The sequence below is a fragment of the Pseudomonas rhizophila genome (assembly GCF_003033885.1).
GTDB classification, from domain to species: Bacteria; Pseudomonadota; Gammaproteobacteria; order Pseudomonadales; family Pseudomonadaceae; genus Aquipseudomonas; species Aquipseudomonas rhizophila.
Map to the genome: position 1 here is coordinate 1 of NZ_CP024081.1, position 57,671 is coordinate 57,671.

Sequence of the window (57,671 nt, forward strand, 5' to 3'; positions counted from 1 at the left end):
CGACTGGAATGGTGATGCTCTGACCATTCGACAGGGTGATCACCAGCGGAGCGCCGGTCACCGGGGCGTTAACCGAAGCGGTGTAAACCACGGTGCCGCCTTCAGCCACGGAGGAAGTCGCGGTCAGGCTGACAGTCGAAGTATCAATGGTGTCAGTGACATCGGTGACGGCTGGAGTGGTGCTCGGCACCAGGTTCTCAAAGTTGCCGCCCGTGGCGTTGTCGATGCTGACTTCGACCTTGCCGGCGTCTTTGTAGACGTCGTCTTTTGGAGCATCGACGGTGACGGTGCCAGTTGTGGCGCCGGCAGCGATGTTGATTACAGCGCCGTTGCTCAAGGTCACCGTCACTGGCGAGCCAGCGGCATTGGTCAATGTCGCTGTGTAAACAATCGAACCGCCTTCAGCAACAGTGTCAGTGGCCGAGAGCGTCAGGCCAGTCGTGTCCTGAACGTCGGTAACGGTGGTGTCAGCCGGAGTGGCGTCGATGTCCAGTTTTTCGTAGTTGCCGCCTTGAGCATCATCAATCTTGACGCTCAGGTTATCGCCGCCGGCAAGAGCGTCGTTCTGCGTAACGAAGTTCACCGAACCGCTGCTGGAGCCAACCGGGATGGTGATGCTTTGGCCGTTGCTCAACGTCACGACCAACGGAGCGCCGGTGACTGGCGCGTTGACGGAAGCGGTGTAAACCACGGTGCCGCCTTCGGCCACATTTGCGGTCGCGGTGAGCGAAACCGTGCTGGTGTCGATGGTATCGGTCACGTCGGTGACGGCTAGAGTGGTGCTCGGCACCAAATTCTCGAAGTTACCGCCGGTGGCGTTGTCGATGCTGACTTCGACTTTGCCGGCGTCTTTGTAGACGTCGTCTTTTGGCGCATCGACAGTGACAGTGCCGGTGGTGGCGCCGGCAGCGATGTTGATTACGGCGCCATTGCTCAGGGTTACGGTCACTGGCGAGCCAGCGGCGTTGGTCAATGTGGCGGTGTAAACGATCGAACCACCTTCAGCAACGGTATCGGTTGCACTTAAGGTCAGACCGGTCGTGTCCTGCACATCGGTAACGGTGGTGTCCGCTGGAGTGGCATCAATGTCCAGTTTTTCGTAGTTGCCGCCCTGAGCGTCGTCGATCTTGACGCTCAGGTTATCGCCGCCAGCAAGGGCGTCGTTCTGGGTCACGAAGTTCACCGAACCGGAGCTGGAGCCAACCGGGATAGTGATGCTCTGGCCGTTCGACAGGTTGATGACCAACGGAGCGCCGGTGACCGGTGCGTTGACCGAGGCGGTGTAAACCACGGTGCCGCCTTCAGCTACATTCGCGGTCGCAGTGAGCGAAACCGTGCTGGTGTCGATGGTGTCGGTCACGTCGGTGACGGCTGGAGTGGTGCTTGGCACCAGGTTCTCGAAGTTGCCGCCGGTGGCGTTGTCGATGCTGACTTCGACTTTGCCAGCGTCTTTGTAGACATCATCAGTCGGCGCGTCGACGGTCACAGTGCCGGTAGTAGCGCCGGCAGCGATGTTGATCACTGCGCCATTGCTCAAGGTCACGGTGACCGGCGAGCCAGCGGCGTTGGTTAGGGTTGCGGTGTAGGTGATTTGACCACCTTCGGCAACCGAATCGGTAGCACTCAAGGTCAGGCCAGTCGTGTCCTGCACATCTGTAACGGTGGTGTCAGCCGGAGTGGCATCGATGTCCAGTTTTTCGTAGTTGCCGCCCTGAGCATCATCAATCTTGACGCTCAGCGAATCACCACCTGACAAAGCATCGTTCTGGGTAACGAAGTTGACCGAGCCGGAGCTGGAGCCGACTGGAATGGTAATGCTCTGACCGTTCGACAGGGTGATCACCAGCGGAGCGCCGGTGACCGGAGCGTTAACCGAAGCGGTGTAAACGACGGTGCCGCCTTCAGCCACGGAGGAAGTCGCGGTCAGGCTGACAGTCGACGTATCGATGGTGTCAGTGACATCGGTGACGGCTGGAGTGGTGCTCGGTACCAGGTTCTCGAAGTTGCCGCCCGTGGCGTTATCGATGCTGACTTCGACCTTGCCGGCGTCTTTGTAGACGTCGTCTTTTGGAGCATCGACGGTGACGGTGCCAGTTGTGGCGCCGGCAGCGATGTTGATCACTGCGCCATTGCTCAAGGTCACGGTGACCGGCGAGCCAGCGGCGTTGGTCAGGGTTGCGGTGTAGGTGATTTGACCACCTTCAGCAACCGAATCGGTAGCACTCAAGGTCAGGCCAGTCGTGTCCTGCACATCTGTAACGGTGGTGTCAGCCGGAGTGGCATCGATGTCCAGTTTTTCGTAGTTGCCGCCCTGAGCATCATCAATCTTGACGCTCAGCGAATCACCACCTGACAAAGCATCGTTCTGGGTAACGAAGTTGACCGAACCGGAGCTGGAGCCAACCGGGATAGTGATGCTCTGGCCGTTCGACAGGTTGATGACCAACGGAGCGCCGGTGACCGGTGCGTTGACCGAGGCGGTGTAAACCACGGTGCCGCCTTCAGCCACGGAGGAAGTCGCGGTCAGGCTGACAGTCGACGTATCGATGGTGTCGGTCACGTCGGTGACGGCTGGCGTGGTGCTCGGCACCAGGTTCTCAAAGTTGCCGCCCGTGGCGTTGTCGATGCTGACTTCGACTTTACCGGCGTCTTTGTAGACGTCGTCTTTTGGCGCATCGACGGTCACAGTGCCGGTGGTAGCGCCGGCAGCGATGTTGATTACGGCGCCGTTGCTCAGAGTCACGGTCACTGGTGAACCAGCGGGGTTGGTCAGGGTTGCGGTGTAAACAATCGAACCGCCTTCGGCAACGGTGTCAGTGGCCGAGAGTGTCAGGCCAGTCGTGTCCTGCACATCGGTAACGGTGGTATCAGCGGGAGTCGCGTCGATGTCCAGTTTTTCGTAGTTGCCGCCCTGAGCATCATCAATCTTGACGCTCAGGTTGTCGCCGCCGGCAAGGGCATCGTTCTGGGTCACCAAGTTGACCGAACCGCTGCTGGAACCGACTGGAATGGTGATGCTCTGGCCGTTGCTCAACGTTACGACCAACGGAGCGCCGGTGACCGGTGCGTTGACCGAAGCGGTGTAAACGACGGTTCCGCCTTCAGCCACGGAGGAAGTCGCGGTCAGGCTGACAGTCGACGTATCGATGGTATCGGTGACATCAGTCACTGCCGGAGTCGTGCTCGGAACGAGGTTCTCGAAGTTACCGCCCGTTGCGTTATCGATGCTGACTTCGACTTTGCCAGCGTCTTTGTAGACGTCGTCAGTCGGCGCATTGACGGTCACAGTGCCGGTGGTGGCACCGGCGGCGATGTTGATTACAGCGCCGTTGCTCAGGGTCACGGTGACCGGAGTGCCAGCGGGGTTGGTCAGGGTCGCGGTGTAGACAATCGAACCGCCTTCGGCCACTTCAGTGGAAGCTGACAAACTCAGGCCGGTGGCGTCCACCGAGTCGGTAATCGTCGTCACGGCAGGTGTAGTGCTTGGCACCAGGTTTTCAAAGTTGCCGCCKGTSGCACCGSTAATYGTGGTGCTGACGGTGCTGCCYTTGTTGTAGACGTCGTTGGCCGGGGTATCGACGTTGACGGWGCCGGTGGTTTGRCCGGCYGCGATGGTGATGACCGAGCCATTGCTCAAGGTCACGGTRACCGGCGTCTGGGCCGGGTTGGTCAGGGTGGCGGTGTAGGTGATCTGYCCGCCTTCYGTGATGGTYTCGCTGGCGGTCAYYGTCAGGCCGGTGGCGTCCACGGAATCGGTGATCGTCGTCACGGCAGGCGTGGTGCTCGGCACCAGGTTTTCAAAGTTGCCGCCKGTSGCACCGSTAATYGTGGTYCTGACGGTGCTGCCYTTGTTGTAYACGTCGTTGGCCGGGGTATCGACYTTGACGGTGCCGGTGGTTTGRCCGGCYGCGATGGTGATGACCGAGCCATTGCTCAAGGTCACGGTCACCGGCGTCTGGGCCGGGTTGGTCAGGGTGGCGGTGTAGGTGATCTGGCCGCCTTCGGTGACGGTGTTGCTGGCGGTCAAGGTCAGGCCGGTGGCGTCCACCGAATCGGTGATCGTCGTCACGGCAGGCGTGGTGCTCGGCACCAGGTTTTCAAAGTTGCCGCCKGTSGCACCGSTAATAGTGGTGCTGACGGTGCTGCCGTTGTTGTAGACGTCYTTGGCCGGGGTYTCGACGTTGACGGTGCCGGTGGTCTGGCCCGCAGCGATGGTGATGACCGAGCCATTGCTCAAGGTTACGGTCACTGGCGTCTGGGCCGGGTTGGTCAGGGTGGCGGTGTAGGTGATCTGGCCGCCTTCGGTGACGGTGTTGCCGGCCGTCAAAGTGACGGTGGTGGTGTCCACGGTGTCGGTGATCTGGGTCACTGCCGGTGTGGTGGGCAAGGTCACGGCAATGCCGGTGCCGCCAGTAGTGCCGGTGACGGTGACGCTGATCTGGCTAGGGTCGTTATAGACAGTGTCGTTCGGCGCCAGGGGGACGTTGACGCTGCCGGTCAGTTGCCCGGCGGGAATCACGATCACTGCGCCGTTGGACAAGGTCACGATCAGGTTGGTCTGAGGCGCCTGGGTGACGGTCGCGGTGTAGACCAGCACGCCGCCGGCCTCGGTCAGGGTCGGGGTGGCGCTCAGGGTCAACGTCGAATCAAGCACCGCGTTGGCAGTGGTATCGGCGTCGGTGTCGCCGCCGGTGATGTCATCGTCAGCGGCCACGGCTGCGCTCAAACCCTCAGTCGGGAACCCGATGGTCGGGTCGACGCTGCCAGCGGTGGCATCCAGCATCACAACGCTGTGGCCGCCACCGGCGGCCCCACCCGTACCTGCAGCAGTGGCGCCAGCGGCGGTGGCTTCAAGGGCGGTCGTCGGGTCGACGCCGGCGGCAATGGCCTGCTGCAGTTCTTCTACCGACGGCGCAGCCTGGGCAGTGGCCTGGGCGAGATCGGTGGAGGAGTCCGGGGCAGTGGCGCTCCACTGGGTGTCGCGACCCAGGTCCAGCGTGCGCCCATCGGCCAGTTCCAATGTAACGGCGCCAGCAGCGCCGGTGTCCAATTGATCGCCTGTGGACAGGCGGTCACCTTCAATGAGCACACGCCGGATGCCTTCGGGGGATACGACGAAAACCTGACCAACAATGCTTTTGACGACGGCAATAACACTGCTCATTGAAGACTCTCCGGGTGCCACGTTCAGTAGACTTCCATGTACCGAACAGCCTCTGGCTGCGCCGGTCTGGACGCTCTTGCTTCGCTAAATAAGGTTGTTTTGACGCTTCATGACGTCAATATTTTGGCTTGGTTTTTTTGATTTTTTTGTTTATGCCAAACTATTGACCTTCTGCTGGCCATCCTAAACAATCGCTTCAGTAATGTCACATTGATATTTAAGCGGCGACCTGTTCTTTCGGTGCATGATTCACTGCCTGTTTCGAACTTTCCGACATACGGTCATCCCGGTTGCCATCATCCGATGCAGCGCCACCTTTCGCTGTGATTCAAGACAAGAGTTTCGGGAATAATCCAACCATGCGTTTGCACCTGTTCAAGGCTTTACCTTTCGCCCTCGCCGCCAGTTTCGTACAAGCACAAACCTTGCCGCAGGCTATGCAACAGGCGCTGGATGTCCATCCTGAGATTCAGGCCGGTGTGAACAGCCGACTGGCGGCGGACTACCAACTCAAGGCCGCTAAAGGCGGCTACCTGCCTAGAGTGGACCTTGCGGCGGGGTACGGTCGCGAAGGTACTGACAGTGTGACGACCCGCTCGGGCAGCAATAATCATTGGGAAACCTTGAACCGTAGCGAGTCCAGCCTGCGCCTGACGCAAATGGTTTTTGACGGTTTTGCGACGTCCAGCGAAGTGGGGCGTCAACAAGCCACCGTGAATGCCCGTGCCTATTCCTTGCTGGACGCGTCCGAGCGCACCGGATTGACCGTGGCCCAGGTTTATCTGGACGTGCTGACCCGACGCGAGTTCGTACGTCTGGCCGAGGAAAACCTCAAGAGTCACGAGCGCATCTTCGATCAAATCAAGCTGCGCACAGACCGTGGCGTGGGCAGCGGCGCCGATCTGGATCAGGCTGAGGCGCGCATGGCCCAGGCCCGCAACAACCTGATCACCGAGCAGACCAATCTGGCCGACGCCGAGACCAACTACCTCAGCGCCGTGGGCCAGATGCCCGACCAGCTGGAACGTCCCGCCGATTTTCTGGCGCTGTTGCCGGCCAACCTGAACGAAGCCCGTGCCCAGATGCTGGAGAACAGCCCGGTGTTGCGTTCCGCCGAAGCCGACATCGCGGCCGCCGAGCAACAGTACGAAGCCGCCAAGTCGAGCTTCTACCCCCGCTTCGACGCCGAGTTGGGCCGTACCGCCGACAACGATCTGGATGGTCAGAACGGTCACAACAACGAATGGCAAGCCATGCTGCGCATGCGTTTCAACCTGTACGCCGGTGGTAGCAACAAGGCGGATCTGGAGTCCAAGTCGTATCTGTCGAACCAGGCCCTGGACATCCGCAACAACGCCCTGCGTCAACTGACTGAAGAGTTGGGCCTGGCCTGGAACGCCCTCAACAACGCCAACGCCCAGGTACCGATTGCCCAGCAGTACGTCGATCACAGCGCCAACGTACGCACCGCCTACCAGCGGCAGTTCGGTCTCGGCGAGCGGACCCTGCTCGACTTGCTCGACAGCGAAAACGAGCTGTTCAGCGCCTCCCGCCGTCTGGCGGAGATCAAGAACGTGCAGTTGTTCAGCCAATATCGGATCAAGGCAACCATGGGGCAGTTGCTCAAAAGTCAGGGGGTTGTCGCGCCGTTGGCATCCGTTGTGCAGAATGACGTCAAGCCCAGGGTCCAGTTGCCTGGGATGAATTGAGTCATCCATCCCGTTTTGATCAGCAAAGAGTGCCCAGCGTGGAATCAGAAGTCAGTCGAGCCGAACTCATCCATGATCCACGCACGCTGCACGACGACCCATTGCTGGACGGCTTGCTGGCGCTTTGCATGCTCCATCAGAAGCCGGCCAGCGCGGCGATGCTCACCACCGGCCTGCCGTTGCCCAAGCAACGGCTGAGCGTCGAATTATTGTCGCGAGCGGCAGCACGTGCCGGTCTGCAAGGCCGGGTGCTGCAACGCAAGCTCGAGCAGATACCGACCATCGCCATGCCGGCCCTGCTGTTGCTCAAGGAGGGTCGTAGCGCGGTGTTGCTCGGCTGGGTCGGCGATGACCAGGCGCGTCTGCTGCTCAGCGAAAGTGATGGCGGCGAAGTGACGGTCAGCCGTGAACTGCTGGCCGACGACTACAGCGGCAAAGTGTTCTTCGCTCAACCGCAACACAAATTCGACGTGAACCACGGCACGCTCATTCCTCGGGCGCGTTCGTGGTTCCGCGACACGCTCAAGCGCTCGCGCTGGCTGTACGCCGACGCCATCGCTGCCAGCTTGCTGATCAACATTATCGCCATGGCGGCGCCGCTGTTCGTGATGAACGTTTACGATCGCGTGGTGCCGAACCAGGCCGAGTCCACCCTGTGGGTGCTGGCGATCGGTATTACCGGCGCCTATGTGTTCGACCTGATCCTCAAGATGTTGCGCAGCCTGTGCCTGGACCTGGCCGGCAAGAAAACCGACCTGATCATTTCGGCGACGCTGTTCGAGCGCATCGTTGGCATGGCCATGAAGTATCGCCCGGCACGGGTGGGCAGCTTTGCCCAGAACATCCATGAATTCCAAAGCCTGCGGGACTTTCTCGCCTCGCTGACCCTTACCAGCCTGATTGACCTGCCGTTCACCTTGCTGATTTTCATGGTCATCGCGATCCTCGGTGGGCATCTGGTATGGATTCCGGTGCTGGCCTTTCCGATTGCCCTGCTGATCGGCTACGCCTTGCAAAAGCCCCTGGTGGCGACCATGGAGCGAACCATGGCCCTGGGCGCCGAGCGTCAATCCAGCCTGATCGAAACCCTGGCCGGTCTGGATGCGGTGAAGGTCAACAACGCCGAGAGCGAGCGCCAGTATCAGTGGGAACAAACCATCGGCACCCTCAGCCGCCTCGAGCTGCGGGTCAAGATGCTGTCCGGCCTGGCGATGAACATCACCTTGCTGATCCAGCAGTTGGCCGGGGTGATCATGATTGTCTTCGGCGTCTATCAGATCATTGCCGGCAACCTGAGCATGGGTGGGTTGATCGCTTGCTACATGCTCAGTGGCCGCGCCCTCAGCCCATTGGCGTCGCTGTCGGGTCTGTTGACTCGCTATCAGCAGGCGCGGGTGACCATGGTTTCGGTCGATCAGATGATGGAGCTGCCCCAGGAGCGCAACTTCGAAGAGCGCCCGTTGAGCCGTAAGGTCTTGCAGGGTGCCATCGAATGCCGTCAGTTGAATTTCACCTACCCGAACCAGCAGAACGCTGCGCTGAAGAACATCAACCTGGTGATCAAGCCCGGGGAAAAAATCGGCATCATCGGTCGTAGCGGCTCGGGCAAGAGCTCCCTGGCCAAGTTGCTGGTGGGTCTGTATCAACCGGACGACGGAGCGCTGTTGGTGGATGGCGTGGACATTCGCCAGATCGACGTCAGCGAGCTGCGCTACAACATCGGTTATGTGCCGCAGGATATCCAGCTGCTGGCCGGTACCCTGCGGGACAACCTGACCTCCGGCGCCCGTTACGTCGAGGACGAACTGGTGCTCCAGGCCGCCGAACTTGCCGGTGTGCATGAGTTCGCGCGCTTGCACCCGCAAGGCTATGAACTGCAAGTTGGCGAGCGCGGGCAGAACCTGTCCGGCGGCCAGCGACAGAACGTCGCCCTGGCCCGCGCGCTGCTGCTCAACCCGCCCATCCTGCTGTTGGATGAACCCACCAGCGCCATGGACAACACCGGTGAGGAACGCTTGAAACAGCGCCTGGCCGCCGTGGTGGAAAACAAGACCGTGCTGCTGGTGACGCATCGGGCATCCTTGCTGTCGCTGGTGGACCGCCTGTTGGTGATCGACCGTGGGCAGATCCTCGCCGACGGCCCGAAAGCCGCGGTGATGGAAGCGTTGAAGAAGGGGCAGATCAGTGTTGCTTAAGTCGGGTTTGAAAAATGCCGTGGGCCGCTATTTCAAGGGCTCGGACTCGCTGCATGGCCAGCCTCTGCCTGAGGTCAACAAAGCCCTGATCGAAGACGCTCCGCGAGTGGTGCGGCTGACGATCTGGGGGATCATCGGCTTCTTTGTCTTCCTGTTGCTGTGGGCCAACTTCGCGCAGGTCGACGAAGTGACCAAGGGCGACGGCAAGGCGATTCCGTCGTCCAAGATCCAGAAGATCCAGAACCTGGAAGGCGGGATCGTTGCCGAGCTGTTTGTCAGCGAAGGGCAGATCGTCGAGGCCGGCGCGCCGTTGATTCGCCTGGATGACACTCGGTTTGTCTCCAACGTTGGGGAGACCGAGGCTGATCGTTTGTCCATGTTGTTGCGGGTCGAGCGGCTGAGTGCCGAAGTCGATGACCGGCCGCTGAACTTCCCGGAGGACGTGCTCAAGGCGGTTCCGCGCCAGGCCGCCAGCGAAGAGTCGCTGTACATCAGCCGCCGCCAGCAACTGCACGATGAAATCGGCGGGTTGCAGGAGCAGTTGATCCAGCGTCAGCAGGAGTTGCGCGAGTTTGTTTCCAAGCAGTCGCAGTACCGCTCCGCCCTGTCGTTGCAACGCCAGGAGATCAACATGTCCGAACCGCTGGTAGCCCAGGGTGCGGTGTCACCGGTGGAAGTGCTGCGGCTCAAGCGGGCTGAAGTCGAAACCCGTGGGCAACTCGACGCCACGACACTGGCGATTCCCCGCGCTGAATCGGCGATCAAGGAAGTGCAGCGCAAGATCGATGAGACGCGTGGCAAGTTCCGCAGCGAAGCCCTGACCCAACTCAATGAGGCGCGTACCGACCTGAACAAGGCCCAGGCCACCGGCAAGGCTTTGGAGGATAGGGTAAGCCGTACACTGGTCACCTCGCCGGTGCGGGGTATCGTCAACAAGTTGCTGGTGAACACCATCGGCGGGGTCATCCAGCCCGGCAGTGACCTGGTGGAAATCGTGCCCCTGGATGACACGCTTCTGGTGGAAGCGAAAATCCGTCCCCAGGACATCGCCTTCCTGCACCCCGGCCAGGACGCCACGGTGAAATTCACCGCGTACGACTACACCATTTACGGTGGGCTGAAAGCCAAGCTGGAGCAGATCGGCGCCGACACCATCACCGACGAAGACAAGAAAACCACTTACTACATCATCAAGCTGCGCACCGAGCGCAGTCATCTGGGCACCCCTGAAAAACCCCTGTTGATCATCCCGGGCATGGTGGCCTCGGTGGACATCATCACCGGCAAGAAAACCGTACTCAGTTACCTGCTCAAACCCATCATCAAGGCCCGGGCCGAGGCGTTGCACGAGCGGTAGTGTTTGAGCGGGCCTCCTCGTCACAAATGCTGAGTTGTCTGGGCTGACGTCGTCGCGAGCAGGCTCGCTCCCACAGGGTGACTGGCTGTGTCGCGATAGTGCTTTGCCACGGTAGGACTAGAGGTATCGGAGCTGGGCGTCGGTATATCCGGCTGCAGGGGTTTACCAGTAATCCGGTTTGATAGCGGGGGCTTTGTGGGTGGGTACTCGGGTGGGGAACTGGTGGGATTGGAGTTCCTCGCAGGTGACAACGCGGCGTGTCCAGTGGGCGTGCTGCTTTAGCGAACCTGGAGACGGGCGATTCAGCTCGGCTCTGTGGGGAAGAATGACGCCGACGGTTATTTCAGGAAAGTCTTCTCGTACGGCTCTCAAGGCCGGCGTCATGTCGGTATCGCTGGATACAAGCACCAACTGCTCCAACCGTTCATGATGCTTCAGTTTCGTTTGCTTGGCAGCGGTTCGATACATGCTGATTGCCATGTGAACGTCCGTTTCTTTCTCCTCCAGCTTCCAGATGTCGACTTTGTCGTTGCGAGACGCTTTCGTCTTTCTATCAATAAAGCGAGGGACCTTGGCAGGTTCAAGTTGATGGTGACCGTAATGGACACAGATATGGGTGCTCTTCAGGGCGCGAATATAAGTGTCTTGCGCTTCTTTTGATGCTTGACCCCGGGTGGCCAATGACGGTTTGACCGAGGAGGTGAAGTAATCAACCGAGGAAGTGGTGCTCTGCGGATTTTCGATATGCGCGATATGCGACAACAGACTTCGCAGATCCAGCCACTTGTAAGGTGTGTCCGCGAGCAGCCCATAGAACAGGTTGTAGCCATCTACAAAAAATGCGGTTCGCACAAGCTCAATCCCCAGAAACGAAAAAACCGGCCTAAGCCGGTTTTTTCACCCCAACAGCCAGAAAATTGAATCTCTGCGTACGGGGTTGAGTAAAGCCATCCTAAGTTGAGCGTGACATGGCGTCAACTGCTGTTTGGTTTACCTTTTTTCACCGGCAGATCAGTGTTGAGCGTATGCGCGGTGGGAGGTCAAACTCATTCTTTGTTTGATCTGTCAGTGTTTATTACGAAATTGAGGGCTCCTGCGGAGAATACGAGAGATCCATCACCGAAAGCCGTTTTGTATGAGTGGAAGCTCTCAAGATTCTGTGGGATTTGATACCGACTCATCCCAGCAAAAACCGAGCGCTTTTTGATCTCCTCTTTGGTCTTTTTGAAACAAGAGATTGCTTCCTCCTCCCTGCTACTCCCTTGACGCCCCCCACCGCTGTCGTAGACTCCGCCCATCCGTCAGGGAGTAACGGTTATGCGGCGTTCAGGTAGTTGGGTTTGGGGGTTGGTCTTTGTAACGTGCTGGGTGCAGGCGCAGACGCCTGTTTCCGATGATCCGCTGCTCGAGAGCGGCGTCAGGGCCAGTGCACCGAGCGGCAATGAGGCGCGTGGGGTGCTTCGGGCACGGGATCAGGCGGTGCTTGCCAGTGAGTTGGCTGGACGAATTGTCGAGTTGCCGTTCAGTGAGGGGGAGTCGTTCAAGCAGGGCGATACCCTGGCGCGTTTCGATTGTTCAGCGTACCAGGCTCAGCTCAATGCAGCTCGGGCCGCGAGCCGTGGTGCCAGTGAAGAACTGGCTCATAACAAGCAATTGGCGGCGTTGAAATCGGTCGGGCGTTTCGAAGTGGCACGCGCCGAGGCCAGGCTCAGCGAAGCGCAGGCGCAATCCCAGGTTTATCAGGTCCAGGTCAAGCGCTGCAGCGTGATCGCGCCGTTCGATGGACAGGTGGTGGCGCGCGAGGTGCAGCGCTATGAAAGCGTGGCCGCCGGCGCGCCGTTGCTGGACGTGGTGGACAACCGCACCCTGGAAATCCATCTGCTGGTGCCTTCGCGCTGGATGGGCAGGCTCAAGCCGGGCCAGTCCTTCACCTTTGTCCCCGATGAAACCGGCCAGCCGCTGCAAGCGACGGTCAAACGCCTTGGCGCGCGCATCGACGAGGGCAGCCAGACTTTGCTGCTGGTGGCGACGCTGCCTGACGCCAAGGGGCTGTTGTCCGGCATGAGCGGTACGGCGCGTTTCGCGGAGTTCAAGTGAACGCGCCGATCACGGGCAGCGCCGAACAGGTATTTGCCCGATTCCTCGACCTGGAGCGCCAGACGCGGGCTGCGCGTACCCCGGCGCAACTGAGTTACAGCCTGGTCAACGATGGTCAGGCCCTGTTCGGGTTCCGACATGCCGCGTTGTTGATCGCCGGCAAGGTCCAGGCGGTGACCGGCGTCAGTGCCGTGGATCCGAACGCACCGTTCGTGGCGTTTGTCGAGCAGGCGGTGGCGCAGCTGTTCAAAAAAGGCTTGCTGAACCAGGCCCGGGTTATTGCCGCCGATGGGGTGAGCGACTCCATTCAGGCGGACTGGCGAAGCCTGTCGGCGGGGCAGGTGTTCTGGCTGCCGTTGATCGATCATCAGGGGCAGGTGTTCGGCGGTTTGTGGCTGGCCCGTGACCTGCCATGGCCCCCCTCTGAACAAGTGCTGCTGTCGCAACTGGGCGACACCTATAGCCACGCCTGGCTGACGCTGCAACCGCGCAAACCGTGGCGCTTGCGCTGGACCCGCAAGCGTCAGGTCGCCTTGGTGGCGGTGCTGCTGTTGGGCTTGCTGGTTCCTGTCCGTCAGTCGGTATTGGCCCCGGCCGAAGTGGTGCCGCTGGGCGGGCAGGTGGTGGCGGCGCCTTTGGACGGGGTGATCGCCCAATTCCTGGTCAAACCCAACCAGAGCGTCAAGAGCGGCGACTTGCTGTTGCGCTTCGAAAGCACCAGTCTCAAGGCCCAGGCCGATGTGGCCGAGCGCGTGTTGGGCGTGGCCGAGGCGGAACTCAAGGCTAACGCTCAGCGCGCGTTTGCCGATGCCGAGTCGAGTTCGAAGATTGATCTGTTGGCCGCTCGCGTCGAGCAGAAACGCGCCGAACGCGACTATGCAATCGAGTTGCTCAAGCGCAGTGAAGTGCGCGCCGAACGGGACGGTATTGCGGTATTTGCCGATGCAGAACGTTGGCTCGGCAAGCCGGTGCAGACGGGGGAGCGGTTGATGGAAATCGCCGACCCGAACCAGGCCGAATTGCGTATTGAGCTGGCGGTGGGCGACGCGATTGACCTGGCCCCCGGTGCCCAGGTGGCGTTGTTCCTCGACAGCGACCCGTTGCAGCGACACCTGGCCAGGCTCGAACGTTCGGCCTACGAGGCGCAACCCACAGCTGCCGGGCAACTGGCGTATCGCCTGGACGCGCGTTTCGATGACGCGGCGCCGCGCATCGGCCTGCGGGGCACGGCGAAAATTTTCGGCGATCGCGCCCCGCTGGCGCTGTACCTGTTGCGTCGACCACTGGCCGGCTTGCGCCAGAGCGTGGGTCTGTAGCATGGGACTGCCGAGCCTGCGGCCAGACCTGCAATTGTCCCCGGCGGCCCCGGACCCGGACGGCTCCCCTCAATGGACCCTGGCCGATCCGGTACGCGGGCGCTATTTCAAGCTTGGCGCGGCGGCGATGCGCATGCTGCGGCACTGGTCCCTTGGTGAGCCGGAACAGGTGCTGCAAGCCGCGAACCGTGAGCCGGGCCTTCCGCTCAATAATGAGTCGCTGGAGCAATTGCTGGGCTTTTTGCGAGGTCACGATCTGATCAGCGCCATGGACCCGCAACAGCGCGACAGCTATCAGTTCAAGACGGCCGCCCAGCGCCAGAGCCTGTGGCAGATCCTGCTGCACCAGTATCTGTTTTTTCGCATTCCGTTGTGGCGCCCGGATGCTTTTCTCAATCGCGCCTGGCCGTTTCTCGCACGGTACGGGCCCGCCATCCTGCGGTATGGCATGCCGCTGACCCTGGGCGTGGGTATTTTTCTGGTGTCGCGGGACTGGCAGCGCTTCGTGGCGACGTTTCCGCACCTGTTCAGCCTGGGTGGCGCGCTGGCGTTCGCGGTGGCGTTGTTCTTCGCCAAGTTGTGCCACGAGTTCGGTCATGCCTTCATGGCCAAGCGCGCCGGTTGCCGTGTGCAGAGCATGGGCGTGGCATTCATGGTGCTGTTGCCGATGTTCTACACCGACGTCAGCGACGCCTGGCGGGTCAATGATCGTCGTGCCCGGCTGCTGATCGGCGCCGGCGGTGTACTGGCCGAATTGCTGCTGGCGTGCATCGCGTTGCTGGCCTGGTCGCTGTTGCCCGACGGACCGGCCCGCACCGCAGCGTTCATGTTGGCCAGCGCCACCTGGATCACCACGTTGATCATCAACCTTAACCCCTTCATGCGCTTCGACGGTTATTTTCTGCTCAGTGATTTCTGGGCAGTGGATAACCTCCAGGGGCGAGCGTTTGCGTTGTGCCGCTGGCGTTTGCGTGAAGCCTTGTTCGGTTATGGCGCGCCGGCTCCGGAACCCTGGACGCCGACAATGCGTCGTCGCTTACTGGTGTGGGGATACGGCGCCTGGCTATGGCGCGCGGCGTTGTTTTTGGGTATTGCCCTGGCGGTCTATCACCTGTTCTTCAAGGTGCTGGGCATTTTCCTGATGTTGGTGGAATTGGTGTGGTTCATTTTTATGCCCATCGTGAACGAATGGCGGCAGTGGTGGAGCCGGCGCGAGCAGGCCCATGGTCCGCGAGTGCTGCTCAGTGGCCTGGTGTTACTGGCGTTGGCGTTGGTGCTGCTGTTGCCCTGGCGTAGCGCCGTGGAGGTGCCGGTCATGCTCGAGGCCGGTCGCGCCAGTGCCTTGCATGCGCCGGTGGCGGCGCGGATCAAACAAGTGAATGTGCATGACGGCCAGACCGTGGCCCAGGGCGATGTGTTGATCGAGCTGGAGTCGCCGGACATGGCCTCGCGCCTGGCGATTGTGCGTCGGGAAATCGAGATCCAGCAGTTGCAGATGCGTCGCCAGGCCGGACGCAGCGAAACCGCCGCCGATGCCGGTATCGTCGAACAACAACTGGCCGAAGCGGTGGCCGAATACCGGGGCCTGGTCGCCCAGCGTGAGCGCCTGCTGTTACGCGCGCCCCATGCCGGACAGGTGCGTGATCTGTTACCACAGTTGTCGGTGGGGCGCTGGTTGTCGCCCACACAGCCGCTGGCGCGGGTGGTACAGGCCGACTCCCGCTTACGCGGCTACCTGACCGAAGCCGAGCTTTGGCGGGTCGAACCCGGGGCCACGGGGCGTTTCATTGCTGACGATCCGATGCACCCCTCGATTGCCGTGCAATTGAACGAGATCGACACCAATGGCGTGGCCTGGGTCGAGCAACAGGCGTTGACGTCGGATCACCACGGGCCGATCGCGGTACGGCGTGACTCGCAGCAACGGGCGGAGCCGGTGCAGGCGCAATATGGCGTGCGTTTAAGTGCTGTTGATAACACGCCTGCGCCGGCGCAACCGCTGCGTGGCGTAGTGGTGTTGCAGGGGCACGGTGAGTCGGTGTTGGGAGCGACCTGGCGTCGGCTGGCGGCGCTGGGTGTCAGGGAAAGCGGGTTTTAAGGAGCGAGCATGAATTCAGTGGCGGCGGAGGGGTTGGTGGTACGGCCATCGCAGGTCAGCGATGGGCCGTTTCTGCAGAGTCTTTACCAGACGGCGCGAGCGGATCTGCAATGGATCGACGGCGAGCACGAGCAAGTACAGCAGGTGATCGCACAGCAGTTCCAGGTGCAGGAGCAAGGGCTTGGGGATAACTTCCCCAACGCCATGCATTACGTCGTGGAAAAGCTCGGCACCGCCATTGGCGCCTTGAGCACTGATTTTGGCCCCAATGAAATCCGTGTGCTGTACCTGGCGTTCATCCCCCAGGCGCGCGGGCAAGGTTACGGTCGGGCCGTGCTGCAAGGGGTACAGAAAGCCGCACAACAGATCCGCTGCCCGGTGGCGACCGTGGTCTGGAGCAGTAACCCGCACGCACGCCAGCATTACCTGGCATTGGGCTTTGAAGTGCAGGAGCGCAACCCGGCGGCGGAGCGGCTGGTTTGGTATCCGAAGGGGAACTGAGCTGCTTCTGGCTCGTGTGGGAGCGAGCCTGCTCGCGATAGCGGTGGTTCAGTTTGAAGTGATGTTGGCTATGCCACCGTCATCGCGAGCAGGCTCGCTCCCACAAGGGATCATCAGTCTTCAGTTAAACGCAATGTAGAAATACCCCAGCGCCGGATCCCGTCCCATGGGCGGTATCCGCGACACAAACACCCCTTCGAGTCTTCCCAGTTCTGGCACCTCCAGGCCACAGGGCCCGTCCACGAAGTCCGTGTTCTGCAGGCTGTTGAACTCCACGCTGAACGGCATGCGCTCAGCGTTCGGCATCTTCGCCCGAGGTGCTTGCTCGAGGGTTTCGAACCGCACGGGCAGGGTACTTCCATCGGGTAGGGTCAGGTTGCTGACCTGGCCCAGCAGCGGCTGGAAATGACGGCTTTGGACTTGCAGCAGCATCTCGGCGCTCCAAAAGGCCGGAGGACCGCAGCCCTCCGGCGGGTGATCAGTTACGGGAGGGGAAAAAGCCTTGCAGGGCGATGCTGAAGTTGATCGCCAGGAACGGGTTCATGATCGCCATCGGTGTACTGCTTCCCGCTGGGGACACCGTGCCGCTGATGGTGGTGGTCACGCCTTGCAGCGCTACCGGTGAAGCGCCGAGCTGGTCGGAATAGATATTCGCTGCGCCCGGTCCGGTGCCCGAGGTGCCGATGAACGAGTTGGTGGCCGTTGGAGTATTCACCGGATTGCTGGCCGGGTTCGCCAGCTGCAAAGCGGTCGCGGCGGTAGCCCCTGTGAGGGCGTGAGTGTGCGCGGGCAGGTTGGCCTGCGTCGCGGTGACGTTTTCGGTGCCGGAGATTTCGCCGATGACACGCGGCGTCAGGCCCAAACCGTTGCCCATGCCCATGGGCAGGCGACCCTGCAGGTTGGGGAGCATGAAGGTGGTCTGGCCGTTGCCCCCGTACGTCACGCCGATCAGGGCGAATAAGGTTTGGTACTGGGAAAGGGCAAGCGTCTGCCCGTTGCACAGGGCCCAATCTCTGGGCGCGAAGTTAAAGGCGAACGACTGGATAGTGCCGATGAATACTTCCATAGAATCCTCATCCATCAGGTTATTGGTATGGCGACTCGTCACGCACGGCTGAGCGTAGACCGAGATATTTCATTCTGCTGGGCTGGAAGGGAGGAAAAATGTTGTCCAGTGGCTTAATCGATTCAGGTTCGCATGGCGCCTATACCGTCCATCTTTTTTACAGATCTGGCTGGGTTTGATATCAAAGTAGTACTAGTCGCGGATTATTTCCTCAGCTACGCTTTGCGCTACAAATGGAATACAAACAAGGTGAAGGGATTGCCGCAGTTTCACTTTATCTCCGGTTTACCGCGCTCGGGCTCGACCCTGCTTTCTGCCATTTTGCTGCAGAACCCGCGCTTTCATGCCGGCATGACCAGCCCCGTCGGTTCGCTGTTCAGCAGCGTCCTGCAGCAATGCAGCGCCGGCAGTGAGTTTGGCTCGGTGATCGACACCGACCTGCGCCGTCGCCTGTTGCGCGGGCTGTTCGACTCCTACTACGCCGACAAGGCCGACAAACCCGTCATCTTCGATACAAATCGCCAGTGGTGCGCCCGCTTGCCTGCGTTGCAGGACCTGTTCCCCCAGGCCAAGACCATCGCCTGCGTGCGCAACGTCGCCTGGGTGCTGGACAGCCTGGAGCGGCTTTACCGCGCCAATCCGTTCGAGAACACCAAGCTGTTCAATGACGATGACGAGCGCAACACCGTCTACAGCCGCTGCGAAACCCTGGCCCAGCGCAACCGCCTGGTTGGCTTTGCCTGGACAGCGCTCAAAGAGGCGTATTACGGCGAAAACGCCGAGTCCATGTTGATCGTCGACTATGACCTGTTGAGCCAGGCCCCGGAGCGGGTGATGCGCCTGGTGTACGAGTTCATCGGTGAGCCCTGGTTCGAACACGACTTCAATCACTTGACCTATGACGCACCGGCCTTCGACCAGGCCTTGGGCGTTGCCGGCCTGCACAAGGTCAAGCCCAAGGTCGCGCCGCAAGCCCGGCGGACCTTGTTGCCGCCGGATCTGTTTGAAAAGTATGCCGAGTTGTCGTTCTGGCGCGATGGGTCCGCCAGCGCTGCCAATGTCATTCGTATGAAAACCGACGCCGCGGTCAACTGATTCGCGGTTTTTTCATTTGCGTGTTTAAAAAGTTCGAGTCCAGGTGAACGTCATGTGGTGGAGCAAAGGCAAATCGCGGGTAACCGAGGGCGCACAGGCCCTGGCATCGCCAATGATCATGTCCCTGGAGCCGCGAATGCTGTTCGACGGCGCGGTGGCGGCGACCGTGGCCGATGCCGCACAGGCGGACGCCCAACCCACTGCAGACGCGGCCAAGACGCCTGCGGCTGACCAGGCTTCAGACAGCCACGCGCCTCAAGGGCAGACCGATGCCACCCAGGCCGCTGTGCCCGGCAAGGCCGTGGTGTTTGTCGATTCCCGGGTCAAAGACTCGGCCAGCCTGCTCGAAGGCGTCGCGCCCGGTACCCAGGTGGTGCAACTGGATGCCACCAAGGACGGCCTGCAACAGATCGCCGATTACCTGGACACCCACCAAGGCATCAGCTCGGTGCAGATCATCGCCCACGGCAACGCCGGCGATCTCTGGTTGGGCAGCAGCTACCTGTCGGCGGACAACGTTGAGGCCCGCAGCGAGGTGCTGGCGCAGATCGGCCAGGACATGAACGCCGGTGGCGATATTCTGATCTATGGCTGCTACACCGCTGAAGGTGACCGTGGCCTGAGCCTGGTCAATTCACTGGCGCAGTTGACCGGCCGCGACGTGGCGGCGTCCATCGATCGCACGGGCCTTGGCGGCGACTGGGACCTGGAAATCGCCACCGGCAACATCGAAAGTGCCAACGTGCTCTCGGCCACTGCCATGAGCGAGTACCAATGGGGCCTGGCCACCTGGACCGCTACCAACAACCTCAATTCCGGTATTGGTTCTCTGCGCGCCGCTTTGGATTCTGCGCAGAATGGTGACATTGTTACGTTCAATGCCGGCATGACTGTCGCATTGACCCAGGTGCTGGTGGTCGACAGCAACGTCACCATCGATGGCGATCTCAACAATGACAACGTGGCCGACGTCACCCTCGACGGGCAGTACCGCACCCAGATTATCAACGTGACGGCCGGCACCACGGCGACCCTCGATGGCCTGGTGATTACTCGCGGTATGGTGGCGGGTAACGGCGGTAATGGCGGCGACGATGCGCTGGTGTCAAAGGGCGGCGGGATCTATAACGCCGGCACCCTGACCCTGAGGAACGTCACCGTCACCGCGAACGCCGCTTCGGGTGGCGGCGGCGGTGGTGGTGTCACGCCGCAATACGCCGGCGGCGGTGGCGGCGGCGGTGGCGCGATCACTGGCGGTACCGGTGGCAAGGGCGGCGATACCCTCAACGCCACTGGCTCCAACGGCTCGGCCGGCCAGGGCGGCGCCGGGGGTGGCTTCTTCAACATGGGCGGGCGTGGTGGTTCCTCCACCGGCGGGGCTGGCGGTTCCGCGTATCCGGGCTACAGCACCGGCTCCGCAGGCGGTACGGCCGTCAGCGGTGGGCTATCCATCGGTGGCGGTGGCGGTGGCGACGGCTATAACGATATTGGCGGCGCCGGTGGCGGAGCGGTCGGTGGTATCTACAACGACACCGGCGCGACCCTGCGAATCATCGGCAACTCGGTCATTTCCAACAACGTCGGCGCGGGCGGCGGCGGTGGTGGCGGTGGCGCTGGCGGTGGTTACAACCACACGGGCGGTGCCGGCGGCGTCGGTGTCGGGGCCATCTGGAACAAAGGCTCGATCCTGATTACCGCCGCCAACTTCGCCGCCCTGGCCGGCAACGTCGGTGGCAGCGGCGTGGGTGGGACCAGTGCCGGCACCGCGGGTGTTTCGCCGGCGTCGGTGGCCAACGTCTACGGCGATGGCGGCACCATCAACACCAACTATGTGCCGGACGAGACGCCGCCCACCGCGACCGTCGTGGTGGCCAATACCAACCTGAACTCCGGTGGCACGTCGCTGGTGACCATCACCTTCTCCGAAGCTGTCACCGGCCTCACTGCGGCCGACCTGACGGTGCAGAACGGCACCATCGGCACCTTGACCAGCGGCGACGGTGGCATCACCTGGACCGGCACTCTGACCGCGGCCAGCAACATCGCCGACACCACCAACATCATCACCCTGAACAACACCGGGGTTGCCGACCTGGCCGGCAATGCCGGCGTGGGCACCACCGACTCGAACAACTACGTGGTCAACGACACCGTGGCGCCCACGGCGTCCATCGTGGTCAGCGATACTGCCCTTCGGGTCGGTGAAACCTCGTTGGTGACCATCACTTTCTCCGAAGCGGTCAGTGGTTTTACCGCAGCGGACCTGACGGTGGCCAACGGCTCGATCAGCGGCCTGAGCTCCAGCGACGGTGGCATCACCTGGACGGCCACCTTCACACCGGACGCTGCGATCACCGACACTTCCAATCTCATTGTCCTGAATAACACCGGCGTGGCGGACCTCAATGGCAACGCCGGCGTGGGGACGACCAACTCCAACAACTACGCTATCGACACCCTGCGTCCGACAGCGACCATCGTGGTCAGCGACACTGCCCTCAGGGTCGGTGAAACCTCGGTGGTGACCATCACCTTCAACGAGGCGGTGAGCGGTTTTACCACCGCTGACCTGACGGTTGCCAACGGTTCGGTTACCGGGTTGAGCAGCAGCGACGGCGGTATCACCTGGACCGGGACACTGACCCCGAGCGCCAGCATCAGCGACACCACCAACCTGATCACACTGAACAACACCGGCATTGCCGATCTGTCCGGGAACGTTGGCACCGGCACCACCGATTCGAACAACTATGCAATCGACACGCTGCGTCCCACCGCCACCATCGTGGTGGCCGATACTGCGCTAAATATCGGCGAAACATCGCTGGTGACGATCACTTTCAGCGAAGCTGTCACGGGCTTTACCCTGGCAGACCTGACTGTGGCCAATGGCTCCTTGAGCGGGCTGAGCAGCAGCGACGGCGGCATCACCTGGACCGCGACGCTCACCCCGAGCGCCAGCATCAGCGACGCCACCAATCTGATCATCCTGGCCAATACCGGTGTGGCGGACGCGGCCGGTAACACCGGCAGCGGCACCACCAGCTCCAACAACTATGCAGTCGACACCCAGCGACCCACCGCTAGCATCGTTGTGGCCGACACCGCGCTGAGCGTTGGCGAAACATCCCTGGTGACCATCACCTTCAACGAAGCGGTAACAGGCTTTACCGCCGCCGACCTGACGGTCGCCAACGGTACGATCACCGGCCTGAGCAGTGGCGACGGCGGCATCACCTGGACCGGCACGTTGACACCAAGCGCTAGCGTCAGCGACACCAGCAACCTCATCACCCTGGATAACACTGGTGTGGCGGATGCGGCGGGCAACGTCGGTACGGGCACCACTGATTCGAACAACTACGCCATCGACACCGCGCGTCCGACCGCGACCATCGTGGTCGCCGACTCGACCCTTGGCGTCGGCGAAACCTCGCTGGTGACAATTACCTTCAGCGAGGCGGTGACCGGTTTCACCCTGGCCGACCTTACCGTTGCCAACGGCAGCCTGAGCGGGCTGAGCACCAGCGATAACATCACCTACACCGCGACTTTCACGCCGAGCGCGGGCGTCAGCGATAGCACCAACCTGGTCACGCTCAATAACACGGGCGTGGTGGACGGCGCGGGCAACACCGGCAGCGGCACCACCGATTCGAACAACTACGCCGTCGACACCCTGCGTCCGACCGCCACCATCGTGGTCGCCGATACGGCGCTGAGCGTCGGCGAAACCTCGCTGGTGACCATTACCTTCAGCGAGGCGGTCAGCGGGTTCGACAATTCGGACCTGAGCGTCGCCAACGGTACGCTGAGTGCGGTCAGCAGCAGTGATGGCGGCCTTACCTGGACCGCCACCTTCACTCCGGCCCTCGGCGTCACCGACACCTCCAACGTCATCACCCTGAACAACACCGGGGTCAGTGACGCGGCGGGTAACTCCGGCACCGGCACTACCAACTCCAACAATTACCAGGTCGACACCAACGTACCGACGGCGACCATCGTGATTGCCGATACCACCCTGAGCATCGGCGAGACGTCATTGGTCACCGTGACCTTCAACTCGGCGGTCAGCGGGTTCGACAATTCGGACCTGACCGTCAGCAACGGCACGCTCAGCACCATGAGCAGCACCGACGGCGGCGTCACCTGGACGGCCACCTTCACGCCGAGCGCCAGTATTTCCGACACCAGCAACGTGATCACGTTGGACAATACCGGCCTGATCAATGGCGCGGGCAACGCCGGTGTCGGTACTACCGACTCCAACAACTACACCGTCGACACGGTGCGCCCAACGGCGACTATCGTCGTGGCCGACACCGCCATTGCCGCCGGCGAGACCTCGCTGGTAACCATCACCTTCAGCGAGGCGGTGACCGCGTTCACCAGTGCCGACCTGACGGTTGCCAACGGCGTGATTTCCGGCCTGAGCAGCAGCGACGGCGGCATCACCTGGACCGCGACCTTCACGCCGACCGCTGGCGTCACCGACACCAGCAACGTCATTTCGCTCAATAGCGGCGGTATCGTCGACCTGGCGGGCAACGTCAACGTCGGCACGACCGACTCCAATAACTACAGCATCGACAGCCAGCGTCCGACCGCGACCATTGTGCTGAGCGACTCTGCGCTGAGACCGGGCGAAACCGCTCAAGTGACCATTACCTTCAGCGAGGCGGTGACCGGCTTCACCAACGCCGACCTGAGCGTGGCAAATGGCACATTGAGCGCGGTGAGCAGCAGCGACGGCGGCTTGACCTGGACCGCCACTTTCACGCCGGACCTGGGCGTGACCGACGCCACCAACCTGATCGTGCTGGACAATACCGGTGTGAGCGATGCGGCGGGCAATACCGGAACAGGCACCACCAACTCGGCCAATTATGCCGTGGAGACGCGGGTGCCAACGGCCACCGTCGTGGTGGCTGATAACGCCCTCAGCGTGGGGGAAACCTCGTTGGTGACCATCACCTTCTCGGAGGCCGTCAGCGGTTTTGACAATGCCGACCTGAGCGTGAGCAACGGCACACTGAGCAACGTCTCGTCCACCGACGGCGGCGTGACCTGGACAGCCACGTTCACCCCGACGAGCAATATCACCGATACCAGCAACCTGATCAGCCTGGACACCAGCGGTGTGGTCAACGTGTCGGGCAACAACGGTGTCGGCGTGGTGAACTCCAACAACTACGCCATCGACACGGTTCGCCCCGGCGCCACCATCACAGTGGGCGACACCAGCCTGGGCATCGGCCAGAGCACTACTGTGACCATCAGCTTCACCGAGGCAGTGTCCGGTTTTGACTTGTCGGATCTCAGCGTCGCCAATGGTGTGTTGTCCAACCTCACCAGCAGTGACGGCGGCCTGACCTGGACGGCGACCCTGACGCCTACCGCGGGCGTCAACGATGCCACCAACCTGATCCTGCTCGACGCCAGCAATGTGCAGGACCTGGCCGGCAACGCCGGCGTGGGCATCGCGATTTCCAGCAACTACGCACTCGACGCCACCCGGCCGACGGCCACCATCGTGGTCGCCGACCCGAACCTGACGGCGGGCGAGACGACTCTGGTGACGTTCACCTTCAGCGAACCGGTGACTGATTTCGATCTGTCAGACCTCAGCGTCACCAACGGTGAACTGACCAACCTGACCACCAGCGACGGCGGTAGGACCTGGACGGCAACGTTCACGCCCACGGTGAACCTCACGGACCCGAGCAACTTCATCGCTCTGGACACCAGTAACGTCAGCGACCTGACAGGCAACGCCGGAGCAAGCGTGGCGGTGTCCAACAATTACGCCATCGACACCGTGGTGGCCAACGATGTGAAGCCACCGCCGGAGTTCCTGACGTCCGACCCTGTCACGGTCGTGCCGCCCTCCGAGGTGCCGTTGCAGCCGATTGTCTTTACGCCGCCAACCGGTGACCTCGGCTCGCCGCTGGGCTTTCCACCGCTGTTTGAACAACGCGACGTGGGCGGCGGCATTCGGCCGATCGGCGACATTTTCATCAACCGTGGTGCACTGGCGCCGAGCTATATCGCCCAGGTATTCAGCTCCGACGCTGCGGGCGATGGCTCCGGCCAGGGCTTCCTGGGCTTCGGGGGTGGCGATGGCGGGGTGTTCGGCAGCAGCACGATCGCCGGTCTGTTCAGCCAGGATGCCGGTTCCGATGGTGAATCGCTGGACGCCTTCGACAGCCAGTCGATGCAGGGCGGTGATGGGTCTCAAGGGGTATTCGGCGCACCAACCCTGGGCCAGCAACTTCAACAACTCAAAGACACCGAGCAGCGTCAGGTCGACAGCCTGGCAATGGCATTGCAACAGGTCGGCATGAGCCAGGCGCAGGCCTGAACAACTAAAAAAATTGGGGCAGCAAGGGGCAATCCAGGGAATGAATAGAAGTCAGAAGTTATTCGCAATGAGTGTGCTGGCGTTGACGGTCAGCGGATGTGCGGTCACCAGCGAGCCGATCGAGCGTAGCGTCAGCGAACAGCGCGCCCGGACCGACCTGCAGAATATGTACAAGGATCAGGAGCCCCTCAGCGGCCCGCTGACCCTGCACCAGGCCATGGCCCGTGCGGTGAAGTACAACCTTGAAGGCCGTTTGAAGATCATGGAAGAAGCCCTGGCCAAGCGTCAGCTGGACCTGGCCAGTTTCGACATGCTGCCGCGCATGGCCCTGGACGCCGGCTACGTGGGCCGCAACAACGTCAGCGCTTCCAGCAGCCAGAGTGTGGAAACCGGTACCCAGTCTCTGGAACCGTCGACCTCCCAGGACCGCGATCGCGAAGTAGCCGACCTGACCATGGTCTGGAACGTGCTCGATTTCGGCGTGAGTTACATCAGCGCCAAGCAGGCCGGGGACCAGCGGCTGATCGTGCAGGAGCGTCGGCGCAAAGTCATCAACACCATCGTCCAGGATGTGCGTTCGGCTTACTGGCGAGCCATGGCCGCCGAGCGCCTGCTCAAGCAGATCGACAGCCTGATGGTCCGAGTCGATACGGCCCGCGGCAACAGTCAGAGCATGAGCGAGCAACGCATTGGCGACCCAGTGCAGGCACTGGGTTACCAGCGTTCGCTGATCCAGGCCACCCGCCAGCTCGAAGAGCAGCGCCGGGCGTTGTCCCTGGCCAAGACGGAACTGGCGACGCTGATCAACCTGCCCCTGGGCACCGAGCTGACCTTGGCCACCCAGGATGAGTACGTCATCCCGGAACTCAAGGTCGACCTCGCGCGCCTGGAACAGGAAGCCCTGACCAGTCGCCCGGAACTGCGCGAGCAGGACTACCAGACGCGCATTACCGCCGCTGAAACCCGCAAGGCCATGCTGCGCCTGTTACCTGGGCTGGAGTTCTCCGCTGGGGGGCATTACGACAGCAACTCGTTCCTGGTGGAGCAGGGCTGGGCTGACTATGGCGTGAAGGTCACCTGGAATCTGTTCAACGTGATCTCCGCCCCGGCGGCCATCAACGTGGCCAAGGCCGGTGAAGAGGTCGCGGCGGCGCGGCGCCAGGCGATGTCGATCGCCGTGCTGGCGCAGCTGTACGTGGCCAATGCCAATTACCGCGAGGCGCTGCGCCAGTTCAAGACCAGCCAGCAGCTGTCGGAGATCGATGGGCAGATCGTGGGTCAACTGCGCAACCGCCATCAGGCCGCCGGCTTGGGTGAGCTGGACCTGATCCAGGGCGAACTCAATACGCTGCAGGCTGACTTGCGGCGGGATCTGGCCTATGCCGACCTGCGCAACGCCTATGGCCAGATCTTTGCCAGCGCTGGCCTCGACCCGTTGCCCGATGAAGTGCAATCGACCCAAGTGCAGTCCATTGCCACGGCGTTGGCCAACCGCGAAGCGGCGTGGGCCCAGGGCGATATCGCGGTGCCGACCGCGGCGGTGACCCAGTAACAGGCCGTACGCATGGTGCGCCCGGCGTTTTCCCGGCTGCCGGTAACGGTGAACCTGCCTTTGCTGTTGCAGGCACTGGCAGCCGTTGAGGACGATCATTGGCAAGGCCACTTCAACAGCGCGTACTACAGTGGTGACTGGAGTGGCGTGGCGCTGATTTCGGCGGTCGATGCCTTGACCCCGTTGTCTCCCGGGCGCGGTCAGCCCGTGCAGCGCGCGCTCTGGTCAGAGGATGACCGGTGGCACGAGGCGTTGCGCGACTGGCCGTTGGAGATCGTCTCGGCCCGCTTGCTGCGACTCGGTCCCGGCGGGTGTATCCACGAGCATCGCGATTATGACCTGGGTGGCGCGAACGCCGATCTGCGCCTGCATGTGCCGCTGCTCAGCCCGTCTGGCGTGGATTTCTGGCTGGATGGGCAACGCATTCCGATGACGGCGGGCGAATGCTGGTTTCTTGATCTGTCGCTGCCTCATCGCGTCGATAACCACAGCAGTCAGCCGCGGATTCATCTGGTGCTCGATTGCCGCCCCAGCCCATGGCTGCAACGGCAGGTCGCCGCCGGGCTGCTCAGCACACCGGCAATCGTGGCTGAGCGAAGTGATCTGGTGTGCTTTGAGCAGCTCGTTGAAACCGACCCTCACCTTGCCCGGACTTTGCAGAGCCTGCATGACGTAGACGCTTTCATTGAGTGCGCAATCGCGATGGCTGCCGCACGCGATTTACACGTTACCCGGGAGCAATTGCAGGCGACCATGCGCAACGGTCGCCGGCAGTGGAGTGATCAGTGGAAGGCCTGAACCTGGACGGCTGGCTGCCGATCCGCGTGTGGCAAGCGGCGGGGCAGTGGCGGGTTGACTGGTGCTGGTTCGGGGAGGAGCGATTGTCGCAACCGTTCTTCGGCGACGCGGTGGAACACGCCCTGCGGTTGCCCTTCAATCAGGCGTTCCGCCGCCAGACAGCCTTGAGCGCCCTGGACCAGTGGAGACAACAAAGCCCAGGCCTGCCCCCGAGTGCATTTATTTTCCATGCCTCCCGCTGTGGCTCGACATTGATCAGCCAGATGCTGGCGCAACTGGACGACCACATCGTCATTTCAGAACCGCCGCCTCTGGATACTCTGCTGCGCAGCGATATGGTGCACGCTGACCGCTGCGTGGCACTCAGGGGGCTGATGTCGGCCTATGGGCAGCGCCGCCGAGGCGTGGAACAGCGGCTGGTGATCAAGCTTGACGCCTGGAACATCGGTGAACTGGCGCTGCTGCGCGAATGTTTTCCCGACACGCCTTGGTTGTTCGTGTACCGCGACCCTTTGGAAATCGCCGTTTCCCATTGGCGTCGTCCCGGCATGCACATGGTGCCGGGGATGATCGGGACAAGCGTGTTGGACGACGGATTGCCCTTCGGCGGCCAGGAAGATTTCATCGCGCGCCGGCTGGGGCGGTTGTTGCAGGCGGGGTTGGAGCACTGCCATGAGTTTGCCGGGCTGGCGGTTAATTACGCTGAGTTGCCTGATGCGATGGCAGGGCGGCTGGCGGTGTTTTTCGGGCTGAATGACGCCCAGCGCCGGCAAGTGTTTGCCATGACGGGGCAGCATGCCAAGCAGCCGGGGCAGGCGTTTGCCGGTGATAGCGAGGACAAGCGTCGGGAGGCTTCGTCACGGCTGCGCGATCAGGTGATGCATTGGGCGCAGGGGTCCTATGAGGCGCTCGAAACCTGGCGCGTTGGCCGGCATCAATGTTGACTGACCCTGCGCAATCGCGAGCAGGCTCGCTCCCACATTTGTTTTGTGCTGGTTTGAGTATCCGCGACTACCCTCAATCCCCTGTGGGAGCAAAGCTTGCTCGCGAGGCGGCCTGACAGCCGGCCTGGCTCTCCCGGTTGTACGTCGATCAAACTGTGGGAGCGAGCTTGCTCGCGAAGGCGGCCTGACAGCCGACCTGGCTCTCTCGGTTGTACGTCGATCAAACTGTGGGAGCGAGCCTGCTCGCGATGGCGGCCTGATAGCCGGCCAGGATTTGGTTGACTGGGTACATATCCGTTGCTGCGGTAGCGGCTGCTGGCGGTTCCGCCCTTACGGCGGGTCACTTTTGGCAAACGCCCCAAAAGTAACCAAAAGGTCTTGCCCCACCACTCGGTGCCTCGCCTAGGCTCGGCATGCCCGAACGCAGGCATTGCTCCGTGGGCCCGCCGCGAAGGGCCATCCATGGCCCAGCGCGGCTATCCCGGCATCCATGCCGGGATGCCCACTCCACAATACCTGCGTTCGGCCAGCGTGGTTAACGGGGCCCCTAGATCAAAAGCCGAAACGAGGCGGCCTGACAGCCGGCCTGGCTTTAGCGGGTGTACACCCATCAGACTTGTTTGAGCAGGACCTGTGGGAGCAAAGCTTGCTCGCGAGGCGGCCTTATAGCCGATCTGGCTCTTGCGGGTGTACTCCAATCCAATTGTGGGAGCGAGCCTGCTCGCGATGGCGTCGGCACCGTTTGCATCAAAGCAAAGCTCTACCCCTTGGCCCCAGGCGCCGCCATTTCTTTTGTTTCCAGATGGTCCAACGCCCGTTCAACCAACAACTGAACCCCATCGGCCATGCGGCTGATCGCCAGGGCTACGCAGCGGCGTGAGTCATCGACATCGTCAGCCAGGTCGGCGGCGATGGTGCTGATGGACAGCAGGTCTTCGGAGGCATTGGCGAGCAGGGTTTCGGTGTCAATGTGGGGGATTCGGTGAAGGCTTGACCATATTCATGTACCAGAGTTGGGGTTGGCATCCTTTCTCTTGCATTCGAAGAGGCGGCAACTGTGCGTAGGTGTGCAAGACCGGTCCGGTACCGCCGGCAGACCCGAAGGTCTCCCACGCACAATCGCCATAACGGACGCGAGCATAAAAAATGCTCGGTCAATAGCTATAACCGATTGGGTACCAGTCCGGACTTGCACGTCCGTATCACCGTTTTTGCGATGACGGACAAAGGTTAGCGGCGCTCGGAAGCACTGCCTAGTTCATGAACAGCCCGGTGTTTTGAAGGAAATCTCCGAGGAACCTGAGAGGAAACGAAAAACGTGAAAAGTTGACTTGGCAGTCATCATGCGAGAAAACTCATCCATCTCCCGTTAAAGCGATCCGATGATGGCGTTCCGCTGTGGAATCGCTAAACTGCTCCCGCCATTCATCTTTTTTACGAGGCCGTGCCCATGAAGTTTCGCTTTCTGCTGTGGATGCTGGGGTTGTTGATGGGCAGGGCCAGCCGGACCAATCCGGCGTTCCAGCAGCAGTTGGGCGATAAGGAGTTGGTGTTTCAACTGCAAACCCTGGACGGCAAGGTCGCCCGGCACTTCACGGTGAAAGACCAGCGCATCACCAGCCAGTCCGGCACTTACCCGACGCCTGCGTTCGCCATCGCCTTCAAGGACGCGGCTTATGGCTTTGCCACGATGCAGGCGAAGAACAAGCAGTTGGCGTTCATGACCGGGATTCAGGACAAGTCGATCCAGATCAAGGGCAACCCGGCGTTGGTGATCTGGTTTCAGGGGTTGATGCGGTATTTGAAGCCGAAGAAGGCCAAGAAGGTTTAGTCGAGAACCCTGTGGCGAATCAGCCAGGATACGCTCGATCGTTCCCACGCTCTGCGTGGGAACGTCGCCAGGGACGCTCCGCGTTCCGCTTCTGGGATGTGACGCAGAGCGTCACGGGATGCATTCCCACGCAGAGCGTGGGAACGATCAAAGCTCAGCGGCCTGCGTCAGCGGTCAGTGGCTGAACTGCGAAGCCAGTTCGCGCAACAACACCTCAGCCTCCAGCACTTTGCTGACCACTTCATTGGCTTTGTCGCGACTCAGGCCGACGCGTTCGAGCAGTGCGTCGGGAATCTCCTCGTCGGGACCCGAGCCAATGCCACGGGCGCGCAGCAGGCGTACGGCCAGGCACACCAGGTTCGGGTAGGCGGCGTATTCGCCGTCGTAATGTGGGTCGTGCTGGAAGCGCAGGGCGGTGGCCAGTTCGTCGGGCATGTCCCAGTAGCGCATCAGCCATGAACCGATCTGCTCGCGACTGATGCCCAAGAGGTGCTGCTCCACGTAGCTGTGGCACAGGTGCGGGTTGACCTCCAGGTGCCGGCAGATCAACGAGAAGTGCGGCGGGAAGACGTGGGCCAGCAACAGATAGCCGAAGTTGTGCAGCAGGCCGGACAGGTAGGTCAGGCCGCCTTCTGGGCGCTGGGCGCGCGGCATGGCACGGGTCAGGCCCTCGATGACGGCGGCGGTGTAGATCGACTGATGCCAGTACGGCGTGGTGTGTTGCGGGTGGTCCTTAGGCAGGCTCAGGGTCTTGCCCAAGGCCAGGCCCAGTGCCAGGTTGATCACCAGATCGAAGCCCAGTACCCGGACGATGGCGTCTTCCACCGAACGGATCTTGCCGGGCGAGGCGTAATACGGCGAGGCAGCCCAGCTCACCACTTGCGCGGCCAGGGCCGGATCGGTTTCCACGACGCCGGTGATGTCATCGATGGTGGCGTCCGGGTCGACCCGCAGCTTGATGATCTTCTGCGCCGTTTCGGCCAGTGGTGGAATTTCGATGGTTTCTTCCAGCCGTTGCTGGATACGTCGGGCGGTGAACGCCTGCACAGCCTGAGTGATTTCCGCGCGGTCGTCGTGCGGGCGATCAAGGTTGGGGGTGATGTTGCTCACGGCTTCGCCGAAGGTCGCGGCACTGGCCTTGGTGAGCATGCTCTTGAAGGCTTCGCTGGTCACTTCCAGCAGCAGCCCTGGTTCGCCTGAGTTGATCAGCAGCTTCGGCTCGCGCAGCAGGCTTTCTTCATACAGGCAAGGGGAGCTGGTCAGCGCCGGCAGGCCGGGCAGCAGGCTCAGGCTATGTTTGCCGAGCATGCGCTCCAGACGGTCAGTAGGTACCGCCGTGAGTTTGCGACCGGTGAGTTCGGCCAAGCGGTTGAGGTCCAGCAGTTGGCTTTGCGGAAACAGCACCATGAGGGCGCCAACGGCATCGTGCAACAAAACAGCCTGCACTTTACGGGCGGGATTCAGGCCTGGTCGTTCGATTACTTCGTCAAAGCCGATGCCCAGTTTCTCGAGCAACAGCCGAATAACAGACGGAGCGTGCGGGGTTTCGGGGACGAGGGCAGCTTCTGTCATGGTCTGTATCCGTTTTCCTACAAGTTCAGCAGTATAACCAGCTTGCCGGGCAGGCGCGCCCAGAAACTGAGAGCGTGCTCACACTTGGCCGTATTGCTGCCCGTGACGCAACCAGCGATCCAGCAGCGGGCTGACATGCTCCGGCCAGCGCTCCAGCAGCGCCTGGGCGGCGTCGCGTACGGCGGGGAGCAGATCGGCGTCGCGCATCAGGTCGGCTACCTTGAATTGAAGCAGGCCGGTCTGGCGCGTGCCGAGCATTTCACCGGGTCCGCGCAATTCCAGGTCTTTTTCGGCGATGACAAAACCATCGTTGGTTTCGCGCATGATGCCCAGGCGCTGGCGACCAATCTGCGACAGCGGCGGGTGATACAGCAAGACGCAATGGCTGGCGGCACTGCCCCGGCCGACGCGGCCGCGTAGCTGGTGCAACTGTGCCAGACCCAGGCGCTCGGGGTTCTCGATGATCATCAAGCTGGCATTGGGCACATCGACCCCGACTTCGATCACCGTGGTGGCGACCAGCAATTGCAGCGCCCCGGCCTTGAATTCGGCCATGACGGCGGCTTTCTCGGCGGGTTTCATGCGCCCGTGGATCAGCCCGACTTTCAGTTCGCCGAGGGCGGCGGTGAGGTCTTCATAGGTGGTTTCGGCCGCCTGGCAGGTCAGCTCTTCCGATTCTTCAATCAGCGTGCACACCCAATAGGCCTGTCGCCCTTCGGCGCAGGCACCGCGCACGCGCTCGATCACTTCGACGCGCCGGGTGTCGGTGACCAGCACGGTATTGACTGGTGTGCGTCCGGGAGGCAGTTCGTCGAGGATCGAGGTGTCGAGGTCGGCATAGGCGCTCATGGCCAGGGTCCGCGGAATCGGCGTGGCGGTCATGATCAATTGGTGAGGGCACATCCGCCCGCCCACGCCTTTCTGCCGCAGCGCCAGGCGCTGCTGCACGCCGAAGCGGTGCTGTTCGTCGATGATCACCAGCGCCAGGTTCTTGAACTGCACTTCGTCCTGGAACAACGCATGGGTGCCGACCACCATCGGTGCGCCTTCGGCGATCTGCGCCAGGGCGGCTGCGCGATTCTTTCCCTTGAGCTTGCCGGCCAGCCAGGCGACTTCGATCCCCAAGGGTTCGAGCCAGCGCTGGAAGGTGATGAAATGTTGTTCGGCGAGAATTTCGGTGGGCGCCATTAACGCCACTTGATAGCCGGCTTCCAGGGCCTGGAGCGCGGCGAGGGCGGCGACCACGGTCTTGCCGGCACCCACATCGCCCTGGATCAGCCGCAGCATCGGCTCGGGCTGGCTCAGGTCGTAGGCGATTTCGTTGCCGACCCGCTGCTGGGCCCCTGTGGGTTTAAAGCCGAGGTTAGCCAGGTAACGGGCGGGCAGATCCTTGGCCTTGGGCATGGCCGGGGCGCGCAGGGAACGCAGGCTTTCGCGCAGGCGTTGCTGGGACAGTTGATGGGTCAGCAGCTCTTCAAAGGCCAGCCGGTGCTGGGCCCAGTGATGCCCCAGGGCCAGTTCGTCGACATCGGCGTCGGCTGGCGGATGGTGCAGGTAGCGAATCGCATCAGCCAGCGGCGCCAGTTGATAATCCCGGGCCAGTTCGTTGGGCAGCCAGTCGGGCAGGCTGCTGGGGCCGAGCAGGGTCAGGGTTTGCTGGCAGAGCTGGCGCAGACGCTGTTGGGTCAGGCCTTCGGTGAGCGGGTAGACCGGGGTCAGGGTTTCATCCACCGGGGGCGGCTCGTCGCCGGTGATGGCGCGGTATTCCGGGTGATAGATCTCCAGCCCGGATGCACCGGGCCGCGCTTCACCGTAGCAACGCACGCGGGTGCCACGCTTGAGGCCCTCCTTTTGCGCATTGCTGAAGTGATAGAAGCGCAGGCTCAGCCCGCCGGTGCCGTCCTGCAGGCGCACCACCAGGCTACGGCGCCGCCCCATGACCACATCGGCGCCGCTGACGGTGCCTTCGATCACGGCGTCCTGGCCCGGACGTAAATGCCCGATGGGCACGACGCGGGTGCGGTCCTGGTAACGCAGCGGCAGGTGGAACAGCACGTCCTGAAGGTTTTCCAGGCCAACCTTGGCCAGCTTCTCGGCCATGGCTTCACCGACACCCTTGAGTGCCGTGACCGGCACTTTCGACAGCTCAGTCATGGCCGGGGCTTACTTGGCAGTGGGCGGCTTGGCCACGGAACACAGGCGGATCGAGTCAGCGAGGATCTCGATGGCCTTGGGTCGCGGAAAGCTGGCGCGCCAGGCGATGGCAACGGTGCGGAACGGCACGGGCGGCGTCAGTGGGCGAACCTCGATCACGCCAGGGGCGTAATGATGGCTGTCCACCGCCGAGAGCGGCAAAATCGAAATGCCCAGGCCCGAGGCGACCATGTGGCGAATGGTTTCCAGGGAGCTGGATTCCACCGTGGTGTGCTTGGCGCCTTCGCTGCCTTTGGTCAGGGTCGGGCAGGCTTCCAGCACCTGGTCGCGGAAGCAGTGGCCTTCGCCGAGCAGCAGCAGGCTCTTGTCGTTGAGCAGGCCGGCGTCGATGGATTTTTTCTGGGTCCACGGATGCTGGGCCGGCATCAACACGTAGAACGGCTCGTCGTAGAGCGGCAGGGTCAGGACATCGGCTTCGTTGAACGGCAGGGCGATGATGATCGCGTCCAGTTCGCCGTTGCGCAGTTTGTCGCGCAGCACATGGGTGAAGTTTTCTTCGATGTACAACGGCATCTGCGGGGCGACCCGGTGCAGTTGCGGAATCAGGTGCGGGAACAGGTACGGGCCGACGGTGTAGATGGCGCCGACTTTCAGTGGGGCGGTCAGCTGGTTTTTGCCGGCCTGGGCCAGTTCACGGATGCCCTGAGCCTGTTCCAGGACTTTCTGTGCCTGGGCAACGATGCCTTCGCCCACTGGGGTCAGGCGCACGGCGCTTTTGCTGCGCTCGAAAATCAGCACGCCGAGTTCGTCTTCAAGCTTTTTCACGCCCACCGAAAGCGTCGGCTGGCTGACATGGCAACGCTCGGCGGCGTGGCCGAAATGTTGCTCCTGGGCGAGGGTGACGATGTAGCGTAATTCTGTGAGGGTCATGGCGAGCGTCCGTGAAGTTGCGAGCCAAGCATACCGGCTGCAATCGATAGACGCACGTTATCAGACTGGGGGCGCGGTGTGACACTGCCTAATGTGGGTATGGTGAGGGGATTTAACGACGCATATGGATTATTTGTGGGAGCAAGGCTTGCCCGCGATGAAGCTAACGCGGTCCTCTCCGGAACCGAGGTGCCTGTATCGCGAGCAAGTTTTGCTCCCACAGGCCCCCTTGCTCTACAGATACATTCCCTTCACCAGAAACAATAAGCCCCTGTAACAGGGGCTTGCCAATGGGTTAACGCCGACGCTTGTCGATGGAGTACACGAACGGCGCGACGATTTCGATGGAGCCGTTAACCAGCATGTCGGCCGGAGGCTTGGGCAGCGGTTGGGCGCGGCGAATCATTTCCAGGGTCGCCCGGTCCAGGGCGGCGTTGCCGGACTTGCTCACCAGCTCGAAGGACAACACATTGCCTTCGGCGTCCACCACGAACCGTAAACGGTTCAAGCCTTCCTTGCCGCGCGACTGGGCGCTGGCGGGGTATTTCTTGTACTTGCCCAAGTGCGCAAGCAAGGTGCCTTGCCAACTGGCCTTGGCCGCCATTTGCGCGGGGGATGGGCCAGGCGCCGGTTGCGCGGATTTCTCGGTCGGTGCCTTGGTCGGTTGAGTATCGCTGGGCTTTTGCTCCGACGGTTCTTCCTTGGGCGGTTCCGGTTTTTTCTCCACGGGCTTGGGTTTGGGCTTGGGCGGTTTAGGCTTGGGCTTGACCGGCTTGGGCACCGAAATCTCCGGTTTCTCGGCTTCGGCGATTTTAGGCAGCGGCAGTTCTTCGACCGGCTCCGGAGGCTGCGGTGGCGTGACGACTTTAGGCGGTGCGGGCGGTGGTGGGGCCGGAACCGGCGCCAGCTCGACCATCATTGCCTGGGGCGGCAATTCAATGGGCGGGTTTGACGTCCAGTTCAGGGCCAGGGCAATGGCGAGCGCATGCACGCCCAGCACCACGGCCAGGCTACCGCTGTAACGCGTCAGCTTTTGGCGCGTCGTGATCATTTCTTGGGCGCCGTCTCAAGTCCGACCAGGCCGACCTTCAGGTATCCGGCGGCGCGCAGGGCGTCCATCACGCTCATCAAGTCGCCGTAATCCACGCCTTTATCCGCCTGGAAGAAGATCGTCGTGTCCTTTTTGCCTTGGGTCTTGGCGTCGAGGGTCGCGCCGAGGCTATCGGCCTTGACCTCGTCTTCGCCCAAGAACAGGCGTTGGTCAGCCTTGACGCTGAGGAATACCGGTTTTTCCGGCCGCGGCGAAGGCTTGGCCGTCGAAGCCGGAAGGTCGACCTTGATGTCCACGGTGGCGAGCGGAGCGGCCACCATGAAGATGATCAACAGCACCAGCATCACGTCGATGAACGGCGTGACGTTGATTTCGTGGTTCTCGGCCAGATCGTCGTCTGCGCCTTCTTTCAAATGCAGGCCCATGGCCGATTACCCCACTTTCACCATGTGCGGTTGCGAGCCACGCTCGGGTGGCAGGTGGTCGAGGTCGCGGCTGACCAGCAACAGGACTTCGGCCGAAGCGTCCGAGACCTGGGCCTTGTAACCGGCAATGGAGCGGGCGAACACGTTGTAGATGACCACCGCCGGGATCGCTGCGACCAGACCCAGAGCCGTCGCGAGCAGGGCTTCGGCGATGCCAGGCGCCACGACAGCGAGGTTGGTGGTCTGGGTCTTGGCGATGCCGATGAAGCTGTTCATGATGCCCCACACGGTGCCGAACAGGCCGACGAACGGCGCGGTGGAACCGATGGTGGCGAGCACGCCGGTACCGCTGCTCATGTTGCGACCGCAGGCTGCGACCAGGCGCTCGAGGCGGAAACTCACGCGCTCCTTGATGCCTTCCTTCTCACGACTGTTGGCCGACAGGCGCATCTCTTCGAGGGCGTCGTGAACCAGCAGATTGGCCAGGGTGCCCTCTTTGGCCGCAGAGGCGCTGGCCTCTTTGAGGGTGGTGGCTTTTTTCAGGTTGGCGATTTCACCGCGCAAGCGGCGCTTGGCGCCCATCAGCTCGAAGCCCTTGGCGATCCAGATGGTCCAGGTGATGATCGAGGCGATGGCCAGGCCGATCATGACGATCTTCACGATAATGTCGGCGTTCTGGTACATGCCCCATGGCGACAGATCGTGGGCCATGCCCAAGGTATTGTCGGCTTCGAGCATTTGAGGTGCGTCTGCGGCGTCGGCTTCGACGGCCTGGGCCGGCTCGCTGGCCTGAGGAGCCGCTACAGGCTCGGCTGCATCGACCGGCGCCTGGCTGGCGGCGGGTGCGGTGGCCGGGGTCGTGGCTGGCGCTTGGGCATCGGCGAACGCGGCGGCGGGTGCTAGCAGCAGGCTGAGCAGCAGGGCTGCCATGGCACTCCAGGCGCGAGGTCGGTTGGTTGGCGAAGCGGAGGGGAGATAGCGTGTCATGCTGGCCGGACCTGAGAGAAAAAGAAGGTTGATGTTCTTCCAGGCCTCGTGGGCCGAGAACAATACTGGCTCGCATTATTGCAAGTAATTCTTGTTAACAAAAGTAATACAGTATCTTTTTTTCCTGCATTGCTAGCCGCTCGTCCCCTCTGGCAGCTAGTCTGCGGCTTTACGAGAGGAGATTTTGATGTCCGCGCCTTCTGTTTTGATCGCCGGCTGCGGTGATATCGGTGGCCGCCTGGCGAGTCAGTTGCGGGCCGAGCAGTGGCAGGTCTACGGCTTGCGCCGTACGGTTTCGCAGCTGCCGGCCGGGGTTGTCGGGGTAGCGGGGGACTTGTTCAACGAGCAATGTCCCGCTGATTGGCCCACCGGTCCACTGGATTACGTGGTGTACAGCGTCGCCGCCACCGAGCATGACGAGGCGGGTTACCGCGCGGCTTATGTCCAAGGCTTACAGCATGTGTTGAGCTGGCTGAAGCAGCATGGACAGCAGCCAAAACGACTGCTTTTTGTCTCCAGCAGCAGCGTCTACGGACAGAAGGGTGGTGAGTGGGTCGATGAAAGCTCGCCCACCGTGGCCGGTGGCTATTCCGGTCGACTGATGCTCGAAGCCGAACAGGTGGCGCTCGACAGCAGCATCCCGGCCAGCCGCGTGCGTCTGACCGGTATCTATGGTCCGGGCCGTGAATGGTTGCTGAGCCAGGTGCGCCAGGGCTATAGCGTGGTGGAGGACCCGCCCCTCTACGCCAACCGCATCCATGCCGACGACGCGGCGGGCCTGCTGGCCTTCCTGCTGGAAGCCGACCGCCAGGGCAAGCCCCTGGAAGACTGCTACATCGGCGTCGACGACACTCCCGCCGCGCTGGCCGAGGTGGTGGGTTGGCTGCGTGATTACATGGGCGTCACCCAATGGGCCGAAAACGCCAGCGTCCGCCGCGCCGGCAGCAAGCGCTGCAGCAATGCACGGGCGAAGGCCCTGGGCTGGACACCGAGGTATCCGAGTTTTCGTGAGGGGTATGCGGCTATTCTGGAGGGGCGCTGCTGATCTTTTAAGCACCCCAAAAACAAACGGTGGGAGCAAAGCTTGCTCGCGATAGCGGTTTTACAGCCAACAGAGGTGTTGTCTGTGACGACGTCATCGCGAGCAAGCTTTGCTCCCACAGGCTCGATCCCACAGGGAGTCCGAGTTACTGCTTCTCCAACACCCACTGCCGGTCACCCGGCGTGAACGAAGGCATTTCATCCGCCAGTGCCGCATTCACGGTCTGGAAAATTTCCAGCTTCTTGCCGTCGCGAGAGAAGATCCAGGTATTGCCCTGGCCGTTCTGTTGCAGCCAGATGTTGTCGTTGCCGCCGCTCATGGACGCGCAGTCGCCGGCCAGGCACAGGGCGTAGCGGTCGGCGCCTGGTAGTCCGCTGACCTGGCCGTCGAGTTGGAACTGCACGCTGGCGCCCTGGCCAGGGCCGTTGACGATGTTCCAGGTGCCGCCCAGATAAGCGGTATACAGCGCCCGTTCGAAACTGGCGCCCAGCGGCGCCCCCTCGGGCACCTGGACCTGGGCGCGCTCGAACACTTGCTGCGGCTCGTTCTCGGTGGCGGATTGGTTCAACTGGTCGCCGTCGCGTTGCAGTTCGCTGGCGGAGCTGCCGTAGAAATCGACTTTCCACGCACCGTCTTCTTCGCCCAGCAGCTTGCCTTCGACATTCTCGAAACCGTTGGTGTAACGCGCCTGGCCGGCCCGGGTGTTGACGTCCCATTCCAGGTTCGGGCCATAGGCCTGCAGCGCCTCGCGCAGCGGGCCGCCCTTGGCGGCGGCGTCGATTGCCGCCTGGTTGATCCAGGTGCCGCTGATATCACGGTCGGCAGGGTCGCTGGCGCAGCCGCCCAACAGCAGGGCAGCCAGCGAAAGAGCAAGCGCTTTGCGCATGGTGGAATCCTTAAACGAAAACGGCGCAGCCGGGGGAGGCTGCGCCGGGCGTGTTACTCGATGACCAGGATGGCGTCCATCTCAACCTGCGAACCCTTCGGCAGGGCTGCTACGCCGATGGCGGCGCGGGCAGGGTAAGGCTGGTCGAAGTACTTGCCCATGATCTCGTTGACCTTGGCGAAGTGGCTCAGGTCGGTGAGGAAGATGTTGAGCTTGACGATGTCCTTGAACGAACCGCCGGCAGCCTCGGCCACGGCCTTGAGGTTCTCGAACACCTGCACGGTCTGGGCTTCGAAGCCTTCTACCAGTTCCATGGTTTTCGGGTCCAGCGGGATCTGGCCCGACATGTACACGGTGTTGCCCGCCTTGATTGCCTGGGAATACGTACCGATGGCGGCCGGGGCTTTGTCGCTGGTGATAACGGTCTTGGTCATTTATGACTCCTTGTAATGGATGGGGAGCTATGCACGCATACGAGTGATACGGATGACGCCAGTCAGGGCGCGCAGCTTCTTGATCACGCGGGCCAGGTGCACGCGGTCGTGCACGCTGACCACCAGTTGGACGACGCTGATGCGGCCATCGCGCTCGTCCATGCTGATTTTTTCGATATTGCCGTCGGCGGCGTTGACGCTGCTGGCCAGCAAGGCGATCAGGCCACGCTGGTGCTCCAGTTCGACCCGCAGCTCGACATTGAATTCGCCGGTGACATCCTTGGCCCAGGAGAGCTGGATGCATTTTTCCGGGTTGTGGCGGATTTCGCTGATGTTGCGGCAGTTATCCAGGTGCACCACCATCCCTTTGCCTGCGGACAGATGGCCGACAATCGGATCGCCAGGAATCGGCGTGCAGCACTTGGCATAGCTGAGCACCAGGCCTTCGGTACCACGAATGGCCAGGGGACCTTCGGGGCTAGGCAGCTGTTCGCCTTCGCCGAGCAGGCGGCGGGCGACGACGTAGGCCATGCGATTGCCCAGGCCGATGTCTTCCAGCAGGTCTTCGATCAGTTCCAGGCGGTACTCGCTGAGCATGATCTGCACGCGTTCAGCCGGGATCTTGTCCAGGGAGCTGTCGAAACCGTTGAGGACTTTGTTGAGCAAGCGTTCGCCCAGGCTGATGGATTCAGAGCGGCGTTGTAGCTTCAAGGCATGGCGGATGTGTGTGCGGGCTTTGCCGGTGACCACGAAATTGAGCCATGCCGGATTTGGCCGCGCGCCGGCGGCGCTGACGATTTCCACCGTGGAGCCGCTTTGCAGCGGTTCGGACAACGGTGCCAGGCGGCGGTTGATCCGGCACGCGATGCAGCTGTTGCCGACGTCGGTGTGTACTGCATAGGCAAAGTCCACCGCCGTGGAGCCTTTGGGCAGCTCCATGATCCGGCCTTTGGGCGTGAAAACGTAGACCTCGTCCGGAAACAGGTCGATCTTCACGCTTTCGATGAATTCCAGGGAGTTGCCGGCCCGCTGCTGCATTTCCAGCACGCCTTTGACCCACTGGCGGGCCCGGGCGTGGGTGCTCTTGGGTTGTTCGTCGCCGCTGGACTTGTACAGCCAGTGCGCAGCGATGCCATTGTTGGCCATCTCTTCCATTTCGCGGGTGCGGATCTGGATTTCGATCGGTACGCCGTGCATGCCGAAGAGCGTGGTGTGCAGCGACTGGTAGCCGTTGGCCTTGGGAATCGCGATGTAGTCCTTGAAGCGCCCAGGCAATGGTTTGTACAAATTATGTACAGCGCCCAGTACGCGGTAGCAGGTATCGACCTTGTCGACGATGATCCGGAACGCGTAGACGTCCATGATCTCGTTGAAGGCCCGACGCTTGCCGCGCATCTTCTTGTAGATGCCGTAGAGGTGTTTCTGTCGGCCGCTGACCTCGCCTTCGATGCCGTCGATGGTCAGGCAGTGGCTCAAGGATTCTTCGATCTTGTTGACGATTTCCTTGCGGTTGCCCCGGGCGCGCTTGACGGCCTGGTTGATCCGCGCCGAACGCATCGGGTGCATGGCCTTGAAACCGAGGTCTTCGAACTCGATGCGGATCGCGTGCATGCCCAGGCGATTGGCGATGGGCGCATAGATTTCCAGGGTTTCCTTGGCGATTCGCCGGCGTTTTTCACCGGACAACACTTCCAGTGTTCGCATGTTGTGCAGGCGGTCGGCGAGCTTGACCAGGATCACGCGAATGTCGCGCGCCATGGCCATGGCCATTTTCTGGAAGTTTTCGGCCTGGGCCTCGGCCTTGGTCTCGAAGTTCATCTGGGTCAGTTTGCTGACCCCGTCGACCAGTTCGGCCACGGTTTCGCCGAACTGCGCCTGCAGCGCTTCCTTGGCGATGCCGGTGTCTTCGATCACGTCATGCAGCATCGCCGCCATCAGGCTCTGATGGTCCATGTGCATGTCGGCAAGAATGTTCGCCACCGCAAGCGGGTGCGTGACGTACGCCTCGCCGCTGCGGCGGCGCTGGCCGTCGTGGGCTTGTTCGGCGTAGAAATAGGCTCGGCGGACCAGGTTGACCTGGTCCGTGCCGAGGTAGGCCGATAAGCGATCGGCGAGGGCGTCTATGCTCGGCATGATAATGACTCCTGCCGTTTGCTGTGACCCCGCGCCGTGCTACGTCGACCAGGCATAGGCTTAGACCGCCTCGTTGGACTCGTCCTCGAACGCTGCGAACAGCGGTTCGTCTTCAACGATTTCAGCGTTGGCGATGAACTCGTAGCTCATCAGGCCTTCGGCGATTTCACGCAGCGCTACCACGGTAGGCTTGTCGTTTTCCCACTGGACCAACGGCTCTTTGCCACCGGTGGCCAGTTGACGGGCACGCTTGGTAGAGAGCATGACCAGCTCAAAGCGGTTTTCCACGTGTTCTAGGCAGTCTTCAACGGTTACGCGGGCCATGGTATTCCTCGGAGCGAATGCAATATGCGCGCTGCCCGGTTGGGCGAGCGGACTCAACAGTTTAAAAAAACGCCAGCGTTTAGGGAAGCGCTGATTTTTTGACCAGCCCCTCGACCCGCTACAAGCTCCAATGTAAAGCCGTCGCAGCGGTTTTGGGAAGGGCTGTTCAGCCCAGCAGTTCGGCCAATAATTTACCGAAACGTTGCTGCTGGCGTTTCTGCTGCAGCTGGCTGGCGCGGAAAATCGCCTTCAGATCGTCTAGCGCATGGGCGAAATCGTCGTTGATGATCAGGTAATCGTAGTCGACGTAGTGGCTCATTTCGCTGACCGCTTCGCGCATCCGGCCTTCGATGATGTCGTCGCTGTCCTGGCCGCGATTGGTCAGGCGCTGGCGCAAGGCCTGCTGGCTCGGTGGCAGGATAAAGATCGAACGGGCCTGGGGCATCAGCTTGCGGACCTGCTCGGCACCCTGCCAGTCGATTTCCAGGATCAGGTCGTGGCCTTCGTCCAGGGTTTGCTGCAGATAGCTTTGCGAGGTGCCATAGAGGTTGCCGAAGACTTCGGCGCGCTCGAGGAAGTCCCCGTGCTCGGCCATTTTCACGAACTGTTCGCGGTCGACGAAGTGATAGTTCACCCCGTCCACTTCGCCCGGGCGCATGGCGCGGGTGGTGTGCGAGACCGAGACGCGGATCTGCGGCTCGGCGTCGATCAGCGCCTTGACCAGGCTGGTCTTGCCGGCCCCAGAGGGCGCGGAAATGATGTAGAGAGTGCCGGTGCTGTGGGTCATGTCGGGTTAGCCTTACTCAATGTTCTGCACTTGTTCGCGCATTTGCTCGATCAACACCTTGAGGTTGACCGCAGCCTGGGTGCTGCGCGGGTCGAAGGCTTTGGAGCCCAGTGTGTTGGCTTCGCGGTTGAGTTCCTGCATCAGGAAGTCCAGGCGGCGACCGGCCGCCCCACCGGATTTGAGTACCCGGCGAACTTCAATGATGTGGGTGCTCAGGCGATCCAGTTCTTCGGCCACGTCGCTTTTTTGCGCGAGCATGACCATTTCCTGTTCCAGGCGCTGCGGGTCCAGCTCGGCCTTCATGTCGACGAAGCGGTCGAGCACTTTCTGACGTTGGGTGGCGAGCATTTGCGGGACCAGTTCGCGCAGGGTGACGACGTCTTCCTCTATGGAAGTCAGGCGCTCGTCGATCAACCGGGCCAGTTCCGCGCCTTCGCGCTCGCGGCCGGCCTTGAGTTCTTTCAGGCCTTGATTGAACAACGCCAGCGCTTCGGCATTCAGGGCCTGCGGGTCGCTCGCATCACCAACCAGCACGCCGGGCCAGGCCAGGACTTCCAGCGGGTTCAGAGGCGCGGGGTGCTTGATCAGGCTGGCGACGGTTTCGGCGGCAGCCACCAGTTGCGCGGCGCGCTCGCGGTCCACCTGCAAGGCCTTGCCGGTGCTTTCTTCGGTGAAGCGCAGGGTGCATTCCAGCTTGCCCCGGGACAGGCCCTGGCGCAGGGCTTCACGCACGCTGCCTTCAAGGTCGCGAAAGGATTCGGGCAGGCGCAGGTGCGGCTCCAGGTAGCGGCTGTTGACCGAGCGCAGTTCCCAGCTCAGCGTGCCTTGGATGCCGGCTTTCTCGACGCGGGCGAAGGCGGTCATGCTGTGCACCATGGAGATTCCTCGCAATGCAGGCGGACGCAACGGTTAGTCGTAGCGCCTGGTATCTGTGGATAAAAGCCGAAGGGCAGCAAAGGCGCAGGATTGTAGCGCAGTGAGGTGCATGCCCCCAAACCGTGCATGTGACAAAGCGCTGCGGCTCGTCGGTCAGAGGTCAAAGGGGCTTGGCTCGTTGCAGCGGTTTTTTGGAACCGCGCGACGTTTAAACTGCCCTATGGCGGCCCACGGCTCTATAATGCTCGGCAGTTTTCCGTCCTCTGTACAGGTGTTCCCTATGAAACGTCCAAGTGGTCGCGCTGCCGATCAGCTTCGCTCGATCCGCATTACCCGCAACTACACCAAACACGCCGAGGGATCTGTACTGGTCGAATTCGGTGATACCAAAGTCATCTGCACCGTCAGCGTCGAAAACGGTGTGCCACGGTTCCTCAAGGGCCAGGGTCAAGGCTGGCTGACCGCCGAATACGGCATGCTGCCGCGCTCCACCGGTGAGCGCAACCAGCGCGAGGCCAGCCGCGGCAAGCAGGGCGGACGTACCCTGGAAATCCAGCGTCTGATCGGCCGTTCGCTGCGCGCCGCGCTGGACATGTCCAAGCTCGGTGACGTGACGTTGTATGTCGATTGCGACGTGATCCAGGCTGACGGCGGCACTCGCACCGCGTCCATCACCGGCGCCATGGTCGCACTGGCCGATGCCTTGAAAGTGATCAAGAAGCGTGGCGGCCTCAAGGGCGGCGATCCGCTCAAGCAGATGATCGCTGCGGTCTCCGTGGGCATGTACCAGGGCGAGCCGGTGCTGGACCTGGACTACCTGGAAGACTCCGCCGCCGAGACCGACCTGAACGTGGTCATGACCAGCGCTGGCGGCTTCATCGAAATCCAGGGCACCGCCGAAGGCGCGCCGTTCCAGCCGGAAGAATTGAGCGCTATGCTGGAATTGGCAAAGAAAGGCATGAACGAGATTTTCGAACTGCAAAAAGCCGCACTGGCTGACTGATCGTTTCGCGCTTCAGACAAGGAGAACGTCATGAGTGATGAGCAAACCCTACTGCCCCAGCCCAGCAAGGAGGCGCGCCAATGGGCGATGTTCTGTCACTTGTCCGCCTTGTTGGGCATCTGGATTCCGTTCGGTACGTTGATCGGCCCGCTGGTGCTCTGGCAGCTCAAGCGCGAGACTGACCCGTTCATCGATGCACAAGGCAAGGAAGCGCTGAACTTCCAGATCACTGTGGCAATTGCCTCAGCGATCAGTCTGCTTCTGATGATCGTGGTGATCGGCTTCTTCCTGTTCGGGTTGGTGGCTATCGGTGCGCTGGTGCTGACCATCATCGGTGGGGTGAAGGCCAATGAAGGGCAGCCGTATCGGTATCCGTTTACCTGGCGGCTGGTCAAATAACGATCAACGAGTAACCACTTGTGGGAGCGAGCCTGCTCGCGATAGCGGTTCATCATTCAACACAAATGTTGGCTGACCCACCGCCATCGCGAGCAGGCTCGCTCCCACAGTAGAAAGGGTTGCTCACAAAAAAACCGACATGGCTGTCGGTTTTTTTGTGGCTGCGAAACGACACTCAGATCGTCAGCGTCCAGTCGTAATCCACGATCAGTGGCGCATGCTGCGAGAAGCGTGGCTGGCGCGGCAGGCGAGCGCTGCGCACGAAGCGGCGCAGACCAGGCGTCAGCAACTGGTAGTCGAAACGCCAGCCGAGGTTGAGCATCTCGGCCTGTTCGTTGTCTGGCCACCAGCTGTATTGGTCGCCTTCACGGCTGACTTCCCGCAGGGCGTCAACATAGCCCATGTTGCCGACAATCTCGTCCATCCAGGCCCGTTCCGGCGCCAGGAAACCCGGGGATTGCTGGCTGTCGCGCCAGTTCTTGATATCCAGCTTCTGTTGCGCCACGTACAGCGAGCCACAATAGATGTACTCGCGACGTTTGCGCCGCTGTTTATCCAGATAACGGGCGAAGTCGTCCATCAACTTGAATTTCTGATTCAAATCTTCATCGCCGTTCTGCCCCGAAGGGAGCAGTAAGGTCGCGATGCTGACCTTGTCGAAATCGGCCTGCAGGTAGCGCCCGTAGCGGTCCGCCGTCTCGAAACCGAGACCGTTGATGACAGCCTTCGGTTGCAGCCGCGAGTACAAAGCCACGCCACCCTGGGCGGGGACTTCGGCATCGCAGGCATAAAGGAAGTAACCATCCAGTTGGAAGGCTGCATCGTCCAGTTCAAAGGCGGAGGCGCGGGTGTCCTGCAGGCAGATGACGTCGGCATTCTGTGCTTGCAGCCAACTGAGCAACCCTCGCTCCACTGCAGCCTGAATACCATTGACGTTCACACTGATGATCCGCATAAATGGCCCCAAAAATCACGTGCGTGTATGATACACGGCGTGTACCTATTTAGCTAAATCCGTGGTATTTGGGGCTTTTTTCATGCAGGCGTATCAGCGCGATTTCATTCGTTTTGCCATCGATCGCGGCGTTTTGCGCTTCGGTGAGTTCACCCTCAAGTCCGGCCGCACGAGCCCGTACTTCTTCAATGCCGGCCTGTTCAACACCGGTGCCGCCCTGGCGCAACTGGGCCGTTTCTATGCGGCGGCCATTGTCGAGAGCGGCATTCCGTTCGACGTGCTGTTCGGCCCGGCCTACAAAGGCATTCCTCTGGCCGCCACCACTGCGGTCGCCCTGGCCGAACACCACGGCCGCGACCTGCCCTGGTGCTTCAACCGCAAGGAAGCCAAGGCTCATGGTGAAGGGGGCAGCCTGGTGGGCGCGCCGCTGACCGGTGAAGTGCTGATCATCGACGACGTGATCACCGCCGGCACCGCCATTCGTGAAGTGATGCAGATCATCGGTTCCCAGGAAGGCGCCAAGGCCGCCGGTGTGCTGATCGCCCTGAATCGCCAAGAGCGCGGCAACGGTGAGTTGTCGGCGATCCAGGAAGTGGAGCGTGACTTCAACATTCCGGTGGTCAGCATCGTGTCGCTGACCCAGGTGCTGGAGTTTTTGGCCGACGACCCGCAGCTCAAGCAGCATTTGCCGGCGGTTGAGGCTTATCGGGCGCAGTTCGGCGTTTAAAGATTTGCACATTCCCTGGTGGGAGCGAGCCTGCTCGCGATAGCCATTCAACATTCATGTTGGCTGAATCACCGCTATCGCGAGCAAGCTCGCTCCTACAGTGCGTAAAAAAAGACCCCGCTCAGTCTGGCTGAGCGGGGTCTTTTTATGGGTGTCGCTTACGGACGCTTGCGATTGCTGATCAACGTGCCCACGCCGGTATCGGTGAAGATCTCCAGCAGGATCGCATTCGGTACCCGGCCGTCGATGATCAAGGAGCTGCCAACGCCGCCCTGGACCGCTTCCAGTGCGCAGCGGATCTTCGGCAGCATGCCGCCGTAGATGGTGCCGTCGGCGATCAGTTCATCGACCTGTTGAGTCGACAATCCGGTCAGGACCTTGCCGGTCTTGTCCATCAGGCCGGCGATGTTGGTCAGCAGCATCAGCTTTTCCGCTTTCAGTGCTTCGGCAACCTTGCCTGCCACCAGGTCGGCGTTGATGTTGTAGGACTCACCGTTGGCGCCGACGCCGATGGGCGCGATTACCGGGATGAAGTCGCCCTTGACCAGCAGGTTCAGCAAGTCGGTGTTGATGCCGACCACTTCGCCCACATGGCCGATGTCGATGATTTCCGGCTGGGTCATCTCCGGCGTCTGGCGGGTGACGGTGAGTTTCTTCGCCCGGATCAGCTCGGCGTCTTTACCTGTCAGGCCGATGGCGCTGCCGCCATGCCGGTTGATCAGGTTGACGATGTCCTTGTTGACCTGGCCGCCGAGGACCATCTCCACCACATCCATGGTCTGCGCGTCGGTGACGCGCATGCCGTCGATGAAGTGGCTCTCGATCGACAGGCGCTTGAGCAGGTCGCCGATCTGTGGGCCACCACCGTGAACGACCACCGGGTTGATGCCCACAGCCTTCATCAGCACGATGTCGCGAGCGAAGCCGGTTTTCAGCTCCTCGCTTTCCATCGCGTTGCCGCCGTATTTGATCACCAGGGTCTTGCCGACATAGCGTCGGATATAAGGCAACGCTTCGGACAGGACCTTGGCGGTATTGGCGGCGGCTTCGCGTTCGAGGGTCATTCAGGGCTCCGGTGGTGCTTCAAAAATCAGAACGGTAGTTGAAGATCAGGTGCAACACGTTTGAGTTGGGTGTGGAACACATCCTTGATGCGCTGCAGTTCGGCTTCGTTGTCGGCTTCGAAACGCAGCACCAGCACCGGCGTGGTGTTGGATGCGCGAACCAGGCCCCAGCCTTGGGGATAGTCGACCCGCACACCATCGATGGTGGTCAGTTCGGCCCCTTCGCCCCATTGAGCGTCGTGCAGTGCATCAATGATGCTGAATTTGCTCTCTTCGGTCACATGGATATTGATTTCCGGCGTAGAAATATCGTTCGGGAAGGTCGCGAAGAGCTCTTCGGCCGTGGATTTCTCTTTGCTGAGGATCTCCAGCAGGCGTGCGGCGCTGTAGATGCCGTCGTCGAAACCGAACCAGCGCTCCTTGAAGAAGATGTGGCCGCTCATTTCGCCGGCCAGCAGGGCGCCACTCTCTTTCATTTTCTTCTTGATCAACGAGTGGCCGGTTTTCCACATCAGTGGGCGACCGCCGTATTCCTTGATCAGCGGCACCAGGCGGCGGGTGCATTTAACGTCGAAAATGATTTCGGCGTTCGGATTGCGCGCCACCACGTCACGGGCGAACAGCATCAGCAAGCGGTCCGGGAACACGACGCTGCCGGTGTTGGTGACCACGCCCACGCGGTCGCCGTCGCCGTCGAAGGCCAGGCCCAGGTCGGCGTTGGTTTCCTCGACCTTGGCGATCAGGTCTTGCAGGTTTTCCAGCTTGCCCGGGTCCGGGTGATGGTTGGGGAAGTTGCCGTCCACTTCGCAGAACAGCGGGATGACTTCGCAGTTCAGGGCTTTAATCAGTTGTGGGGCGATCACGCCGGCCGCGCCGTTGCCGCAATCGACCACCACTTTCAGGCGGCGGGAGAGCTTCACATCCTTGACGATTTCATCGTTGTAGCGCTCCAGGATGTCCACCTTGGTGACGCTGCCCTGGCCGCTGCTCAGGTCATTGGTCTTGAGGCGGGTGTGCAAGGCCTGGATCTGCTCGTTGGCGAGGGTGTCGCCGGCGATGACGATCTTGAAGCCGTTGTAGTTCGACGGGTTGTGGCTGCCAGTGAGCATCACGCCGGATTTACCGGCCAGCACGTTGGCGGCGTAGTACAGCGCTGGCGTCGGCACCAGGCCCACGTCGCTGACATGGCAACCACTGTCGGCAACCCCTTTGATCAATTGTTCAACCAGCTCGGGGCCGGACAAGCGACCATCGCGACCGACACACACGTTCGGTTCACCCTGGGCCAGGCTCTGGGAGCCGATGGCGCGGCCGATCCAATAGGCGGTTTCGGCGGTGAGGGTCTCCGGTACCACGCCACGGATGTCGTAGGCGCGGAAGATGCTGTCAGGAAAAATTGGGGCGATTGCGGCTGGGGTGTTCATGGGCGGGGCGCTCTATCAGGAAGATGACTGGACAGGCCGACGGTTCGCGTCGGCAGGCTCAAACTGAAGGGTATGACGGCGTTTTTGGCAGAGAGTTCGTGGTGGGAAAGTGCCATGAGACAGCGTTACCTCGCCTCTATCGCCTAATACATTGATTCCAAGTGGGAAACCTTGTAGCCAGCCTGTGGGCATTTTTCGTCCTGAAACAGAAGCTTAATAAAGGGGCCGGGCAAGGCGCCCGGCCTGAAACAGCTGGATCAGTGACTGCCGGAATGCCCGAAGCCACCAGCGCCGCGCTGGCTCTCGTCGAATTCTTCCACCAGTTCGAAGCGCGCCTGGACCACCGGTACCAGCACCAGTTGGGCGATGCGCTCGCCCACGGCGATGTTGAATGCCGTTTGACCACGGTTCCAGCACGACACCATCAGTTCGCCTTGGTAATCGGAGTCGATCAGGCCCACCAGGTTGCCCAGTACGATGCCATGCTTATGGCCCAGGCCCGAGCGCGGCAGGATCAACGCAGCCAGGCCTGGGTCGCCGATGTACACCGACAGGCCGGTTGGGATCAGCAGGGTCTGGCCGGGCTCCAGGACGGTGTCCTGCTTGAGCATGGCCCGCAGGTCGAGGCCGGCGGAACCCGGTGTGGCGTAATGCGGCAGCGGGAATTCGGTGCCGATGCGAGGGTCGAGGATCTTGGCTTGTAGAGCGTGCATGTCAATTAAACCTGGTTCAGCCGTTCGGCGATAAAAGTGATCAGCTGGCGGGCAATCTTGCTCTTGCTGGTCTGGGCGAAAAGGGTGGCGTGCAACTGGCGGTCGATCACGCTGCAGGCGTTTTCCTCGCTGTTGAAGCCAATGCTCGGGTTGGCGACGTCGTTGGCGACGATCAAGTCCAGGTTCTTGTCCTTGAGCTTGCGCGCGGCGTAGTCGAGCAGGTGCTCGGTTTCGGCGGCGAAGCCGACACTGAATGGACGGTCCGGGCGGGTGGCGATGGTCGCGAGGATGTCCGGGTTGCGCACCATTTGTAGTAGCAGGCCGTCGCCGCTCGTAGGGTCTTTCTTAAGTTTTTGCGGGGCGACTACTTCGGGGCGGTAGTCCGCCACCGCCGCCGAGGCGATGAACAGGTCGCACGGGATAGCCGCTTCGCAGGCCGCCAGCATGTCCCGGGCGCTGACCACGTCGATGCGGGTCACCCGATCAGGGGTCGGCAAATGCACGGGGCCGGTGATCAGCGTGACCCGGGCGCCGGCTTCCACGGCGGCTTCGGCCAGGGCGAAGCCCATTTTCCCGGAGCTGTGGTTGGTGATGTAGCGCACCGGGTCGATGTTTTCCTGGGTCGGTCCGGCGGTGATCAGCACATGCTTGCCGGTCAGTGCCTGGCGCTGGAAGCAGTCGGCGGCGCACTGGGCCAGGTCGTTGGCTTCGAGCATGCGTCCCATGCCGACATCGCCGCAGGCCTGGCTGCCGGAAGCCGGGCCAAAGACTTTCAGGTCGCGGCTTTGGAGCAATTGCAGATTGGCCTGGGTGGCCGGATCGCGCCACATGGCCTGGTTCATGGCTGGCGCGAGGGCAACCACGGCGTCGGTGGCGAGCACCAGGGTGGTCAGCAAATCATCGGCGATGCCTTGGGCCAGGCGGGCGATCAGGTCGGCCGTGGCTGGGGCGATCAGCACCAGGTCGGCCCACTTGGCCAGTTCGATATGACCCATGGCGGCTTCGGCCGCCGGGTCGAGCAGATCCAGGTGGACCGGGTGCCCGGACAGGGCCTGCATGGTCAGCGGGGTGATGAATTCACTGCCGCCGCGAGTCATGACGACCCGTACTTCCGCGCCCTGGTCGATAAGCCTGCGGACCAGCTCGGCGCTCTTGTAGGCGGCAATGCCGCCGCCGACGCCCAGAACGATGCGTTTCCGATACAGCCGCTGCATAGGCCTGCCTTTCGATTTCAATGGTCAGTGCAGGACGAACCCCACGGCAGCAGCCTGCCTGGGTGCAAATCGCCTGCAAAAAAGATGGGCTACGATATCACAGCGACCGCTACGGAACAGCGGCGCCCACAATCAGGGAGATGCTATGAGTATTCGCGACTGGCCGGTGGCCGAGCGGCCACGGGAGAGGTTACTGGAGTTGGGATCGGCGAGTCTTTCGGACGCCGAGCTTTTGGCGATTTTCTTGCGCACGGGTGTGTCGGGTAAAAGCGCCGTGGACCTGGCGCGACATCTGCTGCATCAATTTGGTGGCCTGCGGGTTTTGCTCGAGGCTGATCTGCGTACCTTCAACGCACATCTGGGGCTGGGCCCGGCGAAATTCGCGCAGTTGCAGGCCGTGCTGGAGATGGGGCGTCGGCATCTGGCCGAAAATTTGCGGCGGGAATCGGTGCTGGAGAGCCCGCTGGCCGTGCGGGACTACCTCAAGGCCATGTTGCGTCACGAGCCTCATGAAGTGTTTGGATGTCTGTTCCTCGATTCCCGGCATCGGGTGCTGGCGTATGAGGCGTTGTTTCGCGGTTCCATCGACAGCGCGAGTGTCTATCCCCGGCAGGTGGTCAAGCGCGCCCTGGCCCATAACGCCGCAGCGTTGATCCTGTGCCACAACCACCCCTCCGGCAACACCGAACCCAGCCAGGCCGACCGGATACTCACTGAGCGGCTTCAGGAAGCACTGGAGTTGATCGATGTGCGGGTGCTCGACCACTTCATCGTCGGCGATGGTGAGCCGCTGTCCATGGCGGAGTATGGGTGGATGTAAGCACGGTCAGGCGTGAATAATCCCTTGTGGGAGCAAAGCTTGCTCGCGATAGCAGTTTTACAGCCAACAGAAGTGTTGTATGTAACGACGTCATCGCGAGCAAGCTTTGCTCCCACAGGGGGGGCTGGCAGTGGTTACTTGATACTGACCTTGGAGTAATCCTGCCGCCCAAACGGGCTGACCGAGTAACCCTGCACATCCTTGCGGGTCAGGGCGAACGCGGTCGGGTGCGCCAGGGGCAGCCACAGGGCCTGTTGCTGGATCTGCGCCTGGGCCTGCTCATAGAGTTTGGTGCGCACGCCCTGCTCGCTGGTGGTTTTGCCGGCACTGATCACTTTATCCAGGTCCGGGTTGCAATAACGGGCGAAGTTGGTGCCGGACTTGAGTGCCGCGCAGGAAAACTGCGGCGTGAGGAAGTTGTCCGGGTCACCGTTGTCACCGGCCCAGCCCATGAACAGCAAGTCATGTTCGCCGGCCTTGGCGCGACGGATCAGTTCGCCCCATTCGATCACGCGGATCTCGGCCTGAATGCCGATCTGCGCCAGGTCGGCCTGCAGCAACTGCGCGCCCAGGCTGGGGTTGGGGTTCAGCAGGCTGCCGGAAGGGCGGGTCCATATGGTGGTCTGAAAGCCGTCCTTCAAACCGGCCCTGGCCAGAAGATCACGGGCCTTGGCCGGGTCATGGGCGTAGCCGGGCAAGTTTTTGGCGTAGCTCCAGGTGTTCGGTGGGTAGGGGCCCTTGGCCGCTTCGGCGGTGCCCTCGAAAACGGCCTTGAGGTAGCTGGCCTTGTCGAAGGCCAGGTTGACGGCTTGTCGAACCTCGGGCTTGTCGAAGGGCGGGTGCTGGCTGTTGATCGCCACGAACGCGGTCATGAAGGCGTCGGTCTGCGCCACTTTCAACGTCGGCTCCTGCCTGGCGGCCTGGACGTCCTGCGGCTTGGGTGACAGGGCGATCTGGCATTCGTTGCGCCGCAGTTTTTGCAGGCGCACATTCGCGTCCGGCGTGATGGCGAAGATCAGCGGATCCACCTGGGGCTTGCCAGCGAAATAGTCGTGGTTGGCCTTGTAGCGAATCGAAGCGTCTTTCTGGAACCGGTTGAAAATGAACGGGCCTGTGCCGATGGGCTGATTGTTGAGTGCTTCTGGCGTGCCGGCTTTCATCAGCTGATCGGCGTATTCGGCCGAATAGATGGAGGCAAAGCCCATGCTCAAGGTGGCCAGGAAGGTCGAATCCGCATGATCGAGGATGAAGCGCACGGTCAGCGGGTCCAGCGCGTCGATTTTCTTGATCAGGCTCGGTAGCTGCATGGACTGGGCGTGGGGGAAACCGCTCTGGGCGATTTTGTGCCAAGGGTTTGCCGGGTCAAGCATGCGTTCGAAGCTGAACTTGACGTCCTCGGCGGTCAGATCGCGGCGCGGCGTGAAGTATTCGGTCCGGTGGAATTTGACCTGGGGGCGCAGCTTGAACACGTAGGTCAGTCCATCGGACGAGACTTCCCAGCTCTCGGCGAGGCTGGGGATGACCTTGCCGCTGGCGGTGTCGAAATCCACCAGGCGATTCATCAGCACGTCGGCGGATGCGTTGGTGGTGGTCAGCGAATTGTACTGAACGACATCGAATCCTTCCGGGCTGGCCTCGGTGCAAACGCTCAGGGCGGCGGCCTGGGCCAGCGGGCTGATCAGCAGAGGGGCGAGCAACAGTGGGAGGGCAGCGAGGCGCATGGTCGGTTTCCTGTGCAAGTCGAAGGCCCATCTGCATGTGCAGTCTGGAAAAGACCTACCCTAGTGGCCTCGTTGGAAAATGACTATCCCCTTTTTGCATTTTCCGGCACCCTGCGACGCTGTATTAACGGCTCAAGCTCGGCATCGGTTAAAAAAACCGGCCTGCAGCGACGAGCGGTCAAAGGCGGCGCCAGCCTGTGCCCCAGCCGTTCGGGGGCGTTACGCGTCGCTTTCCAACGAAGACAAATCACACCGGCAGTTGTTGCACTGTGGTCTTTCTGGTATAAAGCAGCGCTCTTTTCTAGGGGCCCGGTTCCTTCACTGTAGGTGTAGCCGGTAAGACCCTTAAAGAAACGCGGCGCCTGGCGCCAAATGACTGAGAGATTAAGCGGCCAACCCATGCCGGGTTGGGCATGTGGTTTTAGAGGGCTGAGGCATGTCGAGAGTCTGTCAAGTTACCGGTAAGGGTCCGGTGACTGGGAATAACATTTCCCACGCAAACAACAAAACCCGTCGTCGTTTCCTGCCGAACCTGCAGCATCACCGCTTCTGGGTTGAAGAAGAGAAACGTTTTGTGCGTCTGCGCGTATCTGCCAAAGGCATGCGTATCATCGACAAGCGTGGCATCAGTGTCGTGCTCGCCGAACTTCGCCGCGATGGCAAGATTTAAGGGAGCTAATCATGCGTGAATTGATTCGTTTGATCTCGAGCGCCGGTACTGGTCACTTCTACACTACCGACAAGAACAAGCGTACTACCCCGGACAAAATCGAGATCAAGAAATATGATCCGGTTGTTCGCAAGCACGTGATCTACAAGGAAGGCAAAATCAAGTAATTGATTTTTCCCTTCTTACGAAAAAGGCCCGTATCGCAAGATACGGGCCTTTTTTGTTGCCGGATTTTTGTTGCCTGTCGGGGCCTCATCGCGAGCAGGCTCGCTCCCACAGGGCATTGTGCTTGCCTGAAACTCAGGCATTACACAGCGCCAATGTGGGAGCGAGCCTGCTCGCGATGAGGCCAGGCCTAACGATGTAAATCCTCAAGCCTTCTGTTCAAACACCACATAAATCTTGCGGCACGCCTCCAACACTTCCCAAGTGCCGGTGAACCCCGCCGGGATCACGAAGCGGTCGCCGGCCCGCAGGGTCTTGGCATTGCCATCATTGTCCCGCAGCACGGAAACGCCCTGGACGATCTCGCAGTATTCATGTTCGGTGTAGTTGACCGTCCACTGGCCGACCGCGCCTTCCCACACGCCTGCATTCATTTGCCCGCAAGGGCTGCTGTAGTGGTTGAACACCGTTTGTTCGGGATCACCCTTGAGTACCTTGGCTGCGTCCGGGCGATAGCGTTCGGCGGTGGTACTGGCCTGACTGAAATCGACGATGTCCTGGATGCTCATGCGGCAATTCTCCGGTAATGACGGCGCGAATGGCTGGAAGAGCCAAAGTCTATGTTTATTAAAACGAACATCGCAAGGCCGTTTGCCAGTGTTGTGTCAAATATATTGAAACATTACCAGCCGCTGGTTTAGGGTGGCGGGTGCCCCGCGCCGAAAACAGGCCGGCTGGGCAGAATTCGTGGAGCGCTGCGCATCGCGTGGCGTTCGTACTCAATAAGAGGAGGACACTCGCATGACCACCCTGACTCGTGCCGACTGGGAACAACGCGCCCGCGACCTGACCATCGAAGGCCGTGCCTTCATCAACGGCGAATACACCGATGCGGTGTCCGGCGAAACCTTTGACTGCCTCAGCCCGGTGGATGGCCGTGTGCTGGGCAAGATCGCCAGTTGCGACGTCGCCGACGCCCAACGTGCCGTCGAAAACGCCCGCGCCACCTTCAACTCCGGTGTCTGGTCGCGCCTGGCGCCGAGCAAGCGTAAAGCGACCATGATCCGCTTTGCCGGCCTGCTCAAGCAGAACGCCGAAGAACTGGCGCTGCTCGAAACCCTGGACATGGGCAAGCCGATCAGCGACTCCTTGAATATCGATGTTCCCGGTGCAGCTCAAGCGTTGAGCTGGAGCGGTGAAGCCATCGACAAGATTTACGATGAAGTGGCCGCGACCCCCCACGATCAGTTGGGCCTGGTGACCCGTGAACCGGTGGGCGTCGTAGGCGCTATCGTGCCGTGGAATTTCCCACTGATGATGGCCTGCTGGAAGCTCGGCCCGGCGCTGTCCACCGGTAACTCGGTGGTGCTCAAGCCGTCGGAAAAATCCCCGCTCACCGCTATCCGCATTGCCGCATTGGCAGTGGAGGCCGGTATTCCCAAGGGCGTGCTCAACGTGCTGCCGGGCTACGGCCACACGGTTGGCAAGGCCCTTGCCCTGCACATGGACGTCGATACCCTGGTGTTCACCGGTTCCACCAAAATCGCCAAGCAACTGATGGTTTACTCGGGCGAGTCCAACATGAAGCGTGTCTGGCTGGAAGCCGGCGGCAAGAGCCCGAACATCGTGTTCGCCGATGCCCCGGACCTGCAAGCCGCCGCCGAGTCCGCCGCCAGCGCCATTGCCTTCAACCAGGGCGAAGTCTGCACCGCGGGCTCGCGACTGTTGGTGGAGCGTTCCATCAAGGACACCTTCCTGCCGCTGGTGATTGAAGCGCTCAAGGGCTGGAAACCTGGCAACCCCCTGGACCCGGCCACCAATGTCGGCGCCCTGGTGGATACCCAGCAGATGAACACCGTGCTGTCCTACATCGAGGCCGGTCACAGCGACGGCGCCAAGCTGGTGGCCGGCGGCAAGCGGATCCTCGAAGAAACCGGCGGTACCTATGTCGAGCCGACGATTTTCGACGGGGTGAGCAACGCCATGAAAATCGCCCAGGAAGAGATTTTCGGTCCGGTGTTGTCGGTCATCGCTTTCGATACCGCCGAGGAGGCCATCCAGATTGCCAACGACACGCCGTACGGCCTGGCCGCGGCGGTATGGACCAAGGACATTTCCAAGGCTCACCTGACCGCCAAGGCGCTGCGTGCTGGCAGCGTTTGGGTCAACCAGTATGACGGCGGCGACATGACCGCACCGTTCGGCGGCTTCAAGCAGTCGGGTAACGGCCGCGACAAGTCGCTGCATGCGTTCGACAAGTACACCGAGCTGAAGGCGACCTGGATCAAGCTCTGACAGGGGCGGCCCCGGATCCTGTTCGGGGCTGCATGCAGTGCTGGTCCCCTGTGGGAGCGAGCCTGCTCGCGATAGCGGTGTGACAGTCGACGACTCTGTTGAATGTTGCGCCGCTATCGCGAGCAGGCTCGCTCCCACAGTGTTTTGTGGGGCCTGAAAATCGATAACTATCCACAGGAGCGTGGAAATGCGTTGGGCGACCTATTTCGCCGTGTTGGCATCTGTCCTGAGTGTCGGCTTGGCGCTGGGCGTGAGCATGCCGCTGGTGTCGCTGCGTCTGGAAGGCTGGGGTTATGGTTCGTTTGCCATCGGGGTGATGGCCGCCATGCCGGCCGTTGGGGTGCTGGTCGGGGCCAAGGTGTCGAGTCGGCTTGCGGCGCGGTTCGGCACGGCGGCGTTGATGCGCTTGTGCTTGTGGGGTGGGGCGGTGTCCATCGGGTTGCTGGCGCTGTTGCCCAGCTATCCGGTCTGGTTGGTGCTGCGGCTGATGATCGGCGTCGTCCTGACCCTGGTGTTCATTCTGGGTGAAAGCTGGATCAACCAACTGGTGATCGAACAATGGCGCGGACGGTTGGTGGCGTTGTACGGCAGCAGCTACGCCCTGAGTCAGTTGTCTGGTCCGTTGCTGCTGGGCGCGCTGGGGACTGATCACGATTATGGCTTTTGGGTGGGTGTCGGTCTTTTGCTGGTTTCGCCGTTGCTGTTGCTGGGGCGCAGCGGCGCGCCCAGCAGTGAAGCCTGCAGCGTCACTTTCAAGGATCTCTGGGCGTTTTGTCGTGGGTTGCCGGCAATCGCCTGGGCGGTATCGTTGTT

At 61.6% G+C, this 57,671-nt stretch carries 43 protein-coding genes and 3 pseudogenes (1 of these 46 running past the window's edge); 22 read left to right on the forward strand and 24 right to left on the reverse strand.

The annotated features are described in order from the left end of the window. Positions 1 to 5,164: pseudogene (locus CRX69_RS00005) on the reverse strand (LapA family giant adhesin); the annotation flags it as partial. Positions 5,165 to 5,523: 359 nt separating this feature from the next. Here CRX69_RS00005 and CRX69_RS00010 point away from each other — a divergent pair. The 3 genes from CRX69_RS00010 to CRX69_RS00020 are packed head-to-tail and all read left to right on the forward strand — an operon-like array spanning position 5,524 to position 10,425. After that, complete coding sequence (locus CRX69_RS00010) at positions 5,524 to 6,873, forward strand: TolC family outer membrane protein (protein WP_047230445.1); 1,350 nt, start codon at positions 5,524 to 5,526, stop codon at positions 6,871 to 6,873. A gap of 38 nt (positions 6,874 to 6,911) precedes the next feature. Continuing rightward, entirely contained in the window at positions 6,912 to 9,068 is a 2,157-nt protein-coding gene (locus tag CRX69_RS00015) for a type I secretion system permease/ATPase (protein WP_076383240.1), read from the forward strand. Continuing rightward, entirely contained in the window at positions 9,058 to 10,425 is a 1,368-nt protein-coding gene (locus CRX69_RS00020) for an HlyD family type I secretion periplasmic adaptor subunit (RefSeq protein WP_047230443.1), read from the forward strand. Before CRX69_RS00015 ends, CRX69_RS00020 begins: the two co-directional genes overlap by 11 nt. A gap of 162 nt (positions 10,426 to 10,587) precedes the next feature. Here the strand turns inward: CRX69_RS00020 and CRX69_RS00025 are convergent, their stop codons facing one another. Then, positions 10,588 to 11,277: an NYN domain-containing protein gene (locus CRX69_RS00025; RefSeq protein ID WP_107321352.1), complete on the reverse strand. Its 690-nt coding sequence runs from the start codon at positions 11,275 to 11,277 to the stop codon at positions 10,588 to 10,590. Between the two features lie 465 nt (positions 11,278 to 11,742). On the opposite strand from CRX69_RS00025, the gene CRX69_RS00030 reads away from it, so the two are divergent. From CRX69_RS00030 to CRX69_RS00045, 4 genes are read left to right on the forward strand one after another with little or no spacing between them, the layout of a single operon-like run. Further along, positions 11,743 to 12,522 carry an efflux RND transporter periplasmic adaptor subunit gene (locus tag CRX69_RS00030; protein WP_047230440.1) on the forward strand — a complete coding sequence of 260 codons (780 nt, stop codon included), beginning with the start codon at positions 11,743 to 11,745 and terminating at the stop codon, positions 12,520 to 12,522. Then, positions 12,519 to 13,838 (forward strand): efflux RND transporter periplasmic adaptor subunit, encoded by a 1,320-nt coding sequence (locus tag CRX69_RS00035; RefSeq protein WP_107321353.1) that lies wholly within the window; start codon positions 12,519 to 12,521, stop codon positions 13,836 to 13,838. The genes CRX69_RS00030 and CRX69_RS00035 overlap by 4 nt, the downstream gene beginning before the upstream one ends. 1 nt (position 13,839) lies before the next feature. Beyond that, positions 13,840 to 15,936 carry a site-2 protease family protein gene (locus tag CRX69_RS00040; protein WP_107321354.1) on the forward strand — a complete coding sequence of 699 codons (2,097 nt, stop codon included), beginning with the start codon at positions 13,840 to 13,842 and terminating at the stop codon, positions 15,934 to 15,936. 9 nt (positions 15,937 to 15,945) lie between these two features. Next, positions 15,946 to 16,437 (forward strand): GNAT family N-acetyltransferase, encoded by a 492-nt coding sequence (locus CRX69_RS00045; RefSeq protein ID WP_047230437.1) that lies wholly within the window; start codon positions 15,946 to 15,948, stop codon positions 16,435 to 16,437. 120 nt (positions 16,438 to 16,557) lie between these two features. On the opposite strand, the gene CRX69_RS00050 is transcribed toward CRX69_RS00045, so the two are convergent. Together CRX69_RS00050 and CRX69_RS00055 are read right to left on the reverse strand one after the other, a co-directional pair. Next, positions 16,558 to 16,869, reverse strand: coding sequence for a DUF6916 family protein (locus tag CRX69_RS00050; RefSeq protein WP_047230436.1), 312 nt, complete (start codon positions 16,867 to 16,869; stop codon positions 16,558 to 16,560). 46 nt (positions 16,870 to 16,915) lie between these two features. After that, on the reverse strand, positions 16,916 to 17,503 hold the full coding sequence (locus CRX69_RS00055) for a phage tail protein (protein WP_047230435.1): 588 nt from the start codon (positions 17,501 to 17,503) through the stop codon (positions 16,916 to 16,918). Positions 17,504 to 17,752: 249 nt separating this feature from the next. Here CRX69_RS00055 and CRX69_RS00060 point away from each other — a divergent pair, with 249 nt between their 5' ends. From CRX69_RS00060 to CRX69_RS00080, 5 genes are read left to right on the forward strand one after another with little or no spacing between them, the layout of a single operon-like run. Next, positions 17,753 to 18,598: a sulfotransferase family protein gene (locus tag CRX69_RS00060; RefSeq protein WP_107321355.1), complete on the forward strand. Its 846-nt coding sequence runs from the start codon at positions 17,753 to 17,755 to the stop codon at positions 18,596 to 18,598. 52 nt (positions 18,599 to 18,650) lie between these two features. After that, positions 18,651 to 24,962: an Ig-like domain-containing protein gene (locus tag CRX69_RS00065; protein WP_107321356.1), complete on the forward strand. Its 6,312-nt coding sequence runs from the start codon at positions 18,651 to 18,653 to the stop codon at positions 24,960 to 24,962. 40 nt (positions 24,963 to 25,002) lie between these two features. Next, on the forward strand, positions 25,003 to 26,514 hold the full coding sequence (locus CRX69_RS00070; RefSeq protein ID WP_076383244.1) for a TolC family protein: 1,512 nt from the start codon (positions 25,003 to 25,005) through the stop codon (positions 26,512 to 26,514). Positions 26,515 to 26,526: 12 nt separating this feature from the next. Further along, positions 26,527 to 27,312, forward strand: a complete 786-nt coding sequence (locus tag CRX69_RS00075) for an aspartyl/asparaginyl beta-hydroxylase domain-containing protein (RefSeq protein ID WP_107321357.1) — start codon at positions 26,527 to 26,529, stop codon at positions 27,310 to 27,312. Then, entirely contained in the window at positions 27,300 to 28,256 is a 957-nt protein-coding gene (locus CRX69_RS00080; RefSeq protein ID WP_107321358.1) for a sulfotransferase family protein, read from the forward strand. The genes CRX69_RS00075 and CRX69_RS00080 overlap by 13 nt, the downstream gene beginning before the upstream one ends. A gap of 760 nt (positions 28,257 to 29,016) precedes the next feature. Here CRX69_RS00080 and CRX69_RS27765 read toward each other — a convergent pair. Continuing rightward, positions 29,017 to 29,232 (reverse strand): annotated as a pseudogene (locus tag CRX69_RS27765) (DUF6124 family protein); the annotation flags it as partial. A gap of 474 nt (positions 29,233 to 29,706) precedes the next feature. On the opposite strand from CRX69_RS27765, the gene CRX69_RS00100 reads away from it, so the two are divergent. Beyond that, positions 29,707 to 30,087, forward strand: coding sequence for a helicase (locus CRX69_RS00100; RefSeq protein ID WP_047226184.1), 381 nt, complete (start codon positions 29,707 to 29,709; stop codon positions 30,085 to 30,087). Between the two features lie 174 nt (positions 30,088 to 30,261). On the opposite strand, the gene CRX69_RS00105 is transcribed toward CRX69_RS00100, so the two are convergent. The 6 genes from CRX69_RS00105 to exbB all read right to left on the reverse strand — a co-directional run bounded on the left by CRX69_RS00105 (position 30,262) and on the right by exbB (position 37,206). Further along, positions 30,262 to 31,659 (reverse strand): aminoacyl-tRNA deacylase and HDOD domain-containing protein, encoded by a 1,398-nt coding sequence (locus CRX69_RS00105; protein WP_047226183.1) that lies wholly within the window; start codon positions 31,657 to 31,659, stop codon positions 30,262 to 30,264. Between the two features lie 78 nt (positions 31,660 to 31,737). Then, the gene (recG, locus tag CRX69_RS00110) at positions 31,738 to 33,813 is read right to left on the reverse strand and encodes an ATP-dependent DNA helicase RecG (protein WP_047226182.1); all 2,076 of its coding nucleotides are present in this window, start codon (positions 33,811 to 33,813) and stop codon (positions 31,738 to 31,740) included. 9 nt (positions 33,814 to 33,822) lie between these two features. Further along, positions 33,823 to 34,743, reverse strand: coding sequence for a hydrogen peroxide-inducible genes activator (locus tag CRX69_RS00115; RefSeq protein WP_047226181.1), 921 nt, complete (start codon positions 34,741 to 34,743; stop codon positions 33,823 to 33,825). Between the two features lie 295 nt (positions 34,744 to 35,038). Next, entirely contained in the window at positions 35,039 to 35,794 is a 756-nt protein-coding gene (locus tag CRX69_RS00120) for an energy transducer TonB family protein (RefSeq protein WP_076383095.1), read from the reverse strand. Further along, positions 35,791 to 36,219, reverse strand: a complete 429-nt coding sequence (gene exbD / locus CRX69_RS00125; protein WP_047226179.1) for a TonB system transport protein ExbD — start codon at positions 36,217 to 36,219, stop codon at positions 35,791 to 35,793. The genes CRX69_RS00120 and exbD overlap by 4 nt, the downstream gene beginning before the upstream one ends. 6 nt (positions 36,220 to 36,225) lie before the next feature. Further along, complete coding sequence (gene exbB, locus CRX69_RS00130; protein ID WP_047226197.1) at positions 36,226 to 37,206, reverse strand: tonB-system energizer ExbB; 981 nt, start codon at positions 37,204 to 37,206, stop codon at positions 36,226 to 36,228. A 187-nt stretch (positions 37,207 to 37,393) separates the two neighbouring features. On the opposite strand from exbB, the gene CRX69_RS00135 reads away from it, so the two are divergent. Continuing rightward, positions 37,394 to 38,251, forward strand: coding sequence for an SDR family oxidoreductase (locus tag CRX69_RS00135; protein ID WP_107321360.1), 858 nt, complete (start codon positions 37,394 to 37,396; stop codon positions 38,249 to 38,251). 142 nt (positions 38,252 to 38,393) lie between these two features. Here CRX69_RS00135 and CRX69_RS00140 read toward each other — a convergent pair whose 3' ends face one another. The 6 genes from CRX69_RS00140 to CRX69_RS00165 form a co-directional block, all read right to left on the reverse strand. Then, positions 38,394 to 39,134 carry a hypothetical protein gene (locus CRX69_RS00140; protein ID WP_107321361.1) on the reverse strand — a complete coding sequence of 247 codons (741 nt, stop codon included), beginning with the start codon at positions 39,132 to 39,134 and terminating at the stop codon, positions 38,394 to 38,396. Between the two features lie 53 nt (positions 39,135 to 39,187). After that, positions 39,188 to 39,568 carry a RidA family protein gene (locus tag CRX69_RS00145; RefSeq protein ID WP_003229509.1) on the reverse strand — a complete coding sequence of 127 codons (381 nt, stop codon included), beginning with the start codon at positions 39,566 to 39,568 and terminating at the stop codon, positions 39,188 to 39,190. A 27-nt stretch (positions 39,569 to 39,595) separates the two neighbouring features. After that, positions 39,596 to 41,701, reverse strand: coding sequence for a bifunctional GTP diphosphokinase/guanosine-3',5'-bis pyrophosphate 3'-pyrophosphohydrolase (spoT, locus tag CRX69_RS00150; RefSeq protein ID WP_047226172.1), 2,106 nt, complete (start codon positions 41,699 to 41,701; stop codon positions 39,596 to 39,598). A gap of 60 nt (positions 41,702 to 41,761) precedes the next feature. Next, positions 41,762 to 42,025, reverse strand: a complete 264-nt coding sequence (gene rpoZ / locus CRX69_RS00155) for a DNA-directed RNA polymerase subunit omega (protein ID WP_003177259.1) — start codon at positions 42,023 to 42,025, stop codon at positions 41,762 to 41,764. Between the two features lie 166 nt (positions 42,026 to 42,191). Continuing rightward, positions 42,192 to 42,812: a guanylate kinase gene (gmk, locus tag CRX69_RS00160; protein ID WP_047226171.1), complete on the reverse strand. Its 621-nt coding sequence runs from the start codon at positions 42,810 to 42,812 to the stop codon at positions 42,192 to 42,194. Between the two features lie 12 nt (positions 42,813 to 42,824). Next, positions 42,825 to 43,688 (reverse strand): YicC/YloC family endoribonuclease, encoded by an 864-nt coding sequence (locus tag CRX69_RS00165; RefSeq protein ID WP_047226170.1) that lies wholly within the window; start codon positions 43,686 to 43,688, stop codon positions 42,825 to 42,827. Positions 43,689 to 43,968: 280 nt separating this feature from the next. Between CRX69_RS00165 and rph the strand changes: the two genes are divergently transcribed. Beyond that, on the forward strand, positions 43,969 to 44,691 hold the full coding sequence (gene rph / locus CRX69_RS00170; protein WP_047226169.1) for a ribonuclease PH: 723 nt from the start codon (positions 43,969 to 43,971) through the stop codon (positions 44,689 to 44,691). Positions 44,692 to 44,721: 30 nt separating this feature from the next. Next, the gene (locus CRX69_RS00175) at positions 44,722 to 45,090 is read left to right on the forward strand and encodes a DUF4870 domain-containing protein (protein WP_047226168.1); all 369 of its coding nucleotides are present in this window, start codon (positions 44,722 to 44,724) and stop codon (positions 45,088 to 45,090) included. 175 nt (positions 45,091 to 45,265) lie between these two features. Here CRX69_RS00175 and CRX69_RS00180 read toward each other — a convergent pair whose 3' ends face one another. Further along, on the reverse strand, positions 45,266 to 46,045 hold the full coding sequence (locus CRX69_RS00180) for an exodeoxyribonuclease III (RefSeq protein WP_003177265.1): 780 nt from the start codon (positions 46,043 to 46,045) through the stop codon (positions 45,266 to 45,268). Between the two features lie 82 nt (positions 46,046 to 46,127). Here CRX69_RS00180 and pyrE point away from each other — a divergent pair, with 82 nt between their 5' ends. Beyond that, the gene (gene pyrE, locus CRX69_RS00185; RefSeq protein WP_047226167.1) at positions 46,128 to 46,772 is read left to right on the forward strand and encodes an orotate phosphoribosyltransferase; all 645 of its coding nucleotides are present in this window, start codon (positions 46,128 to 46,130) and stop codon (positions 46,770 to 46,772) included. Between the two features lie 158 nt (positions 46,773 to 46,930). On the opposite strand, the gene argB is transcribed toward pyrE, so the two are convergent. The 4 genes and pseudogenes from argB to coaBC form a co-directional block, all read right to left on the reverse strand. Beyond that, positions 46,931 to 47,836 carry an acetylglutamate kinase gene (gene argB, locus CRX69_RS00190; RefSeq protein ID WP_047226166.1) on the reverse strand — a complete coding sequence of 302 codons (906 nt, stop codon included), beginning with the start codon at positions 47,834 to 47,836 and terminating at the stop codon, positions 46,931 to 46,933. Positions 47,837 to 47,862: 26 nt separating this feature from the next. Next, positions 47,863 to 49,266 (reverse strand): annotated as a pseudogene (locus tag CRX69_RS00195) (phosphomannomutase/phosphoglucomutase); the annotation flags it as partial. 251 nt (positions 49,267 to 49,517) lie between these two features. Continuing rightward, a complete protein-coding gene (dut, locus tag CRX69_RS00200; protein ID WP_076383091.1) occupies positions 49,518 to 49,973 on the reverse strand; it encodes a dUTP diphosphatase in 456 nt (151 codons plus the stop codon). Between the two features lie 5 nt (positions 49,974 to 49,978). Continuing rightward, on the reverse strand, positions 49,979 to 51,187 hold the full coding sequence (gene coaBC / locus CRX69_RS00205; protein ID WP_047226163.1) for a bifunctional phosphopantothenoylcysteine decarboxylase/phosphopantothenate--cysteine ligase CoaBC: 1,209 nt from the start codon (positions 51,185 to 51,187) through the stop codon (positions 49,979 to 49,981). A 145-nt stretch (positions 51,188 to 51,332) separates the two neighbouring features. On the opposite strand from coaBC, the gene radC reads away from it, so the two are divergent. Further along, positions 51,333 to 52,007 carry a RadC family protein gene (gene radC, locus CRX69_RS00210; RefSeq protein WP_107321362.1) on the forward strand — a complete coding sequence of 225 codons (675 nt, stop codon included), beginning with the start codon at positions 51,333 to 51,335 and terminating at the stop codon, positions 52,005 to 52,007. 134 nt (positions 52,008 to 52,141) lie between these two features. Here radC and CRX69_RS00215 read toward each other — a convergent pair whose 3' ends face one another. Further along, on the reverse strand, positions 52,142 to 53,728 hold the full coding sequence (locus tag CRX69_RS00215) for an ABC transporter substrate-binding protein (protein WP_076383090.1): 1,587 nt from the start codon (positions 53,726 to 53,728) through the stop codon (positions 52,142 to 52,144). A gap of 436 nt (positions 53,729 to 54,164) precedes the next feature. Here CRX69_RS00215 and rpmB point away from each other — a divergent pair, with 436 nt between their 5' ends. Continuing rightward, a complete protein-coding gene (gene rpmB / locus CRX69_RS00220) occupies positions 54,165 to 54,398 on the forward strand; it encodes a 50S ribosomal protein L28 (protein WP_003229474.1) in 234 nt (77 codons plus the stop codon). A gap of 11 nt (positions 54,399 to 54,409) precedes the next feature. Beyond that, on the forward strand, positions 54,410 to 54,565 hold the full coding sequence (gene rpmG, locus CRX69_RS00225; RefSeq protein ID WP_003177274.1) for a 50S ribosomal protein L33: 156 nt from the start codon (positions 54,410 to 54,412) through the stop codon (positions 54,563 to 54,565). A gap of 204 nt (positions 54,566 to 54,769) precedes the next feature. On the opposite strand, the gene CRX69_RS00230 is transcribed toward rpmG, so the two are convergent. Continuing rightward, the gene (locus tag CRX69_RS00230) at positions 54,770 to 55,132 is read right to left on the reverse strand and encodes a cupin domain-containing protein (protein WP_047226160.1); all 363 of its coding nucleotides are present in this window, start codon (positions 55,130 to 55,132) and stop codon (positions 54,770 to 54,772) included. Positions 55,133 to 55,364: 232 nt separating this feature from the next. Here CRX69_RS00230 and CRX69_RS00235 point away from each other — a divergent pair, with 232 nt between their 5' ends. Beyond that, positions 55,365 to 56,858, forward strand: a complete 1,494-nt coding sequence (locus CRX69_RS00235; protein WP_107321363.1) for an aldehyde dehydrogenase — start codon at positions 55,365 to 55,367, stop codon at positions 56,856 to 56,858. 187 nt (positions 56,859 to 57,045) lie between these two features. Beyond that, positions 57,046 to 57,671, forward strand: the 5' portion of a protein-coding gene (locus tag CRX69_RS00240; protein ID WP_047226158.1) for an MFS transporter. The gene runs 517 nt beyond the window's last position; 626 of the gene's 1,143 nt are visible here — the first part of the coding sequence; its start codon is at positions 57,046 to 57,048; the stop codon falls past the right edge of the window.

Excerpts from the sequence above, each read along its gene's own strand:
- CRX69_RS00010 (WP_047230445.1), top strand. The coding sequence starts at position 5,524 with ATGCGTTTGCACCTGTTCAAGGCTTTACCTTTCGCCCTCGCCGCCAGT.
- CRX69_RS00030 (WP_047230440.1), top strand. The coding sequence starts at position 11,743 with ATGCGGCGTTCAGGTAGTTGGGTTTGGGGGTTGGTCTTTGTAACGTGC.
- CRX69_RS00040 (WP_107321354.1), top strand. The coding sequence starts at position 13,840 with ATGGGACTGCCGAGCCTGCGGCCAGACCTGCAATTGTCCCCGGCGGCC.
- CRX69_RS00045 (WP_047230437.1), top strand. The coding sequence starts at position 15,946 with ATGAATTCAGTGGCGGCGGAGGGGTTGGTGGTACGGCCATCGCAGGTC.
- CRX69_RS00050 (WP_047230436.1), bottom strand. The coding sequence starts at position 16,869 with ATGCTGCTGCAAGTCCAAAGCCGTCATTTCCAGCCGCTGCTGGGCCAG.
- CRX69_RS00055 (WP_047230435.1), bottom strand. The coding sequence starts at position 17,503 with ATGGAAGTATTCATCGGCACTATCCAGTCGTTCGCCTTTAACTTCGCG.
- CRX69_RS00065 (WP_107321356.1), top strand. The coding sequence starts at position 18,651 with ATGTGGTGGAGCAAAGGCAAATCGCGGGTAACCGAGGGCGCACAGGCC.
- CRX69_RS00070 (WP_076383244.1), top strand. The coding sequence starts at position 25,003 with ATGAATAGAAGTCAGAAGTTATTCGCAATGAGTGTGCTGGCGTTGACG.
- CRX69_RS00075 (WP_107321357.1), top strand. The coding sequence starts at position 26,527 with ATGGTGCGCCCGGCGTTTTCCCGGCTGCCGGTAACGGTGAACCTGCCT.
- CRX69_RS00100 (WP_047226184.1), top strand. The coding sequence starts at position 29,707 with ATGAAGTTTCGCTTTCTGCTGTGGATGCTGGGGTTGTTGATGGGCAGG.
- CRX69_RS00105 (WP_047226183.1), bottom strand. The coding sequence starts at position 31,659 with ATGACAGAAGCTGCCCTCGTCCCCGAAACCCCGCACGCTCCGTCTGTT.
- recG (WP_047226182.1), bottom strand. The coding sequence starts at position 33,813 with ATGACTGAGCTGTCGAAAGTGCCGGTCACGGCACTCAAGGGTGTCGGT.
- CRX69_RS00115 (WP_047226181.1), bottom strand. The coding sequence starts at position 34,743 with ATGACCCTCACAGAATTACGCTACATCGTCACCCTCGCCCAGGAGCAA.
- CRX69_RS00120 (WP_076383095.1), bottom strand. The coding sequence starts at position 35,794 with ATGATCACGACGCGCCAAAAGCTGACGCGTTACAGCGGTAGCCTGGCC.
- exbD (WP_047226179.1), bottom strand. The coding sequence starts at position 36,219 with ATGGGCCTGCATTTGAAAGAAGGCGCAGACGACGATCTGGCCGAGAAC.
- exbB (WP_047226197.1), bottom strand. The coding sequence starts at position 37,206 with ATGACACGCTATCTCCCCTCCGCTTCGCCAACCAACCGACCTCGCGCC.
- CRX69_RS00135 (WP_107321360.1), top strand. The coding sequence starts at position 37,394 with ATGTCCGCGCCTTCTGTTTTGATCGCCGGCTGCGGTGATATCGGTGGC.
- CRX69_RS00140 (WP_107321361.1), bottom strand. The coding sequence starts at position 39,134 with ATGCGCAAAGCGCTTGCTCTTTCGCTGGCTGCCCTGCTGTTGGGCGGC.
- CRX69_RS00145 (WP_003229509.1), bottom strand. The coding sequence starts at position 39,568 with ATGACCAAGACCGTTATCACCAGCGACAAAGCCCCGGCCGCCATCGGT.
- spoT (WP_047226172.1), bottom strand. The coding sequence starts at position 41,701 with ATGCCGAGCATAGACGCCCTCGCCGATCGCTTATCGGCCTACCTCGGC.
- rpoZ (WP_003177259.1), bottom strand. The coding sequence starts at position 42,025 with ATGGCCCGCGTAACCGTTGAAGACTGCCTAGAACACGTGGAAAACCGC.
- gmk (WP_047226171.1), bottom strand. The coding sequence starts at position 42,812 with ATGACCCACAGCACCGGCACTCTCTACATCATTTCCGCGCCCTCTGGG.
- CRX69_RS00165 (WP_047226170.1), bottom strand. The coding sequence starts at position 43,688 with ATGGTGCACAGCATGACCGCCTTCGCCCGCGTCGAGAAAGCCGGCATC.
- rph (WP_047226169.1), top strand. The coding sequence starts at position 43,969 with ATGAAACGTCCAAGTGGTCGCGCTGCCGATCAGCTTCGCTCGATCCGC.
- CRX69_RS00175 (WP_047226168.1), top strand. The coding sequence starts at position 44,722 with ATGAGTGATGAGCAAACCCTACTGCCCCAGCCCAGCAAGGAGGCGCGC.
- CRX69_RS00180 (WP_003177265.1), bottom strand. The coding sequence starts at position 46,045 with ATGCGGATCATCAGTGTGAACGTCAATGGTATTCAGGCTGCAGTGGAG.
- pyrE (WP_047226167.1), top strand. The coding sequence starts at position 46,128 with ATGCAGGCGTATCAGCGCGATTTCATTCGTTTTGCCATCGATCGCGGC.
- argB (WP_047226166.1), bottom strand. The coding sequence starts at position 47,836 with ATGACCCTCGAACGCGAAGCCGCCGCCAATACCGCCAAGGTCCTGTCC.
- dut (WP_076383091.1), bottom strand. The coding sequence starts at position 49,973 with ATGCACGCTCTACAAGCCAAGATCCTCGACCCTCGCATCGGCACCGAA.
- coaBC (WP_047226163.1), bottom strand. The coding sequence starts at position 51,187 with ATGCAGCGGCTGTATCGGAAACGCATCGTTCTGGGCGTCGGCGGCGGC.
- radC (WP_107321362.1), top strand. The coding sequence starts at position 51,333 with ATGAGTATTCGCGACTGGCCGGTGGCCGAGCGGCCACGGGAGAGGTTA.
- CRX69_RS00215 (WP_076383090.1), bottom strand. The coding sequence starts at position 53,728 with ATGCGCCTCGCTGCCCTCCCACTGTTGCTCGCCCCTCTGCTGATCAGC.
- rpmB (WP_003229474.1), top strand. The coding sequence starts at position 54,165 with ATGTCGAGAGTCTGTCAAGTTACCGGTAAGGGTCCGGTGACTGGGAAT.
- rpmG (WP_003177274.1), top strand. The coding sequence starts at position 54,410 with ATGCGTGAATTGATTCGTTTGATCTCGAGCGCCGGTACTGGTCACTTC.
- CRX69_RS00230 (WP_047226160.1), bottom strand. The coding sequence starts at position 55,132 with ATGAGCATCCAGGACATCGTCGATTTCAGTCAGGCCAGTACCACCGCC.
- CRX69_RS00235 (WP_107321363.1), top strand. The coding sequence starts at position 55,365 with ATGACCACCCTGACTCGTGCCGACTGGGAACAACGCGCCCGCGACCTG.